Source organism: Natronosalvus vescus (assembly GCF_023973145.1).
GTDB classification, from domain to species: domain Archaea; phylum Halobacteriota; class Halobacteria; order Halobacteriales; family Natrialbaceae; genus Natronosalvus; species Natronosalvus vescus.
The window spans coordinates 115,344-173,014 of sequence record NZ_CP099546.1; the positions used below are offsets into that span (position 1 = coordinate 115,344).

The window sequence follows — 57,671 nt, forward strand, 5'->3', positions numbered from 1 at the left end:
GAACCCACTCCACAATTCGCCGGGAGACTTGGTGGAGTTGGTCGTGAACGTATCGTTCCTCTTTGTCCTCGAACACGCGGTCGAACGCTGTCTGGCCAGCGTTTTGCATCCGCTTGCGCATCGTGAAGTATCGATGACGTTCTTGCTTGATTTCGGGGTAGTCGATGACAACCGAATCAACAATGTCATCTTCACGAAGGGCTGAAAGAGCCACGCAATCTTCGTTGATGTCTACGCCTACAATGGTCTGAGCGTCGTGTTTGTCTTGAACCGTGGCTTCGAGATGAGTAACGTTGACGTGTAGTTCGTGATTTCCGTTGCGTGCCATCGCTTCGGCGGTTCCGATACGCCACTCGTCACGTTCGAGGGCGTGTTCGAGGAGTTCGAGGGTGTCTGGTGCGCCACGAAGTGTACCTTTCACCGGATTGTACGGCTTGGCACTGATTCGGTAGTGTATCCCGTTGTCTTTGCGTGTGAGATTGTAGCCTTCAGTGAAGTTCATTCGCAACGGGTATGGCCCAGTTTTCTCGTGACTGGGTGTGTTGTAGTCGTCGCGGTTGTAGGACTGCTGAAGTGCATCAAGTGCTTTAGCGACAATGCGTTGCGTGGTGTTCTTCACGAGGTCTGCCTCGTCTTCAAGACGTGGTGAGATGTCGTCCCAGTCCATCCCGTTTTTCGCTAATTGGATGGTCTGGTTGTACACCCAACGCGCTTCGTGGTACGCTTCGGAAAGAAGTCGCCCGTTATCGGATTGAAGTTGGAAGACGAGTGTCTTCGTAAGCGACTTCTCCATACCCTAATCGACGGACTCGGGTGTTGTAAAGGTATGGATTAGCGTTGATAGGTTAGGCGTTGTCGGCTTCATCTCGGGGTCAAGCCCCGAGGCACTCGCCTTGAACCGCCTGTAGATCGCCGCGAAGATCCTGCCGACCGGTTCACCAGGTTAATCGAGGGGATGTGAGATGAATTTTCCAATCCTGCAACTCTTGGAACCTGCGATGCCACCGGACTGGGTAATTCTGTTCCAGCAAGCAACCCAGATCCTGAGCGTGATTATCGGTGTGTTCATCGCGTACCAGGCCTACCGCGGCTATCAACGGAACGACAGCCGACCGATGTTTTTCATCGCCCTCGGATTCGTGCTTGTGCTTGCCGTTCCCTTCTGTATATTCCTCCTGTATTGGGCATTTCCAACTATCCCCATGACAGCCGTCATCGTGACATCACAGCTGAGTCAAGTGTCCGGGCTGATTGCAATACTGTACGCCCTGTGGATGCCAACGTGAAAGCAGGAGTTGCAGATCGTTCGTTCTCTTGAAAGAGTCTGAACACGATCTCTCCAGAGTGACCTAAATATTAGGTGGTATAGGCGAAGCGTCACTCAAGAGACGGTTCACGCGGGACTTGCCGAGTTCATTAAGAAGGAGAGACCCATTATGGGGATCACGGTGACTGTGGAATGTCAAAGCCAACAGACGTCGATTCATACATTGTCAATGCGGACAAAGAAGCCCGTCCGACGCTCGAAGAACTCCGCGAGATTATCAAATCGACTGTTCCAGAAGCAGAGGAAGGAATAAGCTACAACGTGCCGTTCTATACATTTCACGGCACTCACGTTGGGTTTACCGCGTTCAAGAACCACGCTACCTTTGGCATTGGTGCAGACGCCCTTCGGAGTGAAGACCGCAAAATGCTCGAAGAAAAAGGGTACAAAACCGGAAAAGAGACCATACAAATCAAGTACGGTCAAGCGGTGCCGACTACAGAGATAACGCAACTTCTGGAAGCGAAAGTCGAAGAAGCCAGAAAAGCACAGTAACCGAGGCGTCGCCGTTCGAAATACAGAGATGTTCGCATCTCGTCACGTTGACGGACGGAGTAGCTCTCCGGCTTGAATACGAATTAGTGATGCATTCGCGCTTTAAAAACTGTCTATAGTGTTATCCTCTAGCAAGGCGTATCGATAGCATGTCAGTACTTGTAGCGGTCGATATTGATCAGGCACCACAACGTCCTATCACCGTCGGATATAATCTGGCAACTGCATTAGACGAGACGTTGATCGTGATGTACGTGATGCCTCAAAAGGAGTATGACGAACAGCGAAACAGTAGAGACGAGCTCCCTGAGGAGATCAGCCAGCAGGAATTTACGCTTGACCAGGCAATAGATTCCGCAGCACAACTAGCGGCTACGACCGTCGATGAGAGAGAGCCTGCCGTGGAAACAAGCAGGCGATGACTCGCCACAGGACGGGAGCCGTTGTGACACGGCCACGACTCACCGTGAGCAGAGCGTACCAGCGCAGATGACACTCACGACCTACGAGGAGTCGAAACCCACTGCCAGCGTTCACGAGACCGACGGTCTCGTGCAGCCCGCCAGAACCGAAGGTTCTGGAGACGACGACTGACTGGCATTCCCACCGTGTGGGAAGCCCCGTCGTTCACGACGGGGAGGATGTCACAGTAGGTGTATGTGAACCTTCGAGATAATCCTGCCAATTATCTAAATCGTGATTTTACTAATTGAGGTTATCAACCTTGAATCTCAGTCAAGTCTCAATCTGTGTGGGAATCCTGGCCTTCGAAAATGGTTCATGAGGGCGTGAATCCGGGTTAATGAGGAATATGCTGCTCGCACCGAGACACAAGAGATCGTAGGGAGTCAATCACCGTTCGGTGTGTTCCCAGACTTCACCAAGTCGGATGTCAGTCTCTGTTAACACCATCGTTACGACATCGAAAAAGTCAGTAGGGTATTTTCTGTCAACGGCATCCTCTGTCCGGGCCTGTGGTGGCTGGTGGTAGTGATCTCGAGTATTGTGTGGGTTGTCGTGGCGATCCCATCTGACCATCCAGTCTCCACCCGACCTGACCTCTCGATAAATCACGTTAAAATCACCATTTTGATAAGTTCGAAGCCCGAGGTCAACGCGGCGTATCTCTTCAGGGAAGTATACATCGTCAAACTGTGCGACGACTGACTCTGGTTTCTGTCGTGGAAACACACGGACAGTGTCGATTAGCGTCAATGCACCGAGTCTCTGAGCAACTTTACGCAACAGTGCCTCATCAAGCGTCTTCTCGTCAGTATTCATTTCACGAAATCACGCCGGAGCTTGCGCACTCCCGTTCTGGTTTTGCCGTGCTTGCTCGAGTTCTCGAATCCGTCGCCGAACCGTCTGCCATTCCTGGAGCTCCATCCAGACCGATTCGAGATCGGTGTAGTCCGCGTGCTCAAGGGCGTCAACCTCTCCAGGCCCGTCAGCGTCGTATCGGTCACGGTAGTCACGCTCGGTGGCAGTAAGTTGCTCTAGCTCCTCTTCTAATTTCTCAGGAGGATGTGCCTGGAGACGCTGGATGCGACGCCATTCGAAGTATGACTCATTTCGACTGAACTGATCCGGAGATTCACCATCGTGAGTCAGCATGCCGATTTCTGTGAACCACCGCAGATACTCGCGGGCGGTTTCCTTTGAGACGTCTGCTCGGTCTGCAACGATTGCGACACGCGTTGGTTCATACAATTGAAGTGAAACGGCGTACACGCGCTCTCTCGTCGACTGCTTTTCTCTCTGCTGTTCCCACTCCTCAGCTAGTTTGGGTGGCCGGTCTGAGTCACCATCCGAACTCATAGTTGTGTACAAACAAGAGCTGAAGACGCATATAATTTGCCACCGCATAATATATTCAGCACTGTCTCGAGATGTGATCTTGCCATCCCTATGTGAACTCTACGACGTTCTCGGCAAAAGTGGGAGTCAGTATGTAGAAAATATCTGGGAGGTGATATAGCCCCCTCCAAATTCCGAATAACGCCGGCCGGCCGGTGTCTGCAAGCATTTTCGGCGTTTCTACCTCAAGACCGATACAAGACTCGCTCTTGCATCACTCTTTTTGAGGACAAACCTGCCGCCATACCTTCTGCCACAGCGAGAGCGAACGTCCCGCATCTGACTGGCGTCTTCTTTTCTCACCACTATTCGAATTACCAACCTGAATTTCGTCGTTTCGCTTGACACTCCTCTCAAACTCACTAATCAATTGGTTCTTCTCCTCGAGAGTGGCCTCGAGTTCTTCGACCCGCTTTTCGAGGATTTTGTTCTTCTTCTCGAGGTATTGTTGGTGTCGTGTAGTCGATGGCTCACTTCCGGCCCTCTGATCCGTTTTCCCGTCTCGAACCCGTGGCTCATAGAACTCGCTCGTATGCTCAACAGCACGCTCGAGCGTCCGTTCCCCATAGGTACTGCCATCGCCGTAATGGACATCGTCCCACTTCGCTCGAACCAACCCAGAGTGTCGAAACAGTCGATCCATCTGGTGGTGATCACCTCCCGTCCAAAACGCCAGCAGACAACAGAGCGCCATATCGGCCTCTGAGTGGCTGTCATATCCGACAGTCGAGCCACTCCAGAGCCGTTCGAACTTCTCACCGTTGGAGGCTGCTCGCGCTTTCTTGAGGACTTCCTTATTTGAGAGAGTACTCGAGACGCTCTCATCACTCCTCGAGGTTTCTCCTCCACTCGAATTCTGATCGACGTGCTCACGATGAACCATCTCGAGTTCTGGCTGCCTGGACTCGATTTCCGTTGGCAACCCAGGAACGTGTTCGCCAGTCACCGTGAAATATCGAGCACGATCGTAGAGTTCGATTTTACCGCGCCGATTCCTGCCTGGTGGGAGTTCACCGTCAACGATGACGTGATACCCAGTCCCCGACGGAGAGACTTCGGTATACGAATCGAGCTGCTGGACAATCGACTTCATCTCGGGATCCGGACGTCCTGTCTCCGGATCTCGACAGTCATCAAGATCGATCCCGACGTACGGATCATCCTCCGTGAACACAAATCCAATTCCGTCACAGCCCCCCGCGTGGACATACTCGAGGGCACTCTCGAAATCCCTCCAGGTACTATCGTCCGTCGAAGAGCCGAAAGCCCCGGTCTGTGGATCGATCGGGATCTTAGTTGACTTTCCATTTCGCTTCTCGCTTCGCCAACAGAGCCACTGGTCTCGAGCCCGCATCGCTTCTGGAATTGCTGTTTCGTCTATCATGGGAATCAGTCAGAGAAGGCTTTGTCCTGCTGACCGTCACCCCGTTGACGGTCAGCGATAGAATCCACCGTCTCTGTGGCCCTGTGTGGGAGTGAATCCCGACCCCTTGCTTTCGGGTCGAAATCGATAACAGCCGTTTCGTTCTCCATGGCTCGAACCTCGATCCCGCGCCACTCGCCATCGACGCCGACGAGTGCTTCAGAGTAGCCTGTTCGCTCACTCCCCGGCATGGCCTCCTGGACGAAGCGCATCTGTGCTGAGTTGAGGCCGAATTCGTCTGCCCACTCGCTGTCCATCCCATCGAGGTGGTGGAACTGCTTGATGGCACACTGATCGATGATCGCCTCGGATTCTGCGTGTTGGAAGAACTCGTCGACGGTCTGGGTGGCGAGCCTGATAGACAGATTGTGGTGACGGTGGTGGCGAAACACGATCTCGAGATATGCGAGACTCGCCGCATCCTGCATGATGTAGCGGGCCTCGTCGATGACGAAGACGACCTCTTTGTCGGTCTCCTTGGCACGCTCATATACCAGTGAGATCAACAACTGCATGATGAGACTCGTGCTCCCACCGAGGCTGCCTTCCTGTTGAGCCAGGTCGAGGTAGATCACCTTCTCGTCGCGAATATCGAATTCAGTTTCACGTCCGAGATTCTCATACCGACCACCTGCGGCGAAGGGGCGTAACTGGTCGACTAACCACGTTGCATCGTTGCCGATCTTGATCGACTCTTTGTGCGTTCGAACGACGTAGGCCAATGGATCTTCGACCATCTCGACGAGAATATCGATGACGTCCCGCATCGTCGGGCTCTCGTTGTGGTGGGTTGCGATATCGTCCGTGATTCCCTTCTCTCTATACGCCTCTTCGATCGCCAACTCGAGCGTCGTTCGTCGATCGCCGAGTTGGATTCCCCGGTGGGCGAAGTAGTTCGTCAAGAAGCTCATGACGCTATCGAGTTTCTCGCGGTATGGGCTCGCATCCTCTCCCATCGCTCGCTGGACGCGTTCGGGTGTGGGCTTGAGCTCGAGTGGATTGAGCCCCATATTCCCACCAATGGTGATTCGTTCACCCCCGAGTCCCTCGGCGACACCGGCCCAGTTGTTCAACGGCTCGAGGATGATCCCGATTCGATCTTCGCTCTGTTCGATCGAGCGGATGAAGTTCTGCTTCGAGCCAAACGACTTTCCAGAGCCTGGATCGCCAATCGTGAACATCGCATAGCCGTTCTCTCGAGCGAAGGGATCGATCACGACCGGGCTCTGATTCTTCCAGTGTGAGCCGAATTCGACGCCGCCGTCCTCGAGAATCGTCGCGTTGTGGAGTGAAGCGAACAGGGCACCGACAGCCCCGCCGAGTGCGGTTGCCTCGCGTCCAAAGGGATTCGTGCCGATCGGGGATGCTGCCTGAATCGCGAGATCCTGCTTACAGATCGCTGTCTTCGGTGAGAGGCCAGCTGGTTGTTCGCGAAGCCGGCTCCGAATCGTGCGGACGCTCTCTCGGAGTTGATCTCGGGTATCTGCGCGTACGGTGATGAACAGCGCCTGGTCGAACACGCGGCTGCCGTTCTCGACACTTTTGTACGTCGACCTGGCCGCGATTGCCCGATCCTGCAAATAAGAGCCACGCACGCTCCGCTCGAGATCGGCATCAACCTGCAGATCATCGGCAATTCGTTGCAGTTCGTCTCGAGCCTGCTCTTGGTTTCGCGGTCGGAGATGAACGGTGAGGTCGAACTCGACGTCGGTCAGTTCGAAGAGTTCGTTCAGATAGCCATCTTTCGGATAGTCTGGATACTCCGCAATGTAGAGCGTCGACGTCCACTGCTCACCGACACGAGCGGTACGCGTATCCCACTCGATCGCCGCCGGTGCAACGAGATTCTGGTGGCGCTCAGCAATGTCATCGAGAAGCGCCCCCTCCTCGACACCCTCGTTCAGTGTTGACTCCTCGAGTAGCTCACTGAGTTTGACTTCCTCGACGTCGTCTGTCTGCCATCGATCCCATCCGATTTTCACGAGCAGCGTCACCAGCGCAGTGATACCGATGTAGAGGGCGAATCCAGCCTGTGTCGATGGATCCGGAAGCGTCGATGAAAGCTCCAGTAGGAACCCGATGAACGCAGCTCGAGCGATCATTCTTCTTCCCTCCGTTGGTGACCGAGTATTGGGTACTCACGAACCGCGTCCGCTGTCTCATCATAGTCGTGTTGCTCGCCGTTCCAGAACTCCGTTGCGAGGATGAACAACTCGACCGTACTCAACCGTCGGGCAGACCACCCAGGAACCTTCTGGATGAACTCCGCCTGAATCGTTCGACATCGATTCTCGAGTTTCCTGAACATCGCCGCTCGAAGCTCGGCATCAGCCATGTTCTCTCGACGAGTCACGAACGGATTGAAGAGAAAGCCGATCACCGGAAACGAGGTGAGCTTCTCCGCTGGCGAGCGTTCGTCCTGATACCGGTTATAGACCTCGAGTGGTGCGACTTCGACGCCGATAAAAAACCGGAGTTGGTGTGTGCCAGCGAGTTCACGGGGGCGTTTCTCTCGATACTCCTCGAGCAATGCTTCGAACACTGGATTCTGCTCGACGTCTTCGTCAGTGAGTCGGTCATCGATCTGGTCGATCAACGTCTCTACCGGGAATGGTCGGGTTGTCGCGTGGAACGTAAGTGGGAAATCCAGCTCTCTGTTGGCGAACTCTTCACCCAGTCGTTGGATCTGTGCCCAATCGCCCGACATAGCAAAGTCCATGTTTCCAGGATCGATCTCGAGGAAGGCCTCCATCGCCCCATCAGACCGCTCTATGGCACCGGCACCTGGCCAGGCGCGTTCGATACTGGTGAGATCCTGCGTTCGCTCGTCGGGTTGAAACGGCGTGTAGCTCACAAGCCCGCCTTCGGTTGTTGACGCTGCCGACTCCTCAGCCGTCTCGGAACTGTAGGTAAATCGAGGCCGTTTGCAGTAGTATCGATAGACGTCTGCCAGCCACGTCGAGGCAGGGAGATGACTCGGTGAGGCATAGACGATGGCCGTGCCAACGATAACCCCGAGGAGGACGAACGGAAGGACGACCCCATCGAGGCCGGTGAACCCACCAACGAGGAGTCCCACAATGGGAAACCCAAGCAAGACGTAGACGTCGCCCTCTGCGATATTCAGCAGTGGAATCCGATTCTGTTCGCCCAGTTCATCCATAATACGCCGTCCAGCTGCACCGTGTTCTCGAGCCATCAGTAGTACCCCGGATCGTTCTCTGTTCGTCGATACGTCTCGATACCTTCCTGTCCGTAGGCGTCACTCGCGATATTGTCGTGAGTCGTTTGACTACCTCCAGGGCTCGAGTGAGTGCTAGTACTCGAGGATGGCCCAGATGATCCACGCTCACGCATCTTCGAAGCGACCGTGTAGCCCGCTGCAGCTTTTGGCCCCCACATTGCGGCCGAGGATGCAGCAGCAGGCCCAGCGATCGCCCCAGCGCCGACGACAGCCCCTGCAGTCATCGTGGCCTTCGTCGTTCCACCAATGATCCTTGTGGTCATCGGCGTGGCGTACTTGAACAGCTTCCAGACGATGATGATCGACAGGATGGGGAGCGTGACGGCGATGAGGTAGCTCAAAAAGTTGCTCTCTGGAGCAATCGCTCCACTCGAGCCCTCTCCGAATAGTAGGTCGTATCCTCTGAACAACAGTGCAACTGGAATCGGCATCACTGCGAGGGGAACGAACTTCATACAGACCGTCCGAGCCATCTCAGAGACCACAGGAAGGTTCCCGTACGCGAGGGCAATCCCGATCGGCATTGCATAGATGAAGATGTACAGTATGATCTCTCGCAGGAAGAATAACGCCTGGAGAACCCACATCGCCAGGGCTCCGATCCCGGCTAAGAACAATGCGAGAAGTGGGTTGGAAAGTGTCGCATCAAGGAACGATCCGACCGCAACCATTAGTGCCGACACATCCGGAATCAATGCGATAGTAAACCCGTCTACAAGATAGAGTGCCAGGACAGCAATCCAGTACCAAGTAACAATCAAGAACGCGCCTGTCCAGGCACTCCGTGTAGCCTTTCGGGATTCGTATACACTTCCAATATTGAAAATACGGATCGCGTGTCGGCCCTGAACGCACATCACCAGCAACAACAGTGAGATGATCATGACGTCGCCAGTCACAAGCGACTCATAGATCTGTTCCCAGGGTGCGTTCGTTGGTTGCCCAAATACGAACGCACCACCTGTCTCTGGTGTCGTGGTTCCGAATATCTGCGCAGTGACGGCATCGTATCCGTCTGTTAGCCCCTCTTGAAACCATTCGATGAGCTTGTCAACTGCATCCTCGAACCACTTAATCCCGATATCAGAGAGTGACCAGGCAAGCATCACGTAGCAACCTCTATCTCTAATTGACAGCCTTCCACGTCCGAGGTTAGGTAGTCAATATCGTAATCGATGGTCGAATTCTCAGATGAATGGGGTGCTGTGAGTTCAATAGTAAACTGTCCTCCTTCGCCAACGGTCTCACACTGATTCGGTATCCTCGACGAAGAGAACGGGAGAGTACTGCTAAAAACGCGAACGGTTTCTCCAGATGGGATTATAATCGCATCAGCATTTCCAATGAAGTCGTCGTCAATATCATATATTCCACTATCTCCAGTCTCGTCGTAGCTACTGTCTGTCGGAAGTGGGACATCACCCCTAAAACGAAGAGCAGTAACTGCAGTTGGGGCAGAACCGGTATTCTCGAGAATCACGATTGCCCCACCATCCTTAGCCAGTCTACCAGCCCCTTCGTACATCTCCTCTGGATGATCTCGAGCCAACCGAAGATCGACAAACTCGAGATTCGGCTCGAGTGTCATCGTTACCGATCCCATTGTCTCATCACCAGAGAGTGCGATGAACTCGTAGGCACCGGGAGTGTACTCAAAGCCCAGTTCAATCTTCGTCCGGGTAACACCTGCCTCGATATCTCGATAGGCAAATAGCTCACCAGCGGGATCGATGACGTTCAATCGTGTGGTTGCATCGCGCTCGAGATCGATGACCAACTGTGTCTCATCGACGGTAACGGACTGAATTGGGCCACTCTTCTCATCATTAATCTTCGAATCCGAGTGATCATCTTGATCCGCCGAATCACTCCGACTCGCACACCCTGCGAGGGCGGCCACGAGTCCGGTTGTTGCTCCAGTGAGGACGGTTCGTCGGCAAATCCGCTGTTCTATAGTCATAATGTATCGTCTCTGATTTTCAGGAAGGTTCCGATGCGTGTTGCAGCGTAGAGAGCGACAGCAAACGGGAGGGCATACCGGATGACGTCAACCAGGAGGGTGAACCATCCAGCTGTCGTTTCCAGGGGGTGCCACGTGTCGGTTGCCGAGTCTCCGAGGTAGGCTGGCTGGTGTGAGCGCCACGAGCCTGGGTGATACGTTGCCGTGTAGATGCCTGGCTGGGTAACCGTGACTTCGACACGGCCAGACAGATCCGTTCGAACAACCTGATCGCCAACGGTGATGTATCCTGCTCGAGCGTCCTGCCCTATGATCGATAACCGAGAATCATCATCCCAATTCTCGAGCGTTATCGGATAGCCCGAGTCGACGTCACGAAGCTCGATCAGGAACGTTGCTTCAGTGGCGTTCGAGTCGATGCGTTCGATGGAAAGCTCGCTCTCTCGAATCTCTCGTTCGCCACCCCCATCAGGTTCGAAGAGTTCCGCAGTGACGCCACGGACGATTCCCTCCACAGCAATGTCGTCTCGGTCGATCGCATCATATCGAAGGGCAAGGCCTGAGGATTCGGTGTACGTGCCAGACACGACGTCTACCTCGACGTGCTCGTGGAGTGCGGGTTCAGGAGAGTCACGCTCTCGTCCCCAGACTTCGAGGATTTCTGGGCCATCGCGTATCGGTTCGACTCGTGGCCCAATCGCAGACGGATAGGCGTAGACGAATACCGGTCGTGCAGTGGAGGCGACCGTCTCCTGGCCTTCTCGAGTTGCTCGAGTGAGTTCATCCCAGTCCGTATCTCGAGCGGTGTAGTATCGCCAGATACCACGGACGCCCACCTCCTCATCTGCTGAAAGCGTGTAGCCATGCCACGGCTGGGTGGTATAGATCGCAACGCCGGTGTCGCCATCCGGATATCTGGCATGGTAGACCGATGCCCGTAGATCGTACACCTCGACGTCGATATCCTGGCTGACCGTGACTTCGTCCTCGATCACCCTCCGCTCGGTATGCTCGGTGCCGTTGGTGATCGTCGTCGCCTCCTCGAGCGTGGTCGCGATATCCGCCTCAAGCGTCAGCGTTGCCGAGCCACCGCGCTCAAAATCGAAATCGAGGACTGGCGTGTGTGTCCCATCGATACGGGTGTGCACTTCCCCGTTGCGTCTCAACCGAACCTCCTCGATGGAACTCCGCACGAGTGACCGTTCGACGGTCTGATTCTCGTGAACGGTTGGCGGCTCGAGGCGAACTCGATAATCGACGAAGCCACGGAGTTCGCCTTCTGGTGCGATGTAATGGACAGATTCGGATGGATCCAACTGCGTTTTCGTCGATGGTGTGAGAGCGAAGATGGTCGCGTGTGCATCGGCGATCGCTACCGAATCCACTCGCTCCGCATGGGACGGATAGACGGATGTATCGGTGTCACCCGCCTCGAGGTGTTCGAAATCCGCACTCGTCCACCGTGCAGCCGTATCCGGTGGTGCACTGAACGTGATATCGGTGCAGGTAGCCAGTTCCTGCATCGCCGTTGGGGTGGTGCCAAACCGTTCTTGGTATTCCACACTACTGAGACACTCATTCGGCTCTTTTGACCACAGCGTGGCCGTCTCGTTCTCATCCAACGGTGTATCGTGACTAATGCTGATTGTGTTCGACTCAGGGTCGGAACTCGCAGTGGTGATCGTACCAACACTGACGAGCACGACCACACCTACCAGCATCGCGACGAGTGTAACCGTTCGAACGGGGAGGGCCATTGACTACTCTCTCGAGGGTGTCTTACCACGGAACGAGGTTCACACACTCTGCGAGCGGGAGCCCCATCACTGATCCAGCAACGGTGTACAGCGGCCCAAGCACGACCAGGATCACGGCTGACTTCAACGCCGTATGTTTGTGCTGCTTGAGATCGCGTTTCTGATCGACGTTCATCGTGAACATCTCGACGAGCGAGTCAGCCTGCCACACAACGACCAGACCCATGATCCCGAGTGCGGTCGTTATCTGGAAGAACCCCGAGATCATTCCGGGGAGGGCTTCAGCTTCACAGACAACGCTATCCTGTGCGAGTACGGGATCAACGGCAACGAGCGAAAGGAGGGCTGTAACCGTGAGTATATGCCGAGTGACTCGAGTCCTCATAGTCGTCTGGGTATCGGTTCGTTCGAGGTCAATTGTGGAGGGATCCGGAGAGTGCATTGGTGCTATTACGCCAGCAAATGAACGCACAAACAGGGGATAGAAGCGCTACTCCGGCCCAAAACCGGAGTGAAATCACACTGTCGTCTTCCGTCGTTTGTTTCTACTGGTATCCAGACCAGAAGATGCGTCACGAACGTGCATCCGAAAAGTCATGGATAACCAGCGATCACATTCATTTTGTGGTGAAGTTCATTATCCATAGGCCGATTATATATCTTTCTAGTTTTAAACTGTGGAATTATTAGAATATGTTTGGCTGAGAGTCTTATTGCCAGTCAGAACGTGGCCGATGGAAACTCTGAAAGTACCACGCTTGTACAACATGTCCCAAAGTACAACGAATATGGAGATCCTGAACAAGTTTGGTTGGATCTGACCAACTGGACGTCAATTTAGACCTCGATTCGTGACCTCCGTCGGCCACAATAGAGAGTTGACACATCGGTTCTTCCCACAGCTGGGCAGCATATCGGCTCCTCCACAGGCGGAACGCCTAAGTCATTATCCCGATAATCATTATTTAGAGTATGACCTTCTACGATCGTGGCAGCGAACTCGAATCCCTCGAGGCAGCAGCCGCATCATCGAACTATGAGTTTTATGTGGTGTATGGCCGACGTCGCGTCGGGAAGACCGAACTGCTCAAAACCTTTTGTGCTAATCGACCACATATCTATTTTCTCGCTGCTCAAGAATCAGAGCACCGCCAGCGTGAGAAGTTCATCGAGCAAGTTGCCGACTACTTCGATGATCGCATCCCCCGAATCGATGGGTGGGACAATGCGTTCGACTACCTCGGAGAGGTGATCGCTGACGAACAGATTGTGATCGTCATCGATGAATTTCCGTACCTGATCGAAGAAAACGACTCCCTCCCGTCGTACGTGCAGTCGTTTGTCGACGAACGACTCCAGGACACAGATTCGATGCTCGTCCTCTGTGGCTCGAGTGTGAGCACGATGGAGTCGGAAGTCCTCGGTCACAAGAGCCCCCTGTACGGCCGCCGTACGGGCCAAATTGATCTACAGCCGTTTTCGTTCAAACAAGCTCGAGAGGCGATTGCATACGATTTGGAGGAAGCAATCCAATCGTACGCAGTCACCGGTGGCACGCCGATGTATCTCACTCACTTTGATTATGAGTGCTCACTCGCTGACAATATCCGAACGCATATCCTGTCTCCAACGGGGATTCTTTACAACGAACCGGAGTTCCTCTTGCGCACTGAATTGCGAAATCCTTCGCGATACATGAGTATCCTTGAAGCGGTCGCGTTAGGCCACACAACGCCGAATGAAATTTCGGGAGGAACCGGTATTGACGTAGGGCCACTGTCGAAATACTTACAGACACTCCGCCGGCTTCGCCTCCTCGATCGTGAGGTACCCATCACGGAATCCAGGAAGAAGTCGAAGCGATCGCGCTATCACGTCGCGGACGAATTCCTACGCTTCTGGTTTCGATATGTCGAGCCGAATCGCTCGAGTATTGAGGAAGCACCCGACGTCGTCTTGGAAGGCACTATTCAGCCAGATCTGCCTGACCACGTTGCACCAACGTTTGAGGATATCTGTCAGGAAGCCATCTGGGAAGTGATTCGAGGTAGTGAAATCGAGCCCTACTCCAAAGTTGGCCGCTGGTGGTATGGCGAACACGAAATCGATATCGTGGGCCTGGCACCGAACGACGACCGGATCCTGTTCGCCGAATGTAAGTGGACGAATGAACCGGTCGGGTACTCGCTCGTCGATAATCTCCGAAATAAAGCTGAAAACGTCCGGTGGGGGCCGGAAACCCGAAGCGAGCAGTTTGCGCTTTTCTCGAAATCCGGTTTTGTCGACGGACTCGAACAAGAGGTAGAAGACAATGAGAAGTGGTTATTCTTCGACCTCACTAAGCTCGATTCAGTTCTCTCGTCAGTTACCCACGACTGAAGTCGTTTGTTTCCGCCTCTTACCTCTGTGAGAGCGACAATAGGTCATTTTTGAAATAATCATTATTTGGAGTATGACCTTACGACCGTTGCAACGAACTCGAGGCCCTCGAGAGTGCAGCCACATCACCGGACTACGAGTTTTGTTTTTGAACAACGTCCTCGAGCGTGAACAGTTGTAAATCGTCACGTGCTGAGACTGCCTCACGAACGGACTGGGTGGCCCCACTTCGAGTGAACAGTGCATATTGTGTGTTGATGACACCACCGTCGTCTGGTGGCCATCGAATCTCGCTCAAGTGGTCTTCAAGCGACGTGAGCGCGCTTTGACATCCTCCGCACGACTTCAGTCCTGTCTCTTACCCACAAATGGCGCCCCTGTCGTGAGTGAACAAGATCGAGGAATGCAACCGAAACTTCCGGTTTTCACGGATACAATCAACCTCGAGGAGCGATTTCGTCGATCCCGCCTACCGGTGTTCATCCACCCCAACCACTGGCATCATCGCTCGAATCGCTCCGAACCTCGAGTGTCCGGTCACAACTCGAGTTCGAGAGCGGCTGAAACGCCTGTTTGGAATGCCGTGGACTTATGGGTAAGAGACAGGACTGAAGTCGTGGGCTTTCTCCTCGACTTCGTGTAATCGAGCGGTGAGTTGGTAAACTTACATTCTCCAACGACCATTGTACCCGCTGTCGTGAAGCCTACAACGTCGACCTCGTGCTCTCTGTACCACCTCGCCCAATGTCGAGGAACATCTCATCCGGATACAATCGAGGGAGTGCGTTCTGACACACGGTCTCGAAATTGTGACTGACAAAATCCGGAAGCTCGGGTTCGATAATGGCCTCGTATGCCTGACTTCTTAGTCGCTCGTACCGATCTTCGTTTCCGGATACAAATCTGAACCAAAAGCGAAATAGCCTATTCTGAAATTGGTAACCATTCGGTTGATTCGGCTGGATATAGCGATTCGAGTATCTCAATACTCTGAGCTTCATCGGACGGAATTGTTCAGCCTCCCTCGAGTCATTCAATCTCGAAGACGGCAACGTCGTTCGAGTCACAGTAAGGGCACTCTTCATTCCGAGAGGAGACAGTCGTTCCACAGTGTCGACACTCGTATACGACACGCCCATTAGCACGCCTCATTTGGAACCACTCGAGGACGCTCATTCGCAATCCTCGAGTGAGCGCCGGCCAGTTTGGACACAGTCCCAGCAGGGGAACGACCCTTCGGACGTCTCACACCAACACTCGCTATCGGGCGACGACTGACCTCCCTCTCCTGAGGACGCGTCCTGAGTCCTGTCCGCCCTCTTAACGGGCAGACCTCCATCAGCGATGAGCTGGTTTTCGGTCGCAGCCTGGATGATCGGTCGTCGAATCGCAACCGCAACTCGGTGTTTGCAAGCACCCTTGTAGTGTTCGTCTGCAGGGCACTCACACCGGGCTGGCACGCCGTTTGTGACTGTGACGAGGTATTCGTGTTCGTCGGGATTGGCGTGACTGCCGTTTCGCACGAGCACGCCCTCCGGTGTGAGTTGATACTCGAAGGCTTCGTACTGGGCGCGTTTCGCTGTTCGGCGGGTAAACTCGAGACTCGAGAGTGGATTTGTCGACATTCTAGTTTTCACGCGAGGTGTGATCGTGTTGCCCCGCACCCCCAGGGGGCAAACAAAATTGGCAAGCGAAGGAAGAGATGTTCCACTCGGGAAATGAGAGACAAATGGTTCGCTCCGCGCTCAGATGATCCCCGACAGAAGTCGTGGAGTTGTCAGTGGCTCCCCCTATCGACACCCGTTTGTACTCGGTGGCATCGTGTGGACTCGAGTCAACTCCTCGCTATACCCCTTTTCTCACTCGAGCGACCCAATATCGGCTTCGTGTTTTCGAACGGCCTCATCCAATGCAGATTCGATGGGTTCCTTTTCCAGGCCGGATACTTGTCGACAAATGACGTTTCTGAGGCCGACTTTCCCGGCTGGTTTTCGGACGTCAGCGCTGGTTTCGTAGCTGACGATCTCTTCACCGCTTGATACCACTGTGTAAGCAAACGATTTCTCGTCACCAGATTCGACAATGACAGCCACGTCATCAGTGAGTATGAGTTCGACCATCCTCACCACCTGATTTCATCGCCAATCGAAATCGTTCCGGAGGAAACCACTCGTGCATTCAGGCCGCCTCGATGAACAAGTGCATCACTTAATCCCACTTCACCAATCAGTGATTGCATGTAACCACACGGTTCGCACAGTTCGATGCCCTCACAAGATATCTCGCCTACCGTGAATCGTTTTCCGACAAGGTGGTTCAACGGGACATCTCGAGTCTGAACATTCCTCCGATGGGCTCCATCGTCAATCAAAATGTCCGCATCTCGTTCGACGGCCTCGAGCGCTTCCGCTTCGATGAACGTGATATCGCTTGCCCCCTTCACATCTCGATCGGGATCTTGATCAAGCAGATTCCACAGCCCTTCTTTTTTGAAATAGCGATCTCCACGTAGCCCCTTCCCTTCAATGACTTCTCCATGCTCGATGGATTTCATAGGGTCGCCGCTTTCTGGAGCGATAAATATCCCTTCAACACGTCCTGGATCCATGATATTGACTCTCACCGTTTGCGGTTAATAGTATTGCCAATATCCGGACAGCTACGAGGTGTTCACCTTGGAATTGACAAAATGTGAGTGGACTTCTGGTTATAGCCTTTAACCTTATTATCGCAGAGATCCGATTTGGTCTATAATGGCGAGAGAATCAGCGACCAAACTGATTGATTATCTCGAGGAGGAATTCCCAGAAGCCCTCCGAAGCGTTGGCTACTATACTTCCGAGGAAAGCGAGTTCCTATTCGTTCGAGATGATGTCGATTCAACGTACGATTGTGGTGAACTCCAGCGGATTTTCCGGGACTACAAACTGGAAGCGCTCGACGCAGCCCACCAAGAATCGTTGTACGAGCATGGAAGCCTGCTCGCGACAGCTCGCTTTTTCGATCGTGCGACAGAACTCCATTTCGTCCACGGGGAGACCGAAGGGATCATCACCGCGATTGACGCGGGGTCAGTTGATGACGTCCGCGGCCTGGTGTGTGAGTGTGCAACCGTTGTCGATACTTCTGAGTGACTTTTATCGATGCCACTGAACGCAGTAGCGGTTTCGTAAAAGGCCTTGATGGCCTAGGCACTGAGAAGTGCCTCTGACGTTGGTGGTGAGTAGTTGACGATGTACTCCGTGTGGTTTGACCGCTTCTCGCCCATGCTGATGACACACCACCGATACAGCTAAGTATATACAAAGGATATACAAAATATGGCGAACCGATTTGAAATCGACGGCGAGGAAGTTCTCGACGGTGAGGTCAAACCGTTCGGGAACAGCGCCCACGTCACCGTCCCCAAACGTTGGCGTGGAGCAGACGTGAAAGTCGTCCGAATCTCAGAACCTACCGAGGAGGGCGAAGAGTGAGTGGTGCAACTAACGATTCTGCACGAATCGTTTCACTCGTTCGAACACTCTGTGAAGCCGAAGGGCGTGAGGTGGTGTTCCGGTTCGATGGCCCGATGAGCGCCCCTACGTCGAAATACAACGGTTCTTCCTACCGACATGATACGCTTCCCAAGGCAACGCTGAAAGCGACTATTGAGCGTGCCAGTGTTGAAGGCCTGGGGGAGACGCTCATATGCTTTGCAAAAATCGATATGGAGGAACTTGACCGGGTGGGAATTGCCCCTTCGAATGTGTACACCGAACCAGTTGACGGGACACCTGAATACTGTGTAGTTGATGTGAACGCTTCACGCAAATGGTGGCTGGATGAGTTCTCTGAACTGACCTTGGAGGGAGCAGAACAGGCAGTCGAAGAGGGTCGTGAGGAAGACGTGCTTCCGCCGTGGGATGGTCTGCCAACTGTTACAGTCACCGTCGAACGAACCGCCGAGTGTCATGAGCGATCATACAACTCGGGATTCCATATTCAGTATGATCCCCCGACGCACGAGATTGGAAATATAATAGACGTCCGAATCAAATGACCAGCAAACTTCTCGTGAAGACGCTGGAGCCACCTTCGAAGCTCGCAAGGTATACAACGAAACCATCCGCCTCGCCAAACAAGGACTACTCTCGTCGCTGATCCATTTTGGGGAGTGAAAGACAAACGACGTTCCCTCGAGGTGAGCGCTCTTTGAAGGTGAGTTTCCCACCCAACGAATCAACACACCACTTCATGATCCACAGACCGACCCCTGAGCCGTGGTAGGTGCTAGAGGTCTTGGTTCGTTCATCGATCGCATTGATTTCCATCTCAGGAATTGGTGGCCCATTATCGATGATTTGAATCTGCCCTACCTCGTTTTCGATGTCGTCATCGACGGTTACGGTGACCTTAGGCGTGTCACGATCATTGTGTTCGACGGCATTTCTGATCGCGTGATCGAGTGCATAGGTCAGCCCTTCATCAGCAGTTACCCACACGTCCGTCGAGGCGTCGATAGAAAACTCACACTCAGGATACGTAGATTGGGCTGTTTCGACATGCTCTCGAGCGACGGTGCAGAGATTTCTCGGATAGCGCTTAGTCACGTCGGCGTCGGTGACTTGTTCGATTTCCTTGATAGCATTGCTCAGGTTCCCGACTTCGGTTGCAACATCCAGAATCGTCTCCACCTCTTCTTCGAGGCGATCATCTTCGATTGCTGTACGCAGTTGTTCGGCGTACCCGATCAGTACCGACATATCGTTCCGGAGATTGTGTCGGATCACGCGTGTGAGCAACTGCAACAGGTTTTCTCGAGACTTGTATTCGGTAATATCGTTGACTTGCCCGAGGACATACCGTGAGCCGTCGATCGTCGTCTCTGTGAGAGAGACGCGAGTCCATCGAAATTCCCCGTTGAGGCGTTCGATTTGCCACTCGAAGGACTGCTGTTCGCCGCTGATTGCCGTCTGGATGAAGTGAACAACTTCCTCCTGGGTAAACGGGGTTGACGGTGCCGTGTACTCGTCAACCTGCATCGCCCGGAGTTGGTCAGCAGAGTACCCAAATAGCCGTTCTGTGTACTCATTCACGTCGAGTATCTCCCCTGTCGATGGCTGATAGAGGATAATACCGACGTCTAAATCGTTGAAAGTCGGCGGTAACCGTGTGCCCGGATTTTCCATACGTGTGATTTTGAACAGGAACTTAAAGATTCGCAGATATAGGTAGAAAATTCCCAAATGCAGCAGATATGTTTGGATACTAATCGGTTATGCCGATTCAATCACCACGTCCCTAAATTCGAATCGAGTACCCCCGTCTACTCTTCTCGTGGTCGTTATTTGCCATTCGTGGGCCTGGGCAATCCTTTCGATGATGTGAAGTCCGTACCCAGTTCCCTCGTCAGTCGTTGAATATCCCCACTCAAAAATTCGATGGTGGGCCTCAACGGGAATGCCTGCCCCATCATCTTCCACGTAGAACCCTTCATCAAGAAGCCCAACACACACGGTAACGTCGGAACCGGCGTGTTCGATTGCGTTACGAAACAGATTGGCAAGTAATTGCTGAAGCCGAAATGGATCTGTGTTAATACGGGTTCCGGTATCTACATCACAGTTGAGCGTCGCTTCAGCGGTCGCCACACTGTGCCAACTATCATTGATTGATTCGACCAGATCAATCAAGACACAGCCCGAGAGGATGTCCCCCTGTTGAGCGAGTACCAACAACTCCTCGATAAGGGCGTCCATTCGCGTGTGCATCTCTTCGATCTGATCTAGATGAGAACTCTCACACACTTCTTGCGCTAATTCGAGGTAGCCGCTGGCAACCTGGAGTGGGTTCCGGAGATCGTGGGAGACGACACTCACAAACTGCTCTAATTCAGCAGTGTATTCAACACGGTTAATTGCGTTCTCTGTGTGATTCACCAATAATCAACGAGTTGGAGGTCGTCGTCGTCTGTGAAATCTGCCGATGCTTCGGAAACGGCTTGAAAAACACCTCTATCCCCTATCGGAACGCTGAGCCCGGATGAATACGGGCCTTGAGATTTCGCCTCGGGAACAGTTGTGAGATCATCGAACCGGTATGACTGTTGGGTTCGGTGACATCCTCGCCCGGCGTGAACAGTAGACGCCGATTCTACTGTAAGCGTCGGGGTTTTCGCCTGTTCATCCCATACATGTCTAAAGAAGAGGGTTGCAACAGAACCAGATTACAGTACATAGTCACTGACGGCTGTTCCCACTCCACACGCCCCAATACAGAATAAGAGAAGAGAACCAATGACTGGTATCAAAGAGAGTACGCCTGCCACAACAACTGCAATCAGAAGAACGACTCCCCAGTCATCACTGAACAATCGCCCTACTGTTAGGAATCCTAATTCGGCAACGATCCCAGCTAGGATAGCAAGTGGAAGTGCAAATAGAACGCCAATAACAGTGAGTATCAACAAGAACAAGATAATAAATAAGCCAATCAGGGCTACCAGTCCTGTACCAAACGTTGCCAACGGGTTCTCTCTGATAAATTGAGTATTCCGCTCGGTGTATTCTGGATAAGCCACAATGAGCCATCCCCCAAATACCAAAGTCCAAAGCATGTGCCAAATAGTCTCGATATTCGGGAGGGGAGAAACTCCGTGGTTGACTTGCTCCATTGCGCTAACAGAGGTTACAGAAAGAACTCCCAGAAAAACAACGGCAAGCACCGAACCAACTATCCATCGAACTGGTCGTTTAATCATATACGTCCCCCTGAGACCCTTCTTTCTATTCATGCAACCCTAATGAAAACCGATCAACGTAGTCCATATCCGCTGATCGCTCGATTGCAGCTTCCCGTACCGTCCGAGATTCTTCTAACCCCCCGTACAACTCAATAGCGTGCTGTTCAGCCTTCTCAATCTTCCGAGTACATAAAAGGTCTGCAATTTCTGTGAGCTGTTGCTTATCTGCCCAGTCTTTTCGTTCATTTACACCTATCTGATCCCGTATATGGAACATCTTGTCAGAACCGCCTTCGTCCCTAGAGCCTTTTGGAGACAAAGTCAACAATGATCACCATATATCAATAGAAATTTCTTTTGAATACTTATAACTTTAGGTACATTCCGCCGTGAGCGGTTCGAATCTCCGCTTGAAACAATACTGGTGCAGATAGATGAATCACGGATGTGGTAGTCAATTATACTAATTGAAATGACTCCTCAACAAAACAGAGTAACAGAGACTTCGGGAGAGTTTGCGCTCGGTTATACTATTGGGCAAACTTATAACTCCTCAAGAAGTTCAACAGTGCAAAGATCTATAAGCAGTTATATTTATCTGATTTCATGGATATGGCTCGATCAAGACGAAATTTTCTGAAGAAGAATGGTGTTGCAGTTGCAGCTGTATTAGGTGCTGGTTGTACTGCGCTCGGATCAGATGAAGATGAGGGGTTGGTTGTGGGTGATATTTTCTTCATGAATCACCACAGTGACGCGCGAAAAGTCCGTCTCGCAATCGATCGAAATGATAATCAGATCTATGACCGAACTGTGCACGTTCCGGGAGGTGATCGTTACTTGAAAACGATAACTGCGAGGTGGTCATCCGAACCAGCAGTGTTCAAATTGACGTATGTGGGCCTCAGCGAAGAGGTAGAATCTGAGATTTATGAACGAACGCTAACCGCTGAGGATGCAGTTGACGGCGAGTGTACAATCCCTGTGATTGATTTGAAAGCACCTGGCTCTCAGAGGCAAGGCCGGATCGCGTTCGGTCTGATGAAACCCTCGCAATTCAGAGATCATGTCGGTGTAAGCTGCCCAGAACGATAATGCATTAATTCAAACCTCTCCGTGCGCAATTACCACTCACATTACTGTCCTGAGCGATTTGCATTCCCTATGTATCACAGAGATTGTAATCAATATCGTCTGTGAACTAACATACAACAGCCTAAAATATTAATCTCGGTCTATCGGATAATGCCAAAGCAGTAATATGTGCGAACAATATAATTATGAAGCAATATGACTCCTCCTGACGCTACTCTCACTGCTGAAGAGGCTCGTAAAGAGCTGTATGCCGTCATGCATCGGGATCTCGAATTTCTCGCTAAGGCCCGCCGTGCTCTCGAAATCGGTACCGCCTATCTTGGCGTCGAGAATGGCCATATTGCCCGAATAGAGACTGCCACAAACTACTGGGAATCTATTGAGAGTACTGACCCACCTGATGGAGAGTATCCGGCTGGCATCACGCTCGATCTGGGCACGACGTACTGTCGACGAACAATTCAACAGGAGTCCCCGCTTGCCCTCCATAATGTTCCCGAACAAGGCTGGGAACACGACCCTGCCTTCGAAACCCATGGGCTTCATTGTTACCACGGGGTGCCGATTCATGTCAACGGCGACCTCTTTGGAACGGCCTGTTTTGTTGATTCCGAACCACGCGATGAGCCGTTCACCGAGGAAGAACTGATGTTCACCGAGTTGATCGGACACATGCTCGGCCACACGCTTGAGCGGGAATACCAACGAGTGAGAAACGCCGAACGCGACCGCCTCATTAGCGTCCTCAGTCGAGTTCTTCGGCATAACCTTCGTAACGATCTGACCGTGGTACGTGGTCACACTGAGATTCTCCAGGAGATTCTCCCACCGAATCAGCTCCACCACACCAATACTATCATCGACACGGTCGACGACTTATTAGCGGTCAGTGAGATGGCTCGGCAACTCGAGACAGTAAACGATCATACGTTCGATCGGCAAGCACTCGATATCGAAGCGCTCGTTCGAGAGGTAGTGTCCCATGTTGCAGACGACTATCCTGACGCATCGTTTTTAGTCGAAGGAGATGACACGGCGACAGTTCGTGTCTCACAACAACTGGAGACGGCATTGCACGAACTTCTCGACAACGCGGCTAAACATACGGGAGCCGAGCCAACTGTTACTGCCACGGTGACGACCACACCGAACGCCGTGGAGATTCACGTTGCGGATGACGGCCCCGGGTTACCCGAACATGAACAACGAGTACTGCAACAGGGAGTCGAAACGCCACTCAGTCACGGGAGTGGACTCGGTCTCTGGCATGTGTACTGGATCGTCAAACGCCACGACGGAGAGATCTCCATCGCATCGTCAGCGAGTGGAACGACCGTGACGATTACATTGCCATTTGGTGAAACACGAATACTCTCAGAAAGCGATCATTTATTGACACCCCCCTCGCGCTAACGCGCGAGGATTTGCCTCCGAAGTAGTTAGCTAGCGATGGGGCAATATTGCGGGTTTACCCGTTTACCAGACACTTCGGCGTTTAATAAAATTCCCAAGGATATACATTGGAGAATTAACAGTTGTGGTGACTGAAATGGTAGAATGAAATAAGCGTTGCAATAAATATTGCAATAACTCATGGGTCGTTCACGGGGTTCGATTGTGGGAATCCTCTCAACAATTATACCGTCCGTATAGTAACTATAGCAACGCCTCACATTCAGTATCGCAATGGTTTCTGATCAGGAGAAAAAGAAAGTCAGTACAACCGAACAAAGTACCTCGCGGCGATCGTACTTAGGTGCTTTAACAGCCCTCGGTGCGGGAGGCGGTCTCGTTGGTTCATCCACACAAAAGTCGAAGGGGACGACTCAAGCGGCAAGCAACCAGAGCCCGTGGGAAGGGATTTCTGTGTCCGATTCGGGAACAGAGGTCACCGATGACATTTCCCACCTCGATTTCGGTTCATCGCTGGCCGCAACTGAGCTCGAGAACGACAATAACGTTCGGATCGACCTCGATACTGAAGGTACGAACCCTCATATCGTCAACGTGGAAAGTGACCTGGGGGTTGAACCAAATGAGGACGACCTCTGGGAGGCGGTCTACGACCACTACCAGTCGTTCAGCCCGAGCAACCGAAACCATATGTACATCGTCCCACCGGGGACGTGGCTCGTCGAAACGGACAATATCCACCTCGATGCCCACGAGTTCTTTGGAATCAGAGGAAATCCCTCGGCGACGCTGCGGATCAACGATCAGGATATTGACCGGATGATGACCGTCGGGACGATTGATGATTCGGTTCCACACGCCCAGCGAACCGTCATGCAGGACTTCCAGATCGACATTCGCGGCGACTTCGACACAGGTATTGGTCGGTGGTACACGTACAGATTCGGCCTCATCGAGCGGGTCAACATGCGTGGATCTCGGAATAGGCTCCATCCAGAGTACGGCGGTGACCGTCATACGATTATGGTGGACGGGGTCAAATCAACGTCAACGAACCTCATCAGGGCGTGTCATCTCAACAATTGGGATGTCCAACACGACGCTGATCAGGTTGGTCACGCGATCGCCTATAGCTCGGAGCCCAACCATTCTGGGTTAAACGTATGGGAAGGGTGTCAAGTGACTGGCTACACGGACAACGGATTCTATATGTCGACCAGTAACGGGCGGAACCTCATTACTGGATGTACGGCCGTCAACTGTGCCGGCGCGGGCATTCGCATCGGTGCAAACGACATGGTTCGTAATTGCAAGATCATTATGACGGAAGAGCCCGCCCATCCGTGGAGTGGACTGTGGATAGAAAACGGCGGTGGACAGGTGGTCGAGAAGCTCTACGTTCAAAATAACATTCAAAAACCGACCGAGATTATTCGGTGTACACACGACGGACACGCACGGTTCACGGACGTCCACATCAACGATCAAGGCGAAGGCGGACGTATAATCCGTGTCAACGACGACGACGATAGCAAAACGACCTTCAATTCGTGTACAATCACCGATCGATCGAGTCCATCGACATCCGATTACGGTGTCTACGTACAGTCGTCGAACGTTCGATTCCGCGATTGCGATTTCGACTTCGAATCGCAATCGGATAACGATCGGCACGGAATCTATGTCAATGGTCGAGGAGATGACGTTGACAATCTCGTTCTTGACGACTGTGACATCAACGCGGATGGGGCGAGTTTACGGTTTGCCGACGGCGGGGAGAAACACCGTGTTCAGCATTCAACTTTCGAGGAACTCGTGATGAGTGACGCTAACACATCGCTCAGAGATGTATTGTGGCTCGGGAATCACCACGAAGGGCGCACAGTTTTCCACGGGGAGCGGTCGGACTGGAAAGGAGACTTCAACTGGGGCTTCGAAATATAGCTGACCACGGGTCTTTTTAAGGAGGGGAATTTAACCAAAGACTCTACCTTTGGTTGACAAACCTACTCACGCTTTGAGCGAAAGCCTGAGTATTAGCAAACGACTCTCTGGGATGTCTCGAAACCGTATCTTGAGACCAAGTCAACACTTCAAACGGTCTCGAATAAATCGACCCGAACTCACCGGCCCGGTCGTGGTCGCTCATGCGGTGAGCTGGTGGCTGGCTTCGTCGTAGGCGAGAGCTGCCTGGGCAACGGCGAGATTCTGACGTGTGGTTTTCCACGCGGTGAGGTCGTCCCACCCCTCTGTCTCGTCGGCGTCGAGTTTCTGGGTGAGTTCTTCGGGTGACACCACGTCGTATCGATCCTCGTAGCGACGAATCTCGGATTTCATCCGTTTGATCCCGCTGATCAACTCTGTGCGATCTGCGTTCTCGCGAAGTTCGCGAATTCGGGACATAAGGATACGGTCGCTGTTTCGCCTGTAGAGGGTTGTTTGACCGTCCATCTCCGTCTCAGCGAAGCCGGTGTTCACAAGCGCCTTGCAGTGCCGACGTGCAGTCGGCTCGCTCACGAGTGCCCGTTCGGCGAGCTCGGCTGCCGACTGCCCCTCGTGGGTTTGTTCAACGATTTCATACACCCGCTCGAATGGCGTGGTGTCTGCTTTCCACTCCGCTTTGACGTGCTCGTTGATGTCATCCCACGTCTCGGTGGTCATACTGGATACTACGCCCTGAAACACCAAATGTTTTTCTTGGGAAATTATTCTTTTCCTCTGAGCGGCAGTATAGCAACCAGACCGCGTTTTTCAGTTTTGATTTTGAAATAGGTGGGCAACCCCTAGTCAATAATCCTACATAAACTCAGTTCAGAAAATACTGATATCAGTCCATGATCTCTGATCACATATGCGACCAAACACCACTGGTTCAGGCCTCTTCTCCGATGAGACGACCGAAACTCTGCCGTCAGTCATGACTGTTCGTCGCTATCTGAATCGCATCGGTCTCGACGAGACTGCACTTGAGGCGACCGACCTAGAGACGCTTACTCGGCTCCAATACGCTCACATTACAAAGGTTCCCTTTGAAAACCTCGACATTATTGGCGACCCGTTTAGCGACCAAGACGGAAGTGGTGTCTCACTATCGCTATTAGCCCTCTATGAGAAGATCGTCGAACGCGGTCGGGGAGGGTACTGTTTCGAACTCAACGGACTCTTTCACTGGTTGCTTGCTGAACTCGGATATGATATCGACCGTGTTGGGGCACGTATCACCAGCGGTGATAGTATCACTGTCCCTGCGAATCATCACTCAAATATTGTTCACCTCGAGAAAGACTACATCGTTGATGTCGGATTGGGTACACCGAAGCTTCGCCAGCCGATCCCTCTCGACGGTTCGGTAGTGAGTGATGACCTCGGAATCGAATGGCGCGTCGTCGAGAGCGACCGGCCTGATGCGACGTACAGAACTGAATTCTTCGACGAACAGAACAATGACTGGACGAGACGTTATATCTTCGATGAGACGCCGCGTAACCTCTTGTACTTCGAAGCGACAAACGACTATCTGCAGCGCGCCCCCGAGTCACCGTTTACCGGGTCGCCTACCGTGTCCCTCGGATCCGATCGCGGATTCTTGAAGCTGAGTACAGACACCTTCATTGAATGGCGGAACGGAGACAAACAAGAACACCACGTGCCACCTGAACAGTGGTACGATACGTTAAAAAAGGAGTTCGCCATCCAACTTTGACTTGGCTGGTCGATGAAGATACCAAAACCACACCCTCTAGAACCGAGGCGCGTATGCACTGAGTGAGTAGGCAGGGGTAGTTCACTACCGTCGTGACTCACCGAACTTTGATGACATTGTGAAGTCCACCAACCATCTCATCGAGTTCGACCATATTCTTCGGTTACCGAATCGAGACAGGATCGGGTACCTCCTCCTCGTACGCCGGACTGGATTCCTTTCAGGTGTCGTAGGCGTGGTATTTGGCTTGTTTGGATCAGCCGCGGCAGTCACACTGCATCGGTACCTGGATCTTGGGTTGTCGCTCGCCTACAAGAACCCAGACGACATCACCGTGAAATCGTGGGTGATCCCGATGACACGGGTGCTTGGAATCACTGCGTTAGTGCTGACGATCATGTCCCTCCGCGGTGAGGGTGACGATTGATACATAGTGCGAGCGCATACCCGCGTCTTCAGGTGCGGGAGGAGGTCAATGAATCGGGTCTTCCTGAATCAAACTCGAGAAGACCGCTGCCCGTCAGCGGGTCTCAAAACCCTATCGTGCGGTTAGTATCGAAATTCCGAGCGAATTAAAAGTGCCTTCGAGTACTGAACTCTCCAGTTTCGTGAATTCTCAGATGAGGGTTTTCTACCCCAAAGGGGCTTGTTCCCGAGAGGTGTTCATTCCACGTCCATGGATTCAGACGATGGTTTTATCGATAAACGACTTAGCTGGTGGATTTTCGGGCTTGTCCTTGCAACCATCTTAGTATACACACTTCGTGGGTATCTCGGATGGGCCGTTTTCGGTGTATTTCTCTATTACGTAGCTCGACCAGTGGCCAGACAACTTCGACAGCGTGGGCTTTCGGAAAGTACGGTTGCAGTCATCACTCTTGGACTCGTTATTCTCCCTTTCGTCGGTATACTCATCGTCCTCGCTTCAATTGCTATTGTACAACTTGCAACCCTCGAGGCAACTGATTTCGAACGGATCGTCGAGGCGTTGTTCCCCGACGGAGTCCCGGACACGGTACCCACGACTGAGGAGGAGGTATACCCATTTGTGGAGGACTTCGCCACCGATCCAACTGTTGGCTCAGTGATCGAGCGGGGAAGTGACGTATTGGGTGCGTTTGTCACAGCAGCATACAATCTGTTTATCATGCTTCTTTTTGCGTTCTTTCTCGTTCGTGATGAGAGACGACTCGCTAAGTGGTTTCGAGTCGAAATTGTTGGTGAGAGAACCCGTGTCGACGAGTTCGCTCGAGCGATTGACAAGGGATTAAGTTCTGTGTTTTTCGGATATACCCTGACAATTTTCGCGATCATGGTACTCGCTGGGATCATCTACACGCTGCTCAATGCGATTGCACCACCCGGACTTGCGATTCCACAGGTGCTGTTGTTAGCTATCGTCACTGGTCTCGCTTCGGCTATCCCACTCATTGGTCGATCCATCGTGTACGCAGCAGTCGTCATTTACCTCGCAGTGATGGCCATTCAGATTGATCTGGTGGCATTGTGGTTTCCTGTTGCGTTTTACATCGTCATGGGTCTCTTCTTCGACAATATCATTCGAACCTACGTTCGACCATCACTCTCAGGCCGAATGTTCCCGACGGGACTCGTTCTCTTTGCGTATATTCTCGGGCCACTTGCGTTCGGCTGGTACGGTATCTTTCTTGGGCCGCTTTTGATGGTCGTTGCGACGCTGTTCGTGCAAATGGAGTTACCACGGCTGCTTCACGGCGACGCAAACTGATCGTCCAAAACTGGTATATTCAGCGAAAGCCCGGCAGCTCACGGCTGGTGGCCGTGAGCACCCCGGAACGTGGAGGTGGGTGATCGGGCACCAGCAAAAAAGAGATCGCTATCGGCTACTCCCACCACCGACCGCGCTCTGGGAAGATGATTTCCGACCAGTGAGTCAACGCGATCGAGCACCGTCCATTGTACCAGTTCTTCGCCGCCGCCCTGAACCGCACTTGCTCACCCTCCCGAACCATCGTCTGATTGCTCTTCGCCCAGATCGTGAACTTCGTCCGACCAGTCTCGTCCTCGAGCAGCCCAACCTGTTGAATCGCTGGACTTGAGGGTTCCCACAGTTCGATCACACGGCCTTCCACACTCACCTCGCCTCGCCTGACCGACTCGAGCCTTCCAATCGGCACAATCGTTCCTGCCTCATGTTGCATCTCTTCTTTCGTATCCATCACCGCCTCGAACAGATCCGAACCCTCGAGAACCCGACTGGCGATCCGCTTTCCGATGACCGCTCGCGTGTACCCACTGTTGACGTCCGCTACCAACCGTTGTGCCTGCCAATTGACCTGACCCAACTTCGCTCGTCCAAGTTTCTCTCGAGGATCGACGTCCTTGACCGGCCGCTGATCCCGTCGTGCCTGTTCGACCGCCTGTCTCGTTCGCTCTGCCCGACCCTCCTGTCGACCGAATGCCGCCTGTACGCTGATTCGCTCGAGTTCTTCTTCTCTGGCTCGAATGCGTTCTTCCTGGGCCAGGGTCACGCCGTAGATCCGATCCTCGCTCGTGTCGACTATTCCCTCTGGGTGGTTTGCATCGACCTTCGCCTGAATCTCCATCTCCACCGTTGCCCGAAACTCTGGCGTCTCATCGACGACGTCCTCGTGCTCCGCTCGACCCGCATCTTGCTCGTACGCTTGTTCATCGACCGAAACGACCTTGCTAACCGACTGCTTACTAGACATTGGAATTTTGTTCCAAAGGCGCTCACTCGGCGTCTTTCCGACACCACGACTCTCCAGCCCTGGCTCTCTCGCTGTCCAACATTTCATCACACGCGTCTCGCTCGCGCCTTCGCAAGCGCCCGTCAGGGCGCGAGCGAGACGTTTCGATGTCTGACCCAACCAGTCCCACGCGTCGCTTCAATCGGAGCGAGCGTCCAGTTTTAAGCCGTTTTCGCGTCTGAGCGTGAGCGATGACCGAAAGCGCGCTTAATACTGGCATCCGAAGAGCGAGAGTGAACGGAGGCCGGAAGCGGCGAGCGGGACGTGCCGTCATTGAAGAGGGAGCAACCGCCCTCGACAGCCAGCTGACTGATCCACGTGGGTGAGAACGAATGGGGCTGGTGTACTCGAGGAACCCCGACGACGTATCCGACGGTTTTGACCTCGAGTTTCGCGTTTCGACCGTTCGTCCCCGTCGCCGAATGCAATAGCGCGTGCGTGGACTCGTGGACGAGCGTAACGTGGAGATCCCCGTCAACCGACCAAGCGCCGACGAGGGGCCGGTTGGTTTGAACGGTCAGGGATCCAGAAGTTTCGACTCCGCCTTTCGGAGGTGCTCGAGGAGCGTCGCCTTCGCGATTCCGAGTTCGTCGGCTAACGCAGCCGAAGTGATCCTGCGAGGCAAATCGTAGTAGCCGTGGCAGCGTGCAGCCTCGAACACTTCACGCTGGCGCTCGGTGAGACGGTCGTCGAGATCGGCGACAGTTGCGACGGAGGAACCGGTTCCCGTAACCGTGATCTCCGCGTTCATCTCCCGGCGCACTTCGTCGAGACACTCCTGGAGATCGACGTCGGCTTCCGCGAGCACCGTCCACCGCTCTCGGCCATTACGAATGCGAATCGGCGCATCGGGGATCAACCCTCGAGAGACGAGGGCCTCGTGGATGCTCTCGTCCGATCGGTAGGTCACCAGCAACTCGCGGGTCGCGTTCCCCGCCGTAATCGCTTTGGAAGCGCCGAACGCGTGATCCATCTCGTGGACGGCGTCAGTAAATGGCGAGGCGCGCGTGGCGGCGACGACGTCGTCGATCGTGGCGACGTCGTCTCCATACGCGACGATTCGTGCTTTCACCGCGTTCTCGAGGTCGTAGACTCCGTATGCGATCAGCCCGGCATCCGTTGCTTCTGTCACCTGGAGCGTCCAGCAGTCCGGATGCCAGATATCTAACCGGATCCGTTCGGCACGATTCGAAACGCGTGACTCTTCCTGCATGCCATACACTACCACATCACTCGCTCACCTCACGAAAAACATTGTGGTCGGTGGGCTACGCGTTCGTCCAGAACTCGACCTTCCAGTCGGGGTTGAATATCCGGTAGACGCCGACGGTCAACAGTGGGATCGCGAACAGCGCAATGAAGAAGTACGCCATCAGGGTGTACCCCTGGGCGACCAGTGCGATGATCCCGAACTGCGAGAGCGCCATTGCCCCAACAAGAATGCCGACGCCGAGCGCGCCGCGGTGGATTCGCGACAGACCCTCCACGTCCTCCATCGGGCCAGCATCGACCTCCTCGACATCGGCGTCGATTCGATCGAGGATGGCGTGAATAAGTCCGACGCTGGTTTCGATTAACGTCCAGCCGACGACGATCCCGTATAACACGATGATCGTCGTGCCGCCGACCGACTCCAGCATCGGAAGCCACGGGACGGGCGCTCCCATCACCGACTCTTGTGGGTAAAAGCCCATCATCGCCACGTACGACAGCGCGAACGGGAGGCTCATCAGCGTTCCCGCCAGCAAGCCGGCCGTCAGCGTCTCTTTGCGCGTCGTCTGCCGGTGGAGAGCGAAGAATACCGCCGGGAAGACAGCGAGGTTGTAACCGACGTAGAGGATACCGGACTGCACGACCGCCCCGGTGCTCGTGTCGTCTGCGTAGGACGTGTCGCTGGCGGCGAACGTTGACGTGATGTCGCCCCACGTCGAAACGATCACGATCCCCGCAAAGAGGATGAACGCGACGTACAGGCCGGCGCTCCCGATCGTTTTGAACTCCTCGATCAGCCAGGCACCGTAGTAGGCAAGAACGCCGACGACGGCGATGATCGCGACGATGCCGGCGAGGTATGGGACGCCGAGGGTTTCCTCCATGATTTCGCCCGCTGCGGAGGCCATGATGGCGATGATAAGAATCGCCATCGCCAGGAACAGAAGATCGAACAGCGGCCACGCCTTCCAGATCAGTTCCTTGATGAAGGACTTGTAGTTGTAGACGCCGAACACCCGCGCCAATTCGAACGTCAGGACGGCCATCACCGAAAACCCGATCCAGATGCCGATCACGGCGATCCAGCCCGACGCGCCGTACTGTGCACCGTACTCAACGATCTCCCGACCAGTCGCATACCCGCCGCCGATGAGCACCGACTGGAGGATGATCGCCGGCAACACGATACTCATGAACCAGCTGCCAAGCAGGTCGTTCAGGATTGCCGTCACACCCTGTTCATCCTGATCCACCGTCTCTCGAGACATATGTTCACACAGGACAGTCGAACTAGTAATACACACCCCCTCACATGGGAGGTGGTGGCGTTTTTTCCCTCCCCTCGAAAGGAGGGTTATGAACCTTCGTAACGAGTTCGAAACGCCGGTTTCGGCCGTCGTTCTCGCGGAAGGCGAGTTCGGTTCGACCGGTGGTAAAACCGCCAACGGCGTGGTAATGCACAGCGAGATATTCGACGCCGCCGTCGTCGTCGACTCGGAGACAGCCGGCTCGACCGCCGATGCGGTTCTCGGTCGACCGGACGCGGCGTCCGTCCCCGTCGTCGCGACAATGGACGAGGCGCTTTCGCGTGCACCCGAGGCCGAAGTGCTGGTAATTGGCGTCGCGCCGGCCGGTGGGAGCCTCCCCGAGTCGTGGATCGACGACATCCGGACGGCCATGCAGGCGGGCTGTGACGTCGTCTCGGGCCTGCACGTCTTCCTCTCCGAACGCGACGAGTGGATCGAACTCGCCGACGAAGCGGGCGTTCGGATCTTCGACGTGCGAAAACCGCCCGCCGAGGACGACCTCCGCGTCGGGGACGGGAGCGTCGACGACGTCGACGCCGACGTCGTGTTGACGATGGGAACCGACTGCGCCGTCGGCAAGCGGACGACGACGTTCGAACTGTACCGCGCCGCCCGCGAGGCCGGCCTCGACACCGGCTGGGTCGCCACCGGCCAGACCGGAATCATGGTCGGGGCCCACCGCGGCGTCGTGATCGATCGCGTGCCCGCGGACTTCACCGCGGGAGTCGTCGAGGATCTCGTCACCGACGTCGCCGAACACCACGACATCGTCTTCGTCGAGGGACAAGCGTGTCTCACCCACCGGGCTTACTCAGGGGTGACGCTCTCGATCCTCCACGGTGCGTGGCCCGACGCCGTCGTTCTAGTCGATGACCCGGATCGTAGCGGGCGAACCCACTTCGAACAGTGGGCAGTGGCCGGCGTCGAGCGGGAGGTCGAGGCGATCGAGGGGCTTTCCGACGCGACCGTCGCCGCGCTCTCGACCTGGGGCGACGCCGACGGGGCAGCGGCGCGTCACGATCTCCCCGCTGCGAACGTTTATGATGCCGACGGCCCCGCGACGTTGCTCGAGACCGTCCGGGAGGCGCTATGAAGATTGTAGACGTTCGAGTCGAACCGCTCGACCTTCCACTGGTGGAGCCCTTCGAAATTTCCCTGGGTGAGCGAACCACCGCCAAGAACGTGGTCGTGGCCGTCGAAACCGAGGACGGGACGGTCGGCTACGGGGAGGGATCACCGATCCCGCCAGTCACCGGTGAGACGCAGGCGGCCGCCGTTGCAACCGCTCGTGCGGCAGGGGAGTTACTGGTCGGCGAAACCCTCACCAATCACCGCGCTCGAGTCCGGCAGGTTCGGGAGACGTTTCCCGGTGCCGTTTCCGCGACGCTCGCCGTCGAGACCGCGCTGCTGGACGCCTACTGTCGCAGCCGAGAGATCCCGCTCGCAGCGCTGTTCGGCGGAGAGCCGACGCCTGTCGAAACCGACCTCACGATCCCCATCGTCGATCCGGACGACGCTCGCGAGAAGGCCCGCCGTGCCGCCGAGCGCGGCTTCGACCACCTAAAAGTCAAAACCGGAAGCGACGTGCTCGCTGACGTAGAGCGCGTAGCGGCCGTTCGAGAGGGCGCGCCCGCGGTGGAGATCAAGGTCGACGCAAACCAGGGGTGGACGCCCGCCGAAACCGCTCGATTCGCCGATTTTTGCGCCGACCGTGGCGTCGACCTTGCGCTAATAGAACAGCCAGTTCGTGCCGACGACTTCGCCGGATTGGCCCGTTGCCGAGAGGCAGTGTCGGTGCCGGTTGCTGCCGACGAGACCGTCTTCACTCCCGCCGACGCCGTTCGAGTCGTCCGTGAGGACGCAGCCGATGTGATCAACCTCAAGCTGGGGAAGTCCGGGCTGCTGGGTGCGCGCGACATCGTGGCGATCGCCGAGGGCGCCAATCTGGAACTGATGATCGGGTGTATGCTTGAGAGCGCTATCGGCATCCACGCCGCCGCCCACGTCGTCGCCGGAACGGGCGCGTTCTCTTATGTCGATCTCGACGGGAATCTACTGCTGGACGAGGACGTCGTCCCCGTCGAACGGATCCCCACGATCGAACCGACGGGGCCCGGCCACGGAATCGAACCGGACGCGCTTTGCGAACGGTAACCGCCCGTCGCCGCTACGTTTTTAACCGCAGTGAACGCCGAGGGCATCTCACCTCGACCCGTCACTCCCGACCCGTTTCTCGAACGACTCGCGCGCGGCGTCGCTCCCGTTCGCGAGGTAGAACATATCCGCGCCGGCGATCACGAAGTCGACGCCAACGTCGATCCAGCGACGAATGTCCTCGTGGTCAGTCGCGAGCATTCCGACCGGCTTGTCGGCGCCGTGGGCGGCTTCCAGCACCGACTGTAACGCCGATCGGAATCGCTCGTGTTCCCACTCGCCGAAGACGCCCATCGAGGCCGAGAGATCGCCGTGGCCAACGAGGATCCCGTCGACGCCGTCGACCGAAACGATCCCCTCGGCGTTCTCAACGCCGCGTTCGGTCTCTATCTGGACGACTGTCGTCAGCTCCTCGTCCGCGCGCTCGAAGTATTCGCCGAACGTCCGCCCGTAGTCGGAGGCTCGAGCCGGAGCGGCCCCACGAAGGCCGTCGGGCGGATACCGCATCGCCTCAACGGCGGCTTCTGCCTGCTCGGCGGTTTCGATCATCGGAATTACCAGCCCCGCGACCCCCAGGTCGAGAACGCGTTTTATCCGAGTGTGGTCGTTCCACGGGACACGAACGAGCGGCGCGACGTCCTCCTCGACCGAGTCGACCGCTCGAAGCACGTTCTCCAGGGACTCGAGACTCACGGGGGTGTGTTCGGTGTCGATAACCACGAAGTCGAACCCGCGGGCGCAGATCTCCGCGACCGTCGGGTGGCCGATAGAGATCCAGTTCCCGACCGCGTGCGCTCCGGGTTTCGGCAGGTGGCGCGATCCGTCTTCCATACCCTACCCACCCACCGTCCGCATTTGAACGCGGGGAATCCGGAAATTCGGTGCTTGACAAGACGGCAAACCGTCTCGAACCATCCCACGAAGGAATCCTCGTGTTTCAACACGGGGACGATGTCAACCTCCGGCGTCAATAGTCAGTTCCACTCTCGAGAGCGGTAACGATATCGGACAGATCGAAGAGACGGAGGTCATCACGCTTGTCTGCAGCTTCCTCGACGGAGCGTGTAAACCCAGAGCGGCTGAACAAGGCGAATTCATACGTCGGCTCACCACCTCCGGTGGGCGTCCAATCGATGTGTTCCACGTCGTCTTCGAGATCCGCGAGCACGTCATAGCCGAGGGGCGTGTTGGTAAATTTCGCTTCGCCAGCGATCAGCGTTGACTCATCAGTTGGTGCGACGACATCTACCTCCCGACCCTTATGCCACCACTGGCTTGGCACCTGTGTGAGCTGGTAGTCTGCATAGAGCGCCGGCACCGCCTGGTGACAGAGCGATTCGAATGTCTCGCTAACGAAGTCGGGCAATTCCGGCTCGATGAGATCCGCGTAGGCGTTCTCGCCGTAGAGTTCGTACTGCCCCCCGCGACCGTAGACGTCCCCGATAGGTTGCCGTTGCCCGGCCGTTAATACCGCCGTGGCGTGATCGTGAGGTATGCTCACCATAGACGATGTTCTTGGCCTCGAGTGGCCTGGCACACCCGAGTGGTCTGCGGATTCCACATTTCTCGCGGCGACGATGTACGAGGACGACGGCAACGCGTTGCTCGTTACCCAACCAGAGACGGCGGACGACGTAGACGTGGAGCCCTGGCGCGTCCGACCGAAGGGCGGGCACGTCACCGAGTTTGCGTGGTCGCCAACTGACCCCCGCCTCGTCTGTGCGACCGACGACGGACTGACAGCCCTCGTCGATCCGACCGAACGCACCGTCTCTGAACTCGCGCACAGTCCCGATGGGGACGCTTCGCTCACCTGGTCACCCGACGGAACGAGGGTCGCCTTCTACCGCGACGGTCGACCCCGGATCCGTTCGCTCGAGGACGGAACCGAACGCGGCTTCGACGTCCCGGCGCGCGGATCCTATCTCGGCGAATCGCGTGCGTTCGCCTGGCGGGAAGAGGCAGACCACTTGCTCGCGTACCGGTTCGTGGATCGGGAAACGAAGTGCGTCGGCGTGATCGATACCGCCACCGGAGAACTCCTCTGGCGAACCCGATCCGACGCCTCGTCGCACTCGCCGGTGTGGCTTGGCGACGGACGACTGTGCTTCGAGCGCCGCCGCGAGTACGGCGTCATCCGGGAGTTCGTCGCCGTCGACGTCCCATCCGGAACGGAGACGGTACTCTTCCGAGAGGAGGACAACGAAACAGGAGCGCTCTCGAGTGGCTCGCCCCAGGTGTCTCCCGACGGAACCAGACTCGCCGCGGCACTCCCGATCGACGGCTACGAACACGTCCACGTGATCGACGTTGAGAGTGGCGAGCGGACGCAACTCACCGAGGGATCGTTCGAAGACAAGGGACTCGCGGACGACTCGCCGCGGTGGATCGACAACCGGCGGCTCGTCTTCGCCTCCAACCGCAGGGAGTCGGGACAGCGACAGCTCTACTCGGTGACGCTCGAGGGGACGGTCACGCCACTGGTCGAGACCGTCGGGACGAACGTCGAACCGCGCCCCTCACCCGACGGGACGCGGCTCGCCTACCTCCACTCGAGTCGCGATCGATCGACCGAAATTCGCGTTCGGGCGCTCGATAACCGCGAACCTGGCACGTCCCGCGTCACGCAATCCGGCGTCGAGACGTGGCCGACGCCGCCGATCGAACCCGAACGAATCACGTTCGAGAGCGACGAGTTGGGAATCGACGGCTACCTGCTCGATCCCCGCCGAGGCGAGTCGATTCCCGACGACGCGACGACACTCCCGGGGGTCGTGTACGTCCACGGTGGGCCGATGCGCCAGATGCGCGACGGGTTCCACCCCGACCGGTCGTACGGCCTCGCGTACGCGATCCAGCAATACCTCGCCTCGGAAGGGTACGTTGGCTTGCTCGTGAACTATCGCGGCGGCATCGGGTACGGCCGGGCGTTCAGAGGCGCGATCAGCGGGAATCGGGGTAGAGTCGAGATGGGCGATATCGTTCGTGCCGCTGAGTTCCTGTGCGACCTCGAGTACACGAGCGATTCGGTCGGGCTCTGGGGCCTCTCCTACGGTGGGTACGCGGCCCTGCAACTCCCCGGAACCCATCCCGGAGTGTTCGACGTGACCGTCAACCTCGCCGGCCTCGCCGACATGGAGAACTACCACGAGTGGGCCACCGAAACGAAGTATCCCGCGATCGGCTCGGCAGCCACCACCGTGATGGGCCGCCCACTCGAGGCGAAAGAGCGCTGGGACGACGCCAGCCCTGCCACGCACATGGATCGGTACGAAACGCCCCTCTACAGTTTCCACGGCACCGACGACCGATACGTGAACGTCGAGCAACAGGACGTCGTCGTGGAGACGCTCCTCGACCTCGACCGGGACGTCTCGTTCGAGGCGGAGTACTACCCTGGCGAAAGTCACGTGTTCTCGAGGCGAGCGACCTGGGAGCGGACGCTCGAGAAGATCGAGACGGCGTTCGAGAGACACCTCGAGTGATACCCCTAACGCAAGGAATCCCACGACTTCAGCCGTGTTGAGGATGTCAAACTCGAGCACGCCAGGGGCTTTCAGTCTCCGTATTTCGGTTCTACCTCCAAAAATTCCGAACGGTCATGTAGCGCCACCCGAATCACAAACCCATGAAACGACTCCTCCTCATTGTGCTTGTCGTGGCGATGCTCGTTCTTGCAGGCTGTGTTGATGGGACGAGTATTGAAACCGATGACCCCACAGTACAAACAGATGATGACCTCGAGGATGCCGATTCGAACGGCGCTGAAGACGGACACGACCCAGGTGATGCTCCCGATGTCGACGGAGAGCTCGAGATTCACCATATCGACGTTGGCCAGGCCGACGCCACGCTCCTGATCGAACCCTCCGGTGAGACGATGCTCATCGACTCCGGCGACTGGCGCCAAGGAGGCTCCGACGTGATCGAGTACCTCGAGGCACAAGACGTCGATCGGATCGACCATCTCGTTGCGACCCACGGGCACGCCGACCACATTGGTGGTCACGACGGGATTATCGAGCACTACGAAACCGAACGGGACGGCATCGGCACAGCTTACGACTCTGGCGTGGCAGCCACGAGCCAGACGTACGACCGATATCTCGATGCCATCGAAGAGTACGATGTCGAACTCCTGATCGTCGAAGAGGGCGACCATATCGAGTTCGGCGAGGCGGACGTCAACGTCCACAATCCGCCGGCAGGCGACTCGGGCTCAGACCTTCACTACAACAGTGTGGCGCTTATCATCGAGTTCGGTGAATTCTCCTATCTCACCACAGGCGATGCGGAAGCCGATGCCGAGCAACGGATGGTCGACGAACACGGAGACCAACTCGAGGCAGACGCATATCAGGCGGGCCATCACGGTTCGACGACGTCCTCAACAACGCCGTTCATGGATCAAGTCACTCCGAGCGTGGCGATCATCTCGAGTGCGTACGACTCCCAGTACGGACATCCACACGACGAGGTTCTCGAGGACTACGCCGAACGAGGAATCGAGACGTACTGGACTGCGGTTCACGGCGACGTCGTACTCACGACTGACGGGAGCGATATAGCACTCGAGGTGGAACACGAGTTCTCGACTGACGCTGCAGATCTCCTCGAGGAGAAACCAGCTGACGATGACGAGACACAGGAGTTGATCACCCCACCGATTGACGTGGCTACAGCACCACTAGCGGGCTAATGACTGAGACATATACTGCGACGCTTGATCGGATCGTCGACGGACGGACAGCGGTGCTCTTACTCGAGGAGAACGGTGAAACCGTCGAACAGCTTGACGTCGACATAACGAAGCTACCGGACGAAGGACAGCACGAAGGGGCAGTTCTCGAGATCACCGTTGAAGCAAGCGAATTTTGTGAAGCCGAATACCTTCCTGACGTCACACAGTCTCGCAAAGAGAGTACACAGGAACGTCTCGATCGTCTTTCAAACCGATTGTCCGATCGGACAAGGGACTGATTCGACATGCAGGACTCGAGTACGTCACGGCTTTCACTCTTAGCTTATGACTGGCTTTGAATCATATCCACGAAACGCTTTTGCGTATGAGTACCCATACACAATATATGAGTAAGAACATAGCAATTTCCGATGACGTCTATCGCGAACTCAAACGCGAGAAGGGAGACCGCAGCTTCAGCGACGTCATCAGGGATCATCTTGAGGAGCGCCGCCAGCTCGCCGACATTACGGGCGCAGGCGTCCTCGACCGAGAGACGTACGACGACGTCAAAGACGATATCGGGCGGTTGAGCCGCGGTACGCTCGAGAATCTCGACAATGAAACTTTGTGACACGTCGGTGCTCGTCGATATCGACCGCGGCGGGGTCACCAACCAGGTCGCTAAACTCGATGATGAGGGGCGCCACGCGATCAGTGCGGTCACGGTCACCGAACTGCGCCTCGGTGTGAACAAGCGATACGCGGATAGTGGGACACGACAAGACGCACTCGAGGATCTCGGGCGGCTACTTGCGCGGTTCGAGATTGTCGACGTCGATCGTGCGGTCGCGACCGCTGCCGCTGAAATCATCAGCGAGCTCCAACATCAAGGCACGCCACTACACGACCTCCACGACGTTTACATCGGGGCAACGGCGATGGTCGAGCAGCTCCCGGTGCTGACCGGGAACGTCGACCATTTCGACCGGATGGATGGCGTGACTGTCGTCGACTGGTCGACGTTTTGATGAGTTTCATGTGAACCGCCTCGAGATCACATATTTCGAGATGGTGGGCGTCTCATCATCAAGCGAACTCCTTCGGTTTCGCTCAGTCACGCGAGAGCGTCGCTCTCTCGAATAGCCCCAAGGCACTCGGCCACTGTGAACCGCCTCGGGGTCAAGCCCCGAGGCACTCGCCTTGAACCGCCTGTAGAACTGCCCAAACCACCCGGGTGGGGTTGAAAGGGGCCGACCGGTGGGCGAAGCCCGGTCTCGCAAGCACTGCAGTCGAACGGAGTGAGACGAAGCGCACAGCGTCGGCCGCGCGAGTCGAGCGGTCGGGGGCTTTCCCTCGATACTATTCGAAAACACCTCACAAACATCAAATATTGTATCTTATCACACACTCACAAACCCAGATCAACAGAGTGTCTGTCGGTCGTTGAGACAGTTCAATGGAATCGAATAGACACTTATTACGAAGCACTCTAGTTACGGCATATTGGAGTTCCTCGAGTGAGGCGGTCTCCATCTCCTGAGTGGTGATGCAGTCTCTGTGAGTCTCCGTAGCCCAATCAAGTCAATGGCGACAGAAAAACACACCACGCCACCAGCTGTTGAATCGACTTCTTCCTCCGCGGATGTAGATGCAGATGAGGATGCGCTTTCAGAATCGGCGTCACATACCGAATCGGATACGATCGAAGCCTCGAGTACACGAGAAACGAAGCCCAGGGGCGAACCAGGGGATACGGTTGACCCACCCTCTGCGTCTGCGTCCGAACTCGAGGAACCCGAGACACGGACGTATCTCGAGATCCGACCATCGACGAAGGGACTCAATCTGTTTGCAGTCACGCAGGCAATGGAGTCACTTTACAGTCGTCTGGAAGCGGCGACGACGAGTGGGCTCTGGAATACGCTTCGAGGGAAGGCCAACGCGCCACTCGTTGAGTGGCTTCTCGTCGCCGATGGAAAATCGGATACGAGTATTCGCTATCTGGTTGGAACCACAGATGAAGCGTTTCTCGAGGAACTCGAGACGATTTGTCGAACCTGTATACCGAACTCGTATGAACTCACCAAGGTGCAGTGGCATCCACAGCATCTCGTAGACTCACTGGATACAGTCCCGGATCGCTCGAGTCCGAATTCACAATCAATACACCCAGATCCAGATTCAGATCCAGATCCAGATTCAGTGTCAGACTCGAGTTCTCACTCACGCTTACACTCGTCTTCGACCTCGATCTCGAACTCAGATTCCCCTCCGCACGTAAATCCACAACCAGACTCAGCCAGCGAACCACCGTACGTTGCAGGGGTAGAATACCGTGGGAAAGCACACTTAGCCCGTGATTGGCTCACCTCGTTTCGATCGTTCGAAGCGGTGCTTCCCCCGACAACAACCCACCCTGAACAACACACCCATGAGTCACATCGCGTTCCACTGGCGACGCTCATAGAGACGATGTGTGAGGTAGACGTCCCCCTCATCTACCAGGTGGTGTGTCGCCCAGCAGGATCCCTCCAGGCAGCGGCCGATTCCTATCAGATCGAACTCGAGGGCGGGATCGTCACGACAGGGGACAAGATCGCCGATTTCATGTTTTCAAGCACGGAGCCCAGAGATCCCGATTCGATCGAACCCACACCGGCCTATAGAGATCGCCTCGAGTCACTCGCGCATCGAGATCACCGACATCCCTTTCAGGTATCGATCCGAGCGGTTGCACTCTCGAGGAAGAATCCACAGCGAGCAAACGAGGCAGCACACCATCTTTCAGGTGCGTTCGATCACCTGAGTGGCCCATTTCACGAGATTCGTGGTCACGTCGTAACCGATGACGACCTCCACAACCAATCTCTCCCGCCAGGGAGTCACCTCTTTGAGAAACTCAGAGATCGGGTGTGTGATGAACTGACCTACGACGCGCTGAGGAATCGACCGCCATGGAGAGCACACGAGAGTGCTGGGCTGGTAATGTCCGTCGAGGAACTCCCTGCAGTCTGCCTACTCGACGGCGTCGGATTGACCGCACATGGCCAACGGGCACTTGAGGCACGCCACTCAGAGCGAACGGGGCTCCCACTTCCATCGCCAGAGGCACTGGAGCGATATTCGGGAGCTGGACAAGCACTGTGTCTCCCACTGACTGATGATCGACAACCTCACTCTCAGCCCTTCGTTTTGCGACCCGCTCTCCAGGATCGCCATCTGTTCGTTATTGGGGACACTGGCTCGGGGAAGTCGGTGCTCACCACCACCGCACTCCTTTCGAATATAGAGGCTACAGCAGGCCCGGAGATCCTGTTCGATTACAAAGGTGGAGGAACGGCCACCGAATTGCTCCAGGCTCACTACGCGGCTCGTGGCGACCTCAGTGACGTTCTGTACTTCGACCTGACCAAGACGCTGCCTGCACTCTCGATCTTCACGATCAGGCCACTGCTCGAGGCAGGGCTCTCACGCGAGGAAGCTCGTTCACGCATCGCTGGCCACTACGAAGAGATCCTTTCGGGGTTGATGGGGGAAGAACAGTACTATGGCGCAACGGAGTCGACAAAGGCGATTCGAAATCACCTCCGAGCACTGTTCGATCCGATTCACGGTTCGGAGACGGTTTCGCATAAAGAACTCTACGATGCACTGCAACAGACGCTCAGTGACCGGACACCACCATCAACCTCCGATGAGCGCCTCACTGCGTATTTTGCAGGCTTACTCGAGCGAGACCGGGACGTCTTCAATATGATTCTCGGTGGGGCCGTGGCTCGAGTCGAAACCATCGCGACGGATGATCGCCTCGCACCACTGTTCGATCACGTCTACGTTCCAGAAGCAGATGGTGAATCCACAGCCAAGTCGGATACTCCAAACCTCGAGTATACAGCCAAGTCGGATGCTCCAAACCTCGAGTACAGAGACGGCAAACCCGGGCATACAGACGAATCTGACACTCGAGACCGCGGGTACATAGCCGAAACCAAATCTCGAGACCACATCCATGCTCGCCCCCTCTCTGAATCACAGGGGACTCGAGGGGGTCACACTCTCGAGGATCTCGAGGATCTCGAGGATCTCGATACTCTCGCTGCAATCGATGAGGATCGCGAGCCGTATTTCGATTTCACCGATATTATCAACGAGGACGTTGTCGTCGTCTTCGATTTCGGTGGAATGGAAGAGCGAGTTAAACGGGCGCTCACGCTCGTTTTGCTCTCGAATCTCTGGAGTGCGCTTAAAGCGCGCTCTGAAGACGATAATCAAAATCGGAAGCCACCACGGGTCAACCTGTATCTCGAGGAAGCCAGAGATGTGGCGACGACACAGTTAGTCGATACGCTGTTGTCACAGGGGCGTTCGTTCGGCTTATCGATCATGCTGGGGGTGCAATTCCCCGGCCAGCTCCGCTCGGCCGATCCATCGAATCAAACGTATGAAGAGGCGCTCAACGAGATCGGGACGTTCGTCGTCGGGAACGTGAGCATTGAAGAGGATCTCCCAAAGGCCCTGGCAACTGACGACATCCAACCAGCGAAGGTGGCACGACGGCTTGCGGCAATGCGTCACGGTGAGTGGCTCATCCGCCCAGCCGCTGCATTCGGAGCCCCTGCACCCCGGCCATTTCTCGGGCGTTCTCTCACACCACCAGCCGGCCATCCAGTGAGTGAACAGCCACTAAAAGGTGAGGAGTACCAGTCGTTTGAAGCTGCGTTCGACTTACTCACAATCGAGACATGGAACAACGCAGGCCTGGGGTACGAATCAGACCCGGTTCTCGCCGACCCCATCGATGGGTCAGCCAGCGATGAGACCCAATCCGAAGAGCTTCGCGTTGACTCATTGTTACCACATACGAAGCGGATGCCCGATTGTGTCAGGTACAACGAGGCCATCGATGCACTCTGTTGTCGGATCTGCCAGAACCGATATGACCCAACCATCGAGGGCATGAAACGCGCAATTGCCTGTTGTCACGCCCTCGAGGACGTCGACCCTGCTGACATCCCCGCCTGTGAGATCAACCTCAAACTCACGCCCGAAGAACGAGAGGAATCCCCGTGGACAGACCGACAACTTCTCTTCATGCAGACAGTCTACAACGCCCAGCAACTCCGGTATGATCCACTCGAGTACGATTTACTCCACGACTCGATGATTCGCCTCCAGGAGTACGTCGGAATCGACACGGAGGAGATTACCCCACTCCTCGAAGCAGACGTCCTTCGTCACGATGCCGATCACCCACACCGCCTGTATTCCGTCTCACCCGAGGGACGGACACTCATAGGCGAAAGCTACCGACAGGGCGTCGATTATGGCCACGGCGAAGGCGATCTCGAGGAATCTTCCCAACACGTCTTCGGCATCGAAGTCACCCGACAGTACCTCGAGGCTACCTACGTCGACGACCCTGACTCGAGCGTCACCGAGATCATCCCCTACTACGATATCGATGGGAACCACCGCCTCGACCTCGCTGGGGTCGATGCAGATGGCGAGATCATCATCACAGCAGAGGTCGAACGGATCAATAACGACGTTCACCGTGCCGTTCCCGATGATTTCGATAAAATGGCTTCCGTCGAACCCGAAGAAGCCATCTGGGTCGTTATGAAACAGGCCGATGGGCACAAGGTTCTCTCTGCGCTCAACAACCCACCCGAAGGCCCACCTCGAGTCACCAAGACCTATGCCGAAACGACCCCACCCCAGCAGTTCCGGATCGACACACCCGGTTTGACCGCTATCTACCCGGCTGAGTGGCTCAAAGATCAATACTAGTCCAGTCCCAATTCGTCGCTCGAGAGCAGCGTTCGAGGAAGCTGATGCGGTTCCTCGAGATCATAATCGGGTGTAAAGCCCGCAATTAGAGCGATGTGAGGTGTGTGAGGGTGAACTAGGAAAAGGAAGATGGAGCGTGGGGAGGAAAATAGCTCGAGCAAGGGCACGATCCGGGAACCACTTCAGGGTACTCGAGCGTGTCTCGAGGTTCCCTGACGCGTTTCACAGCGTCTCGAGCGGACTCGAGCGTCTGGAGTCTGCTCTCGATATCCTGTCCTGTAGGATTCACGACGATGCGTACGTTTGAGTCGAAACCTCGAGAGAGTGCGACCGCAACAGGGAGAGTGAGCGGACGACCATCGAAACGACAGTCGATACTCCATATTCCGTGCTCCATACTCAAATACGACTGGAATACTCGAGATATCGTCCCTAACCCTGTTTTTGGCAATCTCGCTATCGAACCACTTCGTTCACACACGTATGACCCCTGATCCTCTGAAAAGTCGATCTCCGTATCTCACATAGCGAATACGGAGTAAACTACCCCGCCCTACTCGCTCCCTCCCGTCTTGTGGCGGTCGGTCACTCCTTGAGGGCAGGGCTTTCCCGCAACGACATTGTGCCCCGCGACCTCATGCATGGACGCGGCCCGGCTTCTTACCGTCCACGCTTTCGACGCGCTCCTCCCTTCCCTCCTCGCTTTGCTCGGTGAGGAAGTGGGCTCCGCGCTTCCCGCCAAAGCTAAACCTGGACTCTCTGCTCACCGCACCCCCTCTCTCGCCGAGTATGAACTTCTCACCTGTTCGATCACCACCAATCCCACTCGAGTCCAACATCACCCTCAAATCTCGATACGTTATGCACCCCTCCTCAAACATGCTCGAGTAGACAAGCCAGCCACATTGACCGTTCAAACCGACCGTATCGACCGTCTACGCGGCCAGGGCGCCCGTTTAGGGACACACTCGAACACCCAAACTACCCCGATCTCGGGCGGTGAATCCTCAATTCTACGGATCCAAAACCGATAGACTGCAACCGATTATGAAAAACGTTCTATTAAATTGATAATTCGCTCATATCATATATTCGTCTGTTCTATTCGCCCCGTAGAAGCCTCATAACCTCCAATCCCAACTGAGATTCTCTCCTGAAACCCGTTTTCATCACCTCCTATAAATGAGATCGAACGCCACCCCAAAACGCAAGACGAGAACCGATTATGAACTCCTCAGAAAGGGATTTTGCCACCCTCGGTGAGACGAACTCGAGTCACCCAACAAACTCGAACACCCACTACGCACGGACGAAACCCACGAACAATACATCCCTCGAGTTAGCTCTCTCCACTCCTGATCCGCACCTAGTTCTACCGTACCACGACTTCACAGGCTTATTTGCGGATTCCGTACGAGTTCATGGGTGTGAGAAGACCCCAAACCAGCCTTAACAGCGTACAAGAGCGTCCCCGAGTACACCGAACGCAGACTGATTCTCTCTGAGAACGTGGAAATTTCAGCGGGGCGAGTGTCCCGGTTTTGGTGAGGACACTGTCGTTGCAGGTGTCATCGAAGAGGTCGTACTTGCTCATGCGTCGAGGAGGAGTGGCCCCAGCATCGGTGAAAACCCGTTCGAGTATTGACTTCACAGTGAGCCCATTACCCGGTCACCACACGGTCGCTCACCTTTGTCTGGTGCTTGCTCCCTCGAGATTTGATTTGGATGGCATATCAGAATCACATCATATCAGTAATGAATAATGGTGCATATCACTCCACGCTAGTGAAAACCACCCACGCAAGCAAGGACGCTGCATCCTCTAATGGCCAAAAGTATTATTATAGATATCTTGAAAGTCTTACGAGTTAATGAATTCCGGCAGGGGGAAACGGAAGCAGTCTAGGTGCGGACGAACGACACGGTCGAACGGGGGATCGCATTCACGGGGGTGGATGCGTGTGCTCGAGAGTTCGGCTCACGCGATCCTTGTGATGGTGATGGCGCTGTTGATGGTGACCAGCATCATGGTTCCAGCAGTGGCTGCGGGATCGTCACCGGCGGCCGACGGCGCCAGTGATCCGCTTGAATCGGCGGGTACACCGCTCGATACCGCCCTCAACACTGAACGGGAACGGAGCCACGCTGACACCGACCACGATCAGTCTAACGACGCCGACACCGAGGATGTCTCGGCGGTGTCCGAGGGTGACACTGCGAGCGGAACGGATCACGAGATTACGCTCATCACAGGCCAGACGATTCACGTCTCTGAACAGGCCGATGGTGGCCTCACTGTCCATACCTCGAGTAACGACGTCCTCCACCAGGTTGACACCCCTGATGGAACGTACGTCTACCCCGAGAGCGTCGATTTGAGTGTCTACGACCGGGAGCTGTTCAACGTTGATCGGCTCATCGACGAGGGGATGACTGACGCCGACGCCGAGACGATTCCAGTGATTATTCGTGCATCGGAACATTCCGATGAAGTTCGAATGAGCGATGTCGGTGCCTTCGATGCCGTCGAGGGGTATGCGGCGACGCGGTCGCTCACCCTCGTCGACGCCACGGCCGGCGAGATCCAGAAGGATCGATCGGCACGCACACTTCGCACGCTCGAGCGCGAGTTCGAACTCGAGAGCGTCTCTCTCGACCGGACGGTCGACGTGGCAACTGACACCTCCGTCGACGCCATCGCGGGTGAAACCGCTCGGGAAACACACGACGTGAACGGCACCGGCGTGACGGTCGCAGTCCTCGACACCGGCGTCGACACCGACCATCCGGATCTCGCGAACGCGGTCGTCGATCAGGCCGACTTCACCGGCGACGGAACCGGCGACGTCAACGGGCATGGCACCCACGTCGCGGGCACGATCGCCGGCGACGGCACCGCCAGCAACGGCACGTTCGTCGGCGTCGCCCCTGGGGCGAGCATCGTGGACGTGAAAGTACTCGGTGATGCCGGCTCCGGCTCAACGTCGGGCATCATCGAGGGGATCGAGTACGCGATCGACGAGGACGTCGACGTCATCTCGATGAGTCTGGGCGGGCCGGGTGCGCCGGATGACCCGCTCGTTGAGGCCGTTCATGGGGCGGTTGATGAGGACATTACCGTCGTCGTCGCCGCCGGAAACACCGGCCCCGATCAGTCCACGATTGACGTTCCCGGGAAGGCCGAGCACGTGATCACGGTCGGTGCCACCGACCACCGGGAGGACGATGTCGCGGGGTTCTCCTCGCGCGGCCCGACTGCGACCGAGCTGGCGCTCAAACCCGATATCGCCGCCCCAGGTGTCGAGATCGGGGCCGCCCGCGCCGACGGCGCCTACGATCCGATTGCGGACTATCCTGAGTACGCCCGCATCAGCGGTACCAGTATGGCGACTCCCCACGTCAGCGGGGTCGCCGCGATGATGCTTGAGCAGAATCCCGACAAAACCCCGGATCGCGTCAAGGACGTCCTCCTCTCGAACGCAGACGTGGTGTCGGGCACTGATGACGCCTACGCGGTCGGCGCCGGTCAGGTGAACGCTACCCGAGCGGTCTCGCCCGATCTGGTCGTCTCCAACGCCACCGAGAGTTTCGGAACCGTTAGCGGTGACGACCAGGTGACGCGCACGCTTGCCGTCGAAAATCCGACGGACGAGACAGTCGAGTTGGCCGTCGACGACCATCTCCTTGAGACTACCGGTGGAACCACCCACGCCGAGCTTGTAACGGTCAACCGGACGAGCCTGACGCTCGACCCCGGTGACGTGGGCTATGTTGAGTACACCATCGACGCTACGGCTGGGGGGATCTTCTCAGGACACGTCGAGTTTACGAACAACGCGACGGCCGAGACCCACCGCGCGGTGTTCGGATTCGCCGTCGGGGACGAAGTGACCGTCGAAAAATCGCCTTACAGCGCTGATGGCTCCGTAGAAGGTGATGAGGTGTGGGTCTTCTCCCTTGAGAGGGGCAGTTCCCAGACGCTCACGGTCGAGAACGGGCAGGTCTCGTTCATCAGAACCGGTGAGGAGTATCAGCTCTGGTCGAGTGGCTACGACGAACCCACTAACACGCCGATCAAGACCGCGACCGCACTCAATGCGAGTGACGCCACCACGGCGATCCTTGACGAGCAAGCAACGGTCGCCTACACCATCGACGACTCCGAACTCAACGCTTCGCTCCGTTCGATGCAGGTGCAGCCGAAGATGCAACACCACACCGATCACGGAGATCGGCTGAGTTCGCGGAGTTTGTATGACAATATTGACGCCCAGACGGTTCGTTTCCCGAAGGGGGCAGAGTACAACGCCAGTGTCCACCACGTCACGGTTTCGACTGACCAACACGATGGCGGAAATAACGTCGATGTTGATGACGTCTACTGGCTCGTCTACGGGACGGTCGGTGTTGACGGCGACCAGAAGTTCGTCGTCAATGAATCCGAACTCGGCACGTTCGAGCGAACGTATCTCCGCAGTGCAGAAAACGAACGTATCGCTCCTTTCTTCAATAGCCAGACGACCGTCTGGGAGGACTACGGTTCTGGAAGTACGTCGTTCGATGTGCGCGACCGAACCGAACAGCGGATCCATGTCACCCAGGAGGCGATCTATCTCTCAAACGGTGTAGTGCACGACGGTTCGCTCAGCTCGCAGTCGCTGACCCCACCCGAACCGGGTGGAGTTCACCAGATCGATTTCAATCGACACCCCTACACGGGAACGTTCGACGGCTTCATCATTGAGGACTGGCGTATCGACCTCTACGGTGGCTACCTATCCGATCAGAACACCCCTCGACACGTCTATAGAAACTGGGATCACGGCTCATCGTACGTGGTCACCGTCGACGGAACTACGATCGACGAGGGAACAGAACACAATCACCACTTCGACTCGATTAACGACATCGAACTCGAATCCGGTCAGGAAGTCAGCGTCGAACTTGTGGGGGAGAACCCAACGGGGGTACTCTCTACCCAGGTCACAACGGATGCACACGTGACCTACGAGGAGTATGGCGACAACACCCCGCCGCTGCTCCAGCACGTCGACGTCAACGGCCTCGACGAGTACAACAGCGTTGAGTCCAGCGAGGTCACGATCACCCTCGTTGTCGAGAGCAGCGACGGCCTCGCCGAGGACGACCTCGCGTTGCTGACAGCCACTGAAGACGTCGACGATCCCGCGTTCACCGATGCCACCGTCAATCCGGCTGGGACATGGGATACATGGGATCTCGAGATCGTCGATACCGATGGTCAGAGTTACCTCCTCGAAGCGACGGTGAACGCGACCGACGAAGAAGGCACGCTTCATCTCGCGACACGCCTCGTCGACGTGGAAGGCGATCGGTACGAGACAACCGTTCGCGACGCGTTCCACGTGGGCGACCCGCCATCGTTCGATGACGGTGACAGTGGTGAGGACGAACCGGATGAGGTGCGCGATCAGACGATCACCGGACAGTTCATCCAGGCAGACGGCGACCCGGGCGTCAATCACACGGTGATAGTCAACCGGCGTGATGATGGCTCCTTCCTCTATGCGGACGCCGAGACGAACGCAACGGGCCACTTCGAGATTGACGTGGCCAGCGGGTACGTCTACGATCTCACTTACGTCCAGTGGTCGGCGTTCTCCGATGGGGAGGTTGAGATGCCACGAGATGGGAACGTCGACGTAAAATCGATCGCCTCGGTCGATCTGACGGACGAGGAGGCCGAGAGTACAGCGACGGAGCCAACCGCAACCGACACCGTCTCTGGCCTCACGGCCACGAGCGGATCCGACGGTTCCGCGACCATCATCGACACGAACGAGACGGAGCTCGGCACGATCGAGCTCCCCATTGGCCACGTCTTGACTGTCGACGCCAAAGACGAGAGCGGAAACCTCGTCGAGAACGCAACGAAGTTTGTCTCCGATGGGGCTCCAGAGGAGTTCATGGGCATCGGAATTAACTTGGACACACTCGGTGAGGAACCCGGCCTGGAAATGAACGGCTCGACGACGGTCACCGTTTCGCCGCCTGAAAATGACGACCGATTCGTCGACCAAGAGTACGAACTCGAGTTCAATGTAACCGAGGATACGCACGCCGAGGTGGTTCTCGAGGAACGTGAGACGGTAACGCTCACCGGCCAGGTGTTGCTCGCCGACGGCACCCCGGCGGCGAACGATCAGATCCATATACCAGATCCGAACGGCTTCCAGCACGTCGCCACCGATGCTGACGGCTACTTCAGTACGAACGTCACCAGTAACTCGACCCTCTCACTCGGCTACTATCAGGCCGCCGAGAACGACTCGTTCGCCCCCGTTCGTGACGGCTCGCCGGACGTCTACTCCCTCGATCGTATCGAGGTCGGGGACGAAGACACCGATGTCGGGACGTACCACCTGCCTGATGCGTCGGTACTCGACGTGGAAGTCGTCGATAAGGACGGCCAGCCCGTTGAGAACGCCCAGGTGAGGGTCGTCGCGTACAACGAGAATCGATCCAACGGCTTCGGAACCGGCTTCGAGCCGTCGACCAACGCCGACGGGTGGCTTGATTTCGAGAGCGCGGACGACACCGGGATCGAAGTCACCGGTGAAGTGACCGTTCAGGTCAAACCACCGGAGAACGACGACCGGTTCGACACCTACACGTACGAACAGGAGGTGACCGTCGAGGAGGACACGTCGCTACAGTTCGAACTTGCAGAAGACGCGCCCGAGCAACCCGATACCATCACCGGGCAACTCACCCTGGCTGACGGGACGCCAGCGGCGAATAATACGTTGCTCGTGAACAAACGGAACGACCGTTGGTTCTATGACCAGGTCGAAACCAACGAGACGGGACACTTCGAAGTCCCCATCGAGAGCGGCGCCGTCTATGATCTCGTCTACGTTCAGTTCCTGGATGACGACGGGTCAGATACTGACGTGCTTATTCCCCGAGACGGCAACGTTGACCTCTATAACGTTGCTTCGATCGACTTGCGCGATGGTGGAGAAGAGACATCCAGCGGGCCGCTGACGCTCGATCCCGGTGTCGAGGGGATGACAACGACAACGGCGAGCGCCTCGGGCGTCTCATCTGCGATCATCAACACGGACGATCCAGCTCTCGGGGAGATCGAGCTGCCGAAAGGTCACCCTGTTACCGTTGAAGTCATCGACGAGGCCGGAAACCCCGTCGAGAACGCAACGGCGACCTACACCGATGGGGCACCCGAGGAGTTCATGGCCACTGGATTGGTCGGCTTCACCGAGAACGACGGGCTTGCGTACTGGAACGATGCCCCACATCCGGGACTCGAGATGAACGGATCCGCGACAGTGATGGTCGAACCTCCGGAGGGCGATAGCCGCTTCGTCAATACCACGTACGAGTTCACCCCGTCCGTCACTGAGGGGACTAATATCACCATCGAACTCGAAGAGCGGGATAGACCCACCATAGCGATCCAGGAACCCGCTGACGGGTCGACTGTCAACGAGAGCGCGGTGGCGATCCTCTATGAGCTGGCACACACCAACGTTGACGACGCCGCAGCCGTCGAGTACCGCATCCTCGACGACGGTGAAGCGGTCGTCGACTGGATTGACGCGCCGTTCGAGGCGACCGGCGAGTCGGTGACACTCGACACCATCACGCCCGAACTCGAGGACGGTTCGTACGAACTCGAGATGCGCGTACTCGATTCGGCAGGGGACGTGATCGAAGTCTCGAGCGCGGTCGACAACAGTGCGTTAGAGGTTTACACGACAGCACCGGTGATTACGCTCATCTCGCCCGACGAAGGTGAGCACCCGTACGAGTCGGTACTCGATTTCGATGTCGACGTCGCTCAGGAACGCACCGTTACCGTCGAATATCGCACCGACACTGACGTAACCGACTTCACCGAACTCGAATCGCCGTACGAACTCGACGTCCTCGGCGAAGCGTGGACTGAAGGCCCGACAACGGTAACGATCCGTGCAACCGACGATCTCGGCAACGTTGCCGAGGAGACGTTCACCTTCGAATTCGTCTCACTGCCGTCGATCGACGCCGTGTCACCAGCAGACGGGGCACTCATTAACGAGACCGCCCCCACAATCGTCGTCGAATACAGCGACAATGACGTTCCAGGCGACACCGGTGTTGATCCCGACAGCGTCACGCTCGACGTTGACGGGGAACCGGTCGATCTCACCGAAGCGACGACCCTGACGGACACACACCTCGAGGTCACGCTGTCCGATCTCGATCTCGATGAGCCACAGAATAGTACCCACACGTTCACCGTCACGGCTGCAGACCAGGCCGGATACACGGCCACCGAGACGTGGAACGTCACAGTCGATGCGGAGGCGCCAGAGGTCGACCTCGACGCGCAGCCGGCGAACGAGGCGTATCCCAACGTGAGCATGGCGAACCCGGCGGTCATTACCGTCAGCTCGGATGACGTCAATCACGAGTCGACCACCGTCGAAGTGCGCAATGCCGCCGATGAGGTCGTCTTCCCGAAAGATGTATCAGACAAAACGGGCGCTGGTTCGTCCCACGAGTTCGAGTGGCTACCGATTGATACCTCCCAAGAACGTCTCCCAAGCGGCGAGTACACCGTCGTCCTGACGAGTACTGACGCTGCAGGCAACATCGGGACGGCGTCGACGACGATCGCGGTCGATACCGACGATCCCGTTATTGATCTCATCGCCGTCGACGGCGGCGAGCTATCAGACGACGAAACGACGCGATACGCCAACGGGACGCTCAACGTGACCGTCGACGCGACCGACGGAACCGCGGACTCGGGCGATGTCGAAGACGTCGAGGTGACTCTCGAGTCCACGTTCACGAACTACCGCCAGATCGTTGGGGCCGAACCAGTGACTGGAGAACCCAACCGCTGGCAGGTGGCACTCGATGCAGCCACACTGCCTGATGAGGGCGAGTACGAACTCCGCGTGAACGCGATCGACGCCGGTTTGAACGAAGCCGAACTCGTCGCCGACGAAACGCTCGTCTACGACGAGACGCCGCCGCGGCTCTCGACCGTGTTGCACCTTGATGAAGAGAGCGACGACGGGACGGTAGTCGTACGTGCAAACGAGCCACTCGCTTCAGCGCCAACGGTGGTCGTCGAACACCCGGACGGAACCGAAGAAACGGTGGCCGTCACCGAAGACGGCGAGAACCGGTGGATCGGTACCATCACCGCCACTGACGACGGCACCTACCGCGTCGAAGCGACGGGAGCGGATTACGCCGGAAATGTGGGAGTGGATACGGCAACTACGACCGTCGAGTACGTGGCCACTGAAAACCGCACGGTCACCGTGTACAACGAGGACACAGGGACGGTCATCCAGTTCAACACGACTGATGACGTCACAAACTCGTTCGTCACGGTTTCTGAGAGCGACGTCCCGCCGGCCGACCTCGAGGAAGATCTCTTCGGTGTGGGCTTCCTCACGACACAACTCGGCACTGAACTCGAAACTGAACTCACGAACGCGACGATCTACATCCCGGTTGATGAGAGTCACCTACCTGATGGGGTTGATCCCGAGGCCGTCTCGATCACTCACTACAACGAGTCGACAGAGACCTGGGAGGAACGCCCGACTGAAATCCACGACCTCGATGATGAGACCCGTTCAGGCACCTACTGGGTCACCACAGTCGAGCACTTCTCGACGTACGGAACGGTCATCGCCGACGAGCAACCACCATCCCTGCTCGACCTCAGTCACGGACAGGAGGCGACGGTTGCCTGGAACACCGACACGCTTGACGTGACGTTCGAGTACGCCGACGCACTTTCCGGTGTCGACGCCTCGGCAATCGAGGTCGATGTCGATGACGTGTCTGTGACTGACGACGACGCTACACAGATCACCTCGAGTACGACCACGCACACGCTCGAGCCCGAAATCGGCCAGACGACCACGGTCACAGTGACCGTCTTCGACAATGCTGGAAACAGCGACACGTTCGAACAGAGCGTAACGGTCGCCGAACCACCCGCACCGGTCGTCACCAGCATCGATCCGGTCGATGGAACGGAGTTCGATCCAGGCATCGAGATGGTTGACATCGCGTTCGACGTTGCCACTGATGGGATGGCCATCGACGCATCCGAGTCGACGCTTCTCGTCAACGGCGATTCAGTGGCCATGACGATTGACGACGGAACGGTCAGCGCCGCGATCCCCGTCGCAGACGACGAAGACTACGACGTTGAACTCACGCTCGTAGATGAGTGGGGTCACACCGTGTCCGAACCCCTCGCGTTCTCGGTTGCTGCCGAGGAGACGGGTTCCAGCCCACCACCACTCCCACCGATCGGTGGTGGCGATGATCCCGTAGACGATCCGTTCGTCTTCCAGTACGAACCGTCCGCCCACGGTGTGGTCGTCATCGGTTCCGACGCGACGGCCGGCGAGACCGACCTGACGACGTTCCAGGACGTGACATCTGACAGTGTCAGTCTCATCTCGTTCGAAGGTGAGTCGGCCGTCACGCAGTCGACGTTCGATGTCGCCGTTGAGTTCGATACCGCCGACACCTCGTCGATCGATGGAACGGCCGTCGAAACGATTGCGATTGACGACGAGGACAACGCACTCGAATGGATGACGCTCACGTTCGCGGTCGATGAGACCGCACTCCCGGCTGGAATGACCGCCGATGACGGGGTACTCTACTACCAACCCCACGGCGAAGAGCAGTGGCACACCGCTACATTCGACCAGAGTGACAGCACGTTCACAGTCACTCTCAAGGAGTCGGGAACGCTCGCCGTTGTCGTGCCCGCAGAAGACGACGAGGAAACGAAGCCGGACGAAGATTCCGACGAGTCGACGGAACCGGATGACGACACAGACGACGGGACGGATCCGGATGACGACACAGACGACGGGACGGATCCGGATGACGACACCGATGACGACGAGGTACCATCCGAATCGCCAGACGATGACGATTCAAGTAGCGATGGACTCCCTGGATTCGGGTTCACTCTTGCAATCAGTGTCCTCCTCTCGTTTGCACTCATCCGTACTCGCTGGCGGAATTGAAACCTCGTTCGTTCAATTTAGTGGCGTACCAGATCCCGTGGGTTGAAGCCGGTTGACGGTGCTAGCGCCACTGTTGCAGTCGTTTCCAGTGGCTCGGTTGTAGCCGAGCCAGTCGATGTCTTGACCGGTATCGGCATTGAACCTTATTTGCTGCCTTGCTCGGAAGGGAGGTGGCACCGATCCCGCAATCGAGATCTGTTGGTTTGTGTTTGTGAGCGATTCACCGGAGGAGCCAACTCACGTGAGAACGACAAGCGGTCAATACTGAAACGTAGTGGCGGTCTTAGAATCGACCCGCAACGTTCACTACTAGTGCACGTGGGTCGTAAAATACCTCACCGGCCGTTACAATCATAACATCTGATAGCCAGGTATCACCAATGAGTCCCACGAGCCGTGCCACATCACCTACGCCAGCGGCCTCCACAGAGCGCGGGCAATCGGAGCTCGTGGGCGTAGTGTTCCTGATGGGGTTCGTGGTCATTAGCGCTGTGGGCATTGCGCTCGTGGGGGGCAGCGCCCTCGACCACCTTCAGGGTCAGAGCCAGGACGAGACGGCCTCTCAGTCGCTCCAGCACATCAAAGGCGAGCTGGCCTCCCTCAAGCCAGGTGACGTGCAGGCGGTCACAATGGGTGAATCGGTTGCTGCGGAGACGCGCACCGATCCAACGGCCGGCAGGATGACGATCACCGTCGACGGGCGCGAGACCTCGTTCGTACTCGGTTCGATCATCTACGAGCGAGAGGGTACCCAGATCGCCTACCAGGGTGGGGGCGTCTGGCGACACACCGACGGACGGACACAGATGGTGAGCAGCCCGGATATCGCAATCGAGACTGCCGAGGGCGACATCTCGAGCATTCATTTCGACGTCAAGCGCCTCCAGGGGACGGGGCAGGCGGCGACCGACCTGCAGATGCGCTCGGCCGGACACAACCTGACCGCCGAGGAGATGTTCCCACATCGGTTGCCCCGTGGGCCGATGACCCTTGAGATCGAGTCCGTTTATTACGAAGGGTGGGCGGACTACTTCGCCGCCCAGGACGGGATTACCTACGCGGATGAGGGCGAGGGCCATATCGGCACCGTCCGCGTGGATGAGGCGGCCCAGACGATGATCCTCGAGGTGGATATCGACGAGGCGATCCCGGAGATTCACTCGGCCAGAATCGGCAGCGATGACGCCGGCTCCCAGCCGATCCACTTCGCCAACGGAACGCTGGTGACCAGCTACGACTCGGAGCTGGCACCGTCGGATGGATCTACGCCGACGGACTTTACCGACAGCGCCACCATCGCCGCGTGGACGGGGACGGCCAACTCCATCAGCATG

At 56.3% G+C, this 57,671-nt stretch carries 44 protein-coding genes and 2 pseudogenes (2 of these 46 cut by a window edge); 22 read left to right on the forward strand and 24 right to left on the reverse strand.

Annotated elements, in window-relative coordinates:
* Positions 1-793, reverse strand: partial view of an RNA-guided endonuclease InsQ/TnpB family protein gene (locus NGM68_RS00560; protein WP_252699718.1) — the 5' portion only. It extends 473 nt beyond the left edge of the window; only the first 793 of its 1,266 coding nucleotides appear in the window; the start codon lies at positions 791-793; its stop codon lies beyond the left edge, outside the window.
* Between the two features lie 169 nt (positions 794-962).
* Here NGM68_RS00560 and NGM68_RS00565 point away from each other — a divergent pair, with 169 nt between their 5' ends.
* The 3 genes from NGM68_RS00565 (at position 963) to NGM68_RS00575 (ending at position 2,244) form a co-directional block, all read left to right on the forward strand.
* A complete protein-coding gene (locus tag NGM68_RS00565; protein WP_252699719.1) occupies positions 963-1,286 on the forward strand; it encodes a DUF7521 family protein in 324 nt (107 codons plus the stop codon).
* A 173-nt stretch (positions 1,287-1,459) separates the two neighbouring features.
* Positions 1,460-1,822: an iron chaperone gene (locus NGM68_RS00570; RefSeq protein WP_252699720.1), complete on the forward strand. Its 363-nt coding sequence runs from the start codon at positions 1,460-1,462 to the stop codon at positions 1,820-1,822.
* Positions 1,823-1,971: 149 nt separating this feature from the next.
* On the forward strand, positions 1,972-2,244 hold the full coding sequence (locus NGM68_RS00575) for a universal stress protein (RefSeq protein ID WP_252699721.1): 273 nt from the start codon (positions 1,972-1,974) through the stop codon (positions 2,242-2,244).
* Positions 2,245-2,674: 430 nt separating this feature from the next.
* Here the strand turns inward: NGM68_RS00575 and NGM68_RS00580 are convergent, their stop codons facing one another.
* The 9 genes from NGM68_RS00580 to NGM68_RS00620 form a co-directional block, all read right to left on the reverse strand.
* Positions 2,675-3,103, reverse strand: a complete 429-nt coding sequence (locus tag NGM68_RS00580; protein WP_252699722.1) for a toxin-antitoxin system TumE family protein — start codon at positions 3,101-3,103, stop codon at positions 2,675-2,677.
* Between the two features lie 9 nt (positions 3,104-3,112).
* A complete protein-coding gene (locus tag NGM68_RS00585) occupies positions 3,113-3,688 on the reverse strand; it encodes a DUF7342 family protein (RefSeq protein WP_425493590.1) in 576 nt (191 codons plus the stop codon).
* A gap of 205 nt (positions 3,689-3,893) precedes the next feature.
* Positions 3,894-5,063, reverse strand: a complete 1,170-nt coding sequence (locus tag NGM68_RS18290) for a phage NrS-1 polymerase family protein (protein ID WP_425493591.1) — start codon at positions 5,061-5,063, stop codon at positions 3,894-3,896.
* Between the two features lie 5 nt (positions 5,064-5,068).
* Positions 5,069-7,204 (reverse strand): VirB4 family type IV secretion system protein, encoded by a 2,136-nt coding sequence (locus tag NGM68_RS00595; protein ID WP_252699725.1) that lies wholly within the window; start codon positions 7,202-7,204, stop codon positions 5,069-5,071.
* Positions 7,201-8,301: a TraC-like domain-containing protein gene (locus tag NGM68_RS00600; RefSeq protein WP_252699726.1), complete on the reverse strand. Its 1,101-nt coding sequence runs from the start codon at positions 8,299-8,301 to the stop codon at positions 7,201-7,203. The genes NGM68_RS00595 and NGM68_RS00600 overlap by 4 nt, the downstream gene beginning before the upstream one ends.
* Entirely contained in the window at positions 8,301-9,452 is a 1,152-nt protein-coding gene (locus tag NGM68_RS00605; protein ID WP_252699727.1) for a TrbL/VirB6 family protein, read from the reverse strand. Before NGM68_RS00605 ends, NGM68_RS00600 begins: the two co-directional genes overlap by 1 nt.
* The gene (locus tag NGM68_RS00610) at positions 9,452-10,306 is read right to left on the reverse strand and encodes a hypothetical protein (RefSeq protein WP_252699728.1); all 855 of its coding nucleotides are present in this window, start codon (positions 10,304-10,306) and stop codon (positions 9,452-9,454) included. Before NGM68_RS00610 ends, NGM68_RS00605 begins: the two co-directional genes overlap by 1 nt.
* Positions 10,303-12,063 carry a DUF8186 domain-containing protein gene (locus NGM68_RS00615; RefSeq protein WP_425493592.1) on the reverse strand — a complete coding sequence of 587 codons (1,761 nt, stop codon included), beginning with the start codon at positions 12,061-12,063 and terminating at the stop codon, positions 10,303-10,305. Before NGM68_RS00615 ends, NGM68_RS00610 begins: the two co-directional genes overlap by 4 nt.
* Positions 12,064-12,085: 22 nt before the next feature.
* Positions 12,086-12,505 carry a DUF7985 family protein gene (locus tag NGM68_RS00620; RefSeq protein ID WP_484549503.1) on the reverse strand — a complete coding sequence of 140 codons (420 nt, stop codon included), beginning with the start codon at positions 12,503-12,505 and terminating at the stop codon, positions 12,086-12,088.
* A gap of 530 nt (positions 12,506-13,035) precedes the next feature.
* Between NGM68_RS00620 and NGM68_RS00625 the strand changes: the two genes are divergently transcribed.
* Positions 13,036-14,442 (forward strand): ATP-binding protein, encoded by a 1,407-nt coding sequence (locus tag NGM68_RS00625; RefSeq protein WP_252699730.1) that lies wholly within the window; start codon positions 13,036-13,038, stop codon positions 14,440-14,442.
* Positions 14,443-15,078: 636 nt separating this feature from the next.
* On the opposite strand, the pseudogene NGM68_RS18295 reads toward NGM68_RS00625, so the two are convergent.
* From NGM68_RS18295 to NGM68_RS00655, 4 genes and pseudogenes are all read right to left on the reverse strand, one after another.
* Positions 15,079-15,368, reverse strand: a pseudogene (locus tag NGM68_RS18295) (DUF234 domain-containing protein); the annotation flags it as partial.
* 246 nt (positions 15,369-15,614) lie between these two features.
* On the reverse strand, positions 15,615-16,067 hold the full coding sequence (locus tag NGM68_RS00645; protein WP_252699732.1) for an SWIM zinc finger family protein: 453 nt from the start codon (positions 16,065-16,067) through the stop codon (positions 15,615-15,617).
* A 234-nt stretch (positions 16,068-16,301) separates the two neighbouring features.
* Positions 16,302-16,562, reverse strand: coding sequence for a hypothetical protein (locus NGM68_RS00650; RefSeq protein ID WP_252699733.1), 261 nt, complete (start codon positions 16,560-16,562; stop codon positions 16,302-16,304).
* Between the two features lie 2 nt (positions 16,563-16,564).
* Positions 16,565-16,996 (reverse strand): MOSC domain-containing protein, encoded by a 432-nt coding sequence (locus NGM68_RS00655; protein ID WP_252701351.1) that lies wholly within the window; start codon positions 16,994-16,996, stop codon positions 16,565-16,567.
* Between the two features lie 199 nt (positions 16,997-17,195).
* On the opposite strand from NGM68_RS00655, the gene NGM68_RS00660 reads away from it, so the two are divergent.
* From NGM68_RS00660 to NGM68_RS00670, 3 genes are all read left to right on the forward strand, one after another.
* On the forward strand, positions 17,196-17,576 hold the full coding sequence (locus tag NGM68_RS00660) for a DUF7522 family protein (protein WP_252699734.1): 381 nt from the start codon (positions 17,196-17,198) through the stop codon (positions 17,574-17,576).
* A gap of 186 nt (positions 17,577-17,762) precedes the next feature.
* Positions 17,763-17,918 (forward strand): DUF2080 family transposase-associated protein, encoded by a 156-nt coding sequence (locus tag NGM68_RS00665; RefSeq protein ID WP_252699735.1) that lies wholly within the window; start codon positions 17,763-17,765, stop codon positions 17,916-17,918.
* Positions 17,915-18,484, forward strand: coding sequence for a hypothetical protein (locus NGM68_RS00670; RefSeq protein WP_252699736.1), 570 nt, complete (start codon positions 17,915-17,917; stop codon positions 18,482-18,484). The genes NGM68_RS00665 and NGM68_RS00670 overlap by 4 nt, the downstream gene beginning before the upstream one ends.
* An 85-nt stretch (positions 18,485-18,569) precedes the next feature.
* On the opposite strand, the gene NGM68_RS00675 is transcribed toward NGM68_RS00670, so the two are convergent.
* From NGM68_RS00675 to NGM68_RS00685, 3 genes are all read right to left on the reverse strand, one after another.
* A complete protein-coding gene (locus NGM68_RS00675; RefSeq protein WP_252699737.1) occupies positions 18,570-19,670 on the reverse strand; it encodes an ATP-binding protein in 1,101 nt (366 codons plus the stop codon).
* A 30-nt stretch (positions 19,671-19,700) separates the two neighbouring features.
* Positions 19,701-20,363: a sensor histidine kinase gene (locus NGM68_RS00680; protein ID WP_311136050.1), complete on the reverse strand. Its 663-nt coding sequence runs from the start codon at positions 20,361-20,363 to the stop codon at positions 19,701-19,703.
* A gap of 287 nt (positions 20,364-20,650) precedes the next feature.
* Positions 20,651-21,184: a DUF8173 domain-containing protein gene (locus NGM68_RS00685; protein WP_252699739.1), complete on the reverse strand. Its 534-nt coding sequence runs from the start codon at positions 21,182-21,184 to the stop codon at positions 20,651-20,653.
* Positions 21,185-21,772: 588 nt separating this feature from the next.
* Between NGM68_RS00685 and NGM68_RS00690 the strand changes: the two genes are divergently transcribed.
* From NGM68_RS00690 to NGM68_RS00700, 3 genes are all read left to right on the forward strand, one after another.
* The gene (locus NGM68_RS00690; protein ID WP_252699740.1) at positions 21,773-22,261 is read left to right on the forward strand and encodes a twin-arginine translocation signal domain-containing protein; all 489 of its coding nucleotides are present in this window, start codon (positions 21,773-21,775) and stop codon (positions 22,259-22,261) included.
* Positions 22,262-22,456: 195 nt separating this feature from the next.
* On the forward strand, positions 22,457-23,674 hold the full coding sequence (locus tag NGM68_RS00695) for a sensor histidine kinase (protein ID WP_252699741.1): 1,218 nt from the start codon (positions 22,457-22,459) through the stop codon (positions 23,672-23,674).
* 273 nt (positions 23,675-23,947) lie between these two features.
* Positions 23,948-25,618, forward strand: a complete 1,671-nt coding sequence (locus tag NGM68_RS00700) for a right-handed parallel beta-helix repeat-containing protein (RefSeq protein WP_252699742.1) — start codon at positions 23,948-23,950, stop codon at positions 25,616-25,618.
* A 201-nt stretch (positions 25,619-25,819) separates the two neighbouring features.
* Here NGM68_RS00700 and NGM68_RS00705 read toward each other — a convergent pair whose 3' ends face one another.
* On the reverse strand, positions 25,820-26,335 hold the full coding sequence (locus tag NGM68_RS00705) for a winged helix-turn-helix domain-containing protein (RefSeq protein ID WP_252699743.1): 516 nt from the start codon (positions 26,333-26,335) through the stop codon (positions 25,820-25,822).
* A gap of 190 nt (positions 26,336-26,525) precedes the next feature.
* Here NGM68_RS00705 and NGM68_RS00710 point away from each other — a divergent pair, with 190 nt between their 5' ends.
* Positions 26,526-27,377, forward strand: a complete 852-nt coding sequence (locus tag NGM68_RS00710; RefSeq protein WP_252699744.1) for an arylamine N-acetyltransferase family protein — start codon at positions 26,526-26,528, stop codon at positions 27,375-27,377.
* 676 nt (positions 27,378-28,053) lie between these two features.
* Entirely contained in the window at positions 28,054-29,124 is a 1,071-nt protein-coding gene (locus NGM68_RS00715) for an AI-2E family transporter (protein WP_252699745.1), read from the forward strand.
* Positions 29,125-29,239: 115 nt separating this feature from the next.
* Here NGM68_RS00715 and NGM68_RS00720 read toward each other — a convergent pair whose 3' ends face one another.
* The 3 genes from NGM68_RS00720 to NGM68_RS00730 all read right to left on the reverse strand — a co-directional run bounded on the left by NGM68_RS00720 (position 29,240) and on the right by NGM68_RS00730 (position 32,607).
* Positions 29,240-30,088 (reverse strand): DNA-binding protein, encoded by an 849-nt coding sequence (locus NGM68_RS00720; RefSeq protein ID WP_252699746.1) that lies wholly within the window; start codon positions 30,086-30,088, stop codon positions 29,240-29,242.
* Between the two features lie 556 nt (positions 30,089-30,644).
* On the reverse strand, positions 30,645-31,340 hold the full coding sequence (locus NGM68_RS00725; RefSeq protein ID WP_252699747.1) for a helix-turn-helix domain-containing protein: 696 nt from the start codon (positions 31,338-31,340) through the stop codon (positions 30,645-30,647).
* Positions 31,341-31,395: 55 nt separating this feature from the next.
* A complete protein-coding gene (locus NGM68_RS00730; protein WP_252699748.1) occupies positions 31,396-32,607 on the reverse strand; it encodes a YkvI family membrane protein in 1,212 nt (403 codons plus the stop codon).
* Between the two features lie 88 nt (positions 32,608-32,695).
* Here NGM68_RS00730 and NGM68_RS00735 point away from each other — a divergent pair, with 88 nt between their 5' ends.
* Both NGM68_RS00735 and NGM68_RS00740 read left to right on the forward strand, forming a co-directional pair.
* Positions 32,696-33,739, forward strand: a complete 1,044-nt coding sequence (locus tag NGM68_RS00735) for a DUF1611 domain-containing protein (RefSeq protein ID WP_252699749.1) — start codon at positions 32,696-32,698, stop codon at positions 33,737-33,739.
* Positions 33,736-34,800, forward strand: coding sequence for a dipeptide epimerase (locus tag NGM68_RS00740; RefSeq protein WP_252699750.1), 1,065 nt, complete (start codon positions 33,736-33,738; stop codon positions 34,798-34,800). Before NGM68_RS00735 ends, NGM68_RS00740 begins: the two co-directional genes overlap by 4 nt.
* A gap of 48 nt (positions 34,801-34,848) precedes the next feature.
* Here NGM68_RS00740 and NGM68_RS00745 read toward each other — a convergent pair whose 3' ends face one another.
* Both NGM68_RS00745 and NGM68_RS00750 read right to left on the reverse strand, forming a co-directional pair.
* Positions 34,849-35,631, reverse strand: a complete 783-nt coding sequence (locus NGM68_RS00745) for an HpcH/HpaI aldolase family protein (RefSeq protein ID WP_252699751.1) — start codon at positions 35,629-35,631, stop codon at positions 34,849-34,851.
* 136 nt (positions 35,632-35,767) lie between these two features.
* Positions 35,768-36,235 (reverse strand): annotated as a pseudogene (locus NGM68_RS00750) (DUF234 domain-containing protein); the annotation flags it as partial.
* 58 nt (positions 36,236-36,293) lie between these two features.
* Between NGM68_RS00750 and NGM68_RS00755 the strand changes: the two are divergent.
* From NGM68_RS00755 to NGM68_RS00780, 6 genes are all read left to right on the forward strand, one after another.
* A complete protein-coding gene (locus NGM68_RS00755; protein ID WP_252699753.1) occupies positions 36,294-38,285 on the forward strand; it encodes a S9 family peptidase in 1,992 nt (663 codons plus the stop codon).
* Positions 38,286-38,428: 143 nt separating this feature from the next.
* Positions 38,429-39,499 (forward strand): ComEC/Rec2 family competence protein, encoded by a 1,071-nt coding sequence (locus NGM68_RS00760; RefSeq protein ID WP_252699754.1) that lies wholly within the window; start codon positions 38,429-38,431, stop codon positions 39,497-39,499.
* Entirely contained in the window at positions 39,499-39,780 is a 282-nt protein-coding gene (locus NGM68_RS00765) for a DUF3006 domain-containing protein (protein ID WP_252699755.1), read from the forward strand. Before NGM68_RS00760 ends, NGM68_RS00765 begins: the two co-directional genes overlap by 1 nt.
* A 107-nt stretch (positions 39,781-39,887) precedes the next feature.
* Positions 39,888-40,115: an antitoxin VapB family protein gene (locus tag NGM68_RS00770; RefSeq protein WP_252699756.1), complete on the forward strand. Its 228-nt coding sequence runs from the start codon at positions 39,888-39,890 to the stop codon at positions 40,113-40,115.
* Entirely contained in the window at positions 40,102-40,512 is a 411-nt protein-coding gene (locus NGM68_RS00775; protein ID WP_252699757.1) for a type II toxin-antitoxin system VapC family toxin, read from the forward strand. The genes NGM68_RS00770 and NGM68_RS00775 overlap by 14 nt, the downstream gene beginning before the upstream one ends.
* Before the next feature lie 1,444 nt (positions 40,513-41,956).
* The gene (locus NGM68_RS00780; protein ID WP_252699758.1) at positions 41,957-45,274 is read left to right on the forward strand and encodes a hypothetical protein; all 3,318 of its coding nucleotides are present in this window, start codon (positions 41,957-41,959) and stop codon (positions 45,272-45,274) included.
* A 635-nt stretch (positions 45,275-45,909) separates the two neighbouring features.
* On the opposite strand, the gene NGM68_RS00785 is transcribed toward NGM68_RS00780, so the two are convergent.
* Positions 45,910-46,155, reverse strand: a complete 246-nt coding sequence (locus NGM68_RS00785) for a hypothetical protein (protein WP_252699759.1) — start codon at positions 46,153-46,155, stop codon at positions 45,910-45,912.
* 1,080 nt (positions 46,156-47,235) lie between these two features.
* Between NGM68_RS00785 and NGM68_RS00790 the strand changes: the two genes are divergently transcribed.
* Together NGM68_RS00790 and NGM68_RS00795 are read left to right on the forward strand one after the other, a co-directional pair.
* On the forward strand, positions 47,236-56,337 hold the full coding sequence (locus NGM68_RS00790; protein ID WP_252699760.1) for a S8 family peptidase: 9,102 nt from the start codon (positions 47,236-47,238) through the stop codon (positions 56,335-56,337).
* Positions 56,338-56,717: 380 nt separating this feature from the next.
* On the forward strand, positions 56,718-57,671 hold the beginning of the coding sequence (locus NGM68_RS00795; RefSeq protein ID WP_252699761.1) for a polymer-forming cytoskeletal protein. Its footprint extends 1,011 nt past the window's final position; 954 of the gene's 1,965 nt are visible here — the first part of the coding sequence; its start codon is at positions 56,718-56,720; its stop codon lies off the right edge, out of view.

Bases quoted from the DNA above. Each gene is read 5' to 3' on its own strand.
- NGM68_RS00625 (WP_252699730.1), top strand. From the start codon at position 13,036: ATGACCTTCTACGATCGTGGCAGCGAACTCGAATCCCTCGAGGCAGCA.
- NGM68_RS00785 (WP_252699759.1), bottom strand. From the start codon at position 46,155: ATGTTTGAGGAGGGGTGCATAACGTATCGAGATTTGAGGGTGATGTTG.
- NGM68_RS00725 (WP_252699747.1), bottom strand. From the start codon at position 31,340: ATGCAGGAAGAGTCACGCGTTTCGAATCGTGCCGAACGGATCCGGTTA.
- NGM68_RS00780 (WP_252699758.1), top strand. From the start codon at position 41,957: ATGTGTGAGGTAGACGTCCCCCTCATCTACCAGGTGGTGTGTCGCCCA.
- NGM68_RS00610 (WP_252699728.1), bottom strand. From the start codon at position 10,306: ATGACTATAGAACAGCGGATTTGCCGACGAACCGTCCTCACTGGAGCA.
- NGM68_RS00595 (WP_252699725.1), bottom strand. From the start codon at position 7,204: ATGATCGCTCGAGCTGCGTTCATCGGGTTCCTACTGGAGCTTTCATCG.
- NGM68_RS00665 (WP_252699735.1), top strand. From the start codon at position 17,763: ATGGCGAACCGATTTGAAATCGACGGCGAGGAAGTTCTCGACGGTGAG.
- NGM68_RS00695 (WP_252699741.1), top strand. From the start codon at position 22,457: ATGACTCCTCCTGACGCTACTCTCACTGCTGAAGAGGCTCGTAAAGAG.
- NGM68_RS00565 (WP_252699719.1), top strand. From the start codon at position 963: ATGAATTTTCCAATCCTGCAACTCTTGGAACCTGCGATGCCACCGGAC.
- NGM68_RS00575 (WP_252699721.1), top strand. From the start codon at position 1,972: ATGTCAGTACTTGTAGCGGTCGATATTGATCAGGCACCACAACGTCCT.
- NGM68_RS00685 (WP_252699739.1), bottom strand. From the start codon at position 21,184: ATGATTAAACGACCAGTTCGATGGATAGTTGGTTCGGTGCTTGCCGTT.
- NGM68_RS00600 (WP_252699726.1), bottom strand. From the start codon at position 8,301: ATGGCTCGAGAACACGGTGCAGCTGGACGGCGTATTATGGATGAACTG.
- NGM68_RS00660 (WP_252699734.1), top strand. From the start codon at position 17,196: ATGGCGAGAGAATCAGCGACCAAACTGATTGATTATCTCGAGGAGGAA.
- NGM68_RS00775 (WP_252699757.1), top strand. From the start codon at position 40,102: ATGAAACTTTGTGACACGTCGGTGCTCGTCGATATCGACCGCGGCGGG.
- NGM68_RS00770 (WP_252699756.1), top strand. From the start codon at position 39,888: ATGAGTAAGAACATAGCAATTTCCGATGACGTCTATCGCGAACTCAAA.
- NGM68_RS00720 (WP_252699746.1), bottom strand. From the start codon at position 30,088: ATGTCTAGTAAGCAGTCGGTTAGCAAGGTCGTTTCGGTCGATGAACAA.
- NGM68_RS00580 (WP_252699722.1), bottom strand. From the start codon at position 3,103: ATGAATACTGACGAGAAGACGCTTGATGAGGCACTGTTGCGTAAAGTT.
- NGM68_RS00765 (WP_252699755.1), top strand. From the start codon at position 39,499: ATGACTGAGACATATACTGCGACGCTTGATCGGATCGTCGACGGACGG.
- NGM68_RS00620 (WP_484549503.1), bottom strand. From the start codon at position 12,505: ATGCACTCTCCGGATCCCTCCACAATTGACCTCGAACGAACCGATACC.
- NGM68_RS00650 (WP_252699733.1), bottom strand. From the start codon at position 16,562: ATGGTCGAACTCATACTCACTGATGACGTGGCTGTCATTGTCGAATCT.
- NGM68_RS00655 (WP_252701351.1), bottom strand. From the start codon at position 16,996: ATGAAATCCATCGAGCATGGAGAAGTCATTGAAGGGAAGGGGCTACGT.
- NGM68_RS00740 (WP_252699750.1), top strand. From the start codon at position 33,736: ATGAAGATTGTAGACGTTCGAGTCGAACCGCTCGACCTTCCACTGGTG.
- NGM68_RS00585 (WP_425493590.1), bottom strand. From the start codon at position 3,688: ATGCGGTGGCAAATTATATGCGTCTTCAGCTCTTGTTTGTACACAACT.
- NGM68_RS00700 (WP_252699742.1), top strand. From the start codon at position 23,948: ATGGTTTCTGATCAGGAGAAAAAGAAAGTCAGTACAACCGAACAAAGT.
- NGM68_RS00710 (WP_252699744.1), top strand. From the start codon at position 26,526: ATGCGACCAAACACCACTGGTTCAGGCCTCTTCTCCGATGAGACGACC.
- NGM68_RS00570 (WP_252699720.1), top strand. From the start codon at position 1,460: ATGTCAAAGCCAACAGACGTCGATTCATACATTGTCAATGCGGACAAA.
- NGM68_RS00615 (WP_425493592.1), bottom strand. From the start codon at position 12,063: ATGGCCCTCCCCGTTCGAACGGTTACACTCGTCGCGATGCTGGTAGGT.
- NGM68_RS18290 (WP_425493591.1), bottom strand. From the start codon at position 5,063: ATGATAGACGAAACAGCAATTCCAGAAGCGATGCGGGCTCGAGACCAG.
- NGM68_RS00760 (WP_252699754.1), top strand. From the start codon at position 38,429: ATGAAACGACTCCTCCTCATTGTGCTTGTCGTGGCGATGCTCGTTCTT.
- NGM68_RS00645 (WP_252699732.1), bottom strand. From the start codon at position 16,067: ATGTCGACAAATCCACTCTCGAGTCTCGAGTTTACCCGCCGAACAGCG.
- NGM68_RS00705 (WP_252699743.1), bottom strand. From the start codon at position 26,335: ATGACCACCGAGACGTGGGATGACATCAACGAGCACGTCAAAGCGGAG.
- NGM68_RS00730 (WP_252699748.1), bottom strand. From the start codon at position 32,607: ATGTCTCGAGAGACGGTGGATCAGGATGAACAGGGTGTGACGGCAATC.
- NGM68_RS00735 (WP_252699749.1), top strand. From the start codon at position 32,696: ATGAACCTTCGTAACGAGTTCGAAACGCCGGTTTCGGCCGTCGTTCTC.
- NGM68_RS00755 (WP_252699753.1), top strand. From the start codon at position 36,294: ATGCTCACCATAGACGATGTTCTTGGCCTCGAGTGGCCTGGCACACCC.
- NGM68_RS00745 (WP_252699751.1), bottom strand. From the start codon at position 35,631: ATGGAAGACGGATCGCGCCACCTGCCGAAACCCGGAGCGCACGCGGTC.
- NGM68_RS00605 (WP_252699727.1), bottom strand. From the start codon at position 9,452: ATGCTTGCCTGGTCACTCTCTGATATCGGGATTAAGTGGTTCGAGGAT.
- NGM68_RS00715 (WP_252699745.1), top strand. From the start codon at position 28,054: ATGGATTCAGACGATGGTTTTATCGATAAACGACTTAGCTGGTGGATT.
- NGM68_RS00690 (WP_252699740.1), top strand. From the start codon at position 21,773: ATGGATATGGCTCGATCAAGACGAAATTTTCTGAAGAAGAATGGTGTT.